This is a genomic window from Massilia sp. MP_M2 (assembly GCF_039123635.1).
In the GTDB taxonomy this organism is placed as follows: domain Bacteria; phylum Pseudomonadota; class Gammaproteobacteria; order Burkholderiales; family Burkholderiaceae_D; genus Telluria.
This window is the reverse complement of record NZ_JBCHJF010000008.1, coordinates 229,653-287,323: the sequence shown is the minus strand read 5'-3', so window position 1 is coordinate 287,323 and position 57,671 is coordinate 229,653. Positions and strand designations below refer to the sequence as shown.

Annotated in this window: 47 protein-coding genes (2 of these 47 cut by a window edge); 27 read left to right on the top strand and 20 right to left on the bottom strand. The window is 65.6% G+C overall.

Annotated features, from left to right (window positions below):
• On the bottom strand, positions 1 to 187 hold the 5' portion of the coding sequence (locus RCH14_RS17865) for an intradiol ring-cleavage dioxygenase (RefSeq protein ID WP_343027445.1). The gene continues 773 nt to the left of window position 1, outside the view; 187 of the gene's 960 nt are visible here — the first part of the coding sequence; its start codon is at positions 185 to 187; its stop codon lies beyond the left edge, outside the window.
• Positions 184 to 726, bottom strand: a complete 543-nt coding sequence (locus tag RCH14_RS17860) for a periplasmic heavy metal sensor (protein WP_343027444.1) — start codon at positions 724 to 726, stop codon at positions 184 to 186. The genes RCH14_RS17865 and RCH14_RS17860 overlap by 4 nt, the downstream gene beginning before the upstream one ends.
• A gap of 123 nt (positions 727 to 849) precedes the next feature.
• Between RCH14_RS17860 and RCH14_RS17855 the strand changes: the two genes are divergently transcribed.
• Together RCH14_RS17855 and RCH14_RS17850 are read left to right on the top strand one after the other, a co-directional pair.
• Positions 850 to 1,536: a response regulator transcription factor gene (locus tag RCH14_RS17855; protein WP_343027443.1), complete on the top strand. Its 687-nt coding sequence runs from the start codon at positions 850 to 852 to the stop codon at positions 1,534 to 1,536.
• Between the two features lies 1 nt (position 1,537).
• Positions 1,538 to 2,977: a HAMP domain-containing sensor histidine kinase gene (locus RCH14_RS17850; RefSeq protein WP_343027442.1), complete on the top strand. Its 1,440-nt coding sequence runs from the start codon at positions 1,538 to 1,540 to the stop codon at positions 2,975 to 2,977.
• A 46-nt stretch (positions 2,978 to 3,023) separates the two neighbouring features.
• On the opposite strand, the gene RCH14_RS17845 is transcribed toward RCH14_RS17850, so the two are convergent.
• The 8 genes from RCH14_RS17845 to RCH14_RS17810 form a co-directional block, all read right to left on the bottom strand.
• Positions 3,024 to 5,375 carry a DNA internalization-related competence protein ComEC/Rec2 gene (locus RCH14_RS17845; RefSeq protein WP_343027441.1) on the bottom strand — a complete coding sequence of 784 codons (2,352 nt, stop codon included), beginning with the start codon at positions 5,373 to 5,375 and terminating at the stop codon, positions 3,024 to 3,026.
• 290 nt (positions 5,376 to 5,665) lie between these two features.
• The gene (locus RCH14_RS17840) at positions 5,666 to 7,408 is read right to left on the bottom strand and encodes a T6SS immunity protein Tli4 family protein (RefSeq protein ID WP_343027440.1); all 1,743 of its coding nucleotides are present in this window, start codon (positions 7,406 to 7,408) and stop codon (positions 5,666 to 5,668) included.
• Positions 7,405 to 9,105 (bottom strand): hypothetical protein, encoded by a 1,701-nt coding sequence (locus RCH14_RS17835; RefSeq protein ID WP_343027439.1) that lies wholly within the window; start codon positions 9,103 to 9,105, stop codon positions 7,405 to 7,407. Before RCH14_RS17835 ends, RCH14_RS17840 begins: the two co-directional genes overlap by 4 nt.
• The gene (locus tag RCH14_RS17830) at positions 9,102 to 11,969 is read right to left on the bottom strand and encodes a type VI secretion system Vgr family protein (RefSeq protein ID WP_343027438.1); all 2,868 of its coding nucleotides are present in this window, start codon (positions 11,967 to 11,969) and stop codon (positions 9,102 to 9,104) included. Before RCH14_RS17830 ends, RCH14_RS17835 begins: the two co-directional genes overlap by 4 nt.
• A 166-nt stretch (positions 11,970 to 12,135) precedes the next feature.
• Complete coding sequence (locus tag RCH14_RS17825; RefSeq protein WP_343027437.1) at positions 12,136 to 12,942, bottom strand: TatD family hydrolase; 807 nt, start codon at positions 12,940 to 12,942, stop codon at positions 12,136 to 12,138.
• 4 nt (positions 12,943 to 12,946) lie between these two features.
• On the bottom strand, positions 12,947 to 13,678 hold the full coding sequence (gene lolD, locus RCH14_RS17820; protein ID WP_407070089.1) for a lipoprotein-releasing ABC transporter ATP-binding protein LolD: 732 nt from the start codon (positions 13,676 to 13,678) through the stop codon (positions 12,947 to 12,949).
• Positions 13,679 to 13,682: 4 nt separating this feature from the next.
• Positions 13,683 to 14,948 (bottom strand): lipoprotein-releasing ABC transporter permease subunit, encoded by a 1,266-nt coding sequence (locus RCH14_RS17815; RefSeq protein WP_343027436.1) that lies wholly within the window; start codon positions 14,946 to 14,948, stop codon positions 13,683 to 13,685.
• A gap of 48 nt (positions 14,949 to 14,996) precedes the next feature.
• Complete coding sequence (locus RCH14_RS17810) at positions 14,997 to 16,280, bottom strand: lipoprotein-releasing ABC transporter permease subunit (RefSeq protein ID WP_343027435.1); 1,284 nt, start codon at positions 16,278 to 16,280, stop codon at positions 14,997 to 14,999.
• A gap of 216 nt (positions 16,281 to 16,496) precedes the next feature.
• On the opposite strand from RCH14_RS17810, the gene RCH14_RS17805 reads away from it, so the two are divergent.
• From RCH14_RS17805 to RCH14_RS17795, 3 genes are all read left to right on the top strand, one after another.
• A complete protein-coding gene (locus tag RCH14_RS17805) occupies positions 16,497 to 17,513 on the top strand; it encodes a hypothetical protein (protein ID WP_343027434.1) in 1,017 nt (338 codons plus the stop codon).
• A gap of 49 nt (positions 17,514 to 17,562) precedes the next feature.
• Entirely contained in the window at positions 17,563 to 19,266 is a 1,704-nt protein-coding gene (gene recJ / locus RCH14_RS17800) for a single-stranded-DNA-specific exonuclease RecJ (protein WP_343027433.1), read from the top strand.
• Positions 19,267 to 19,578: 312 nt separating this feature from the next.
• Entirely contained in the window at positions 19,579 to 20,688 is a 1,110-nt protein-coding gene (locus RCH14_RS17795) for a metallophosphoesterase (protein ID WP_343027432.1), read from the top strand.
• A gap of 28 nt (positions 20,689 to 20,716) precedes the next feature.
• Here the strand turns inward: RCH14_RS17795 and RCH14_RS17790 are convergent, their stop codons facing one another.
• Positions 20,717 to 21,817, bottom strand: coding sequence for an MBL fold metallo-hydrolase (locus tag RCH14_RS17790; protein WP_343027431.1), 1,101 nt, complete (start codon positions 21,815 to 21,817; stop codon positions 20,717 to 20,719).
• 268 nt (positions 21,818 to 22,085) lie between these two features.
• Between RCH14_RS17790 and RCH14_RS17785 the strand changes: the two genes are divergently transcribed.
• The 6 genes from RCH14_RS17785 to RCH14_RS17760 all read left to right on the top strand — a co-directional run bounded on the left by RCH14_RS17785 (position 22,086) and on the right by RCH14_RS17760 (position 26,388).
• A complete protein-coding gene (locus RCH14_RS17785; protein ID WP_343027430.1) occupies positions 22,086 to 23,273 on the top strand; it encodes a sialidase family protein in 1,188 nt (395 codons plus the stop codon).
• Positions 23,273 to 23,995, top strand: coding sequence for a hypothetical protein (locus tag RCH14_RS17780; protein WP_343027429.1), 723 nt, complete (start codon positions 23,273 to 23,275; stop codon positions 23,993 to 23,995). Before RCH14_RS17785 ends, RCH14_RS17780 begins: the two co-directional genes overlap by 1 nt.
• Positions 23,985 to 24,827: a hypothetical protein gene (locus tag RCH14_RS17775; protein ID WP_343027428.1), complete on the top strand. Its 843-nt coding sequence runs from the start codon at positions 23,985 to 23,987 to the stop codon at positions 24,825 to 24,827. The genes RCH14_RS17780 and RCH14_RS17775 overlap by 11 nt, the downstream gene beginning before the upstream one ends.
• A 100-nt stretch (positions 24,828 to 24,927) precedes the next feature.
• Positions 24,928 to 25,365 carry an MbcA/ParS/Xre antitoxin family protein gene (locus tag RCH14_RS17770; RefSeq protein ID WP_343027427.1) on the top strand — a complete coding sequence of 146 codons (438 nt, stop codon included), beginning with the start codon at positions 24,928 to 24,930 and terminating at the stop codon, positions 25,363 to 25,365.
• The gene (locus RCH14_RS17765; RefSeq protein ID WP_343027426.1) at positions 25,362 to 26,051 is read left to right on the top strand and encodes an RES family NAD+ phosphorylase; all 690 of its coding nucleotides are present in this window, start codon (positions 25,362 to 25,364) and stop codon (positions 26,049 to 26,051) included. The genes RCH14_RS17770 and RCH14_RS17765 overlap by 4 nt, the downstream gene beginning before the upstream one ends.
• Before the next feature lie 16 nt (positions 26,052 to 26,067).
• Positions 26,068 to 26,388 (top strand): DUF2288 domain-containing protein, encoded by a 321-nt coding sequence (locus RCH14_RS17760; RefSeq protein WP_343027455.1) that lies wholly within the window; start codon positions 26,068 to 26,070, stop codon positions 26,386 to 26,388.
• 45 nt (positions 26,389 to 26,433) lie between these two features.
• On the opposite strand, the gene RCH14_RS17755 is transcribed toward RCH14_RS17760, so the two are convergent.
• A complete protein-coding gene (locus RCH14_RS17755; protein ID WP_343027425.1) occupies positions 26,434 to 28,470 on the bottom strand; it encodes a bifunctional 2',3'-cyclic-nucleotide 2'-phosphodiesterase/3'-nucleotidase in 2,037 nt (678 codons plus the stop codon).
• Positions 28,471 to 28,602: 132 nt separating this feature from the next.
• Here RCH14_RS17755 and prfB point away from each other — a divergent pair.
• From prfB to lysS, 3 genes are all read left to right on the top strand, one after another.
• Positions 28,603 to 29,707 (top strand): peptide chain release factor 2 gene (gene prfB, locus RCH14_RS17750; protein WP_343027424.1). Its coding sequence is split into 2 segments (ribosomal slippage): positions 28,603 to 28,683 and positions 28,685 to 29,707, totalling 1,104 coding nucleotides; the frame shifts between segments, so codons are not numbered across the junction.
• A 13-nt stretch (positions 29,708 to 29,720) separates the two neighbouring features.
• Complete coding sequence (locus tag RCH14_RS17745) at positions 29,721 to 30,392, top strand: HAD family phosphatase (RefSeq protein WP_343027423.1); 672 nt, start codon at positions 29,721 to 29,723, stop codon at positions 30,390 to 30,392.
• A gap of 59 nt (positions 30,393 to 30,451) precedes the next feature.
• Positions 30,452 to 31,987, top strand: coding sequence for a lysine--tRNA ligase (gene lysS / locus RCH14_RS17740; RefSeq protein WP_343027422.1), 1,536 nt, complete (start codon positions 30,452 to 30,454; stop codon positions 31,985 to 31,987).
• 172 nt (positions 31,988 to 32,159) lie between these two features.
• On the opposite strand, the gene ppnN is transcribed toward lysS, so the two are convergent.
• Positions 32,160 to 33,581, bottom strand: coding sequence for a nucleotide 5'-monophosphate nucleosidase PpnN (gene ppnN, locus RCH14_RS17735; protein WP_343027421.1), 1,422 nt, complete (start codon positions 33,579 to 33,581; stop codon positions 32,160 to 32,162).
• A 260-nt stretch (positions 33,582 to 33,841) separates the two neighbouring features.
• Between ppnN and RCH14_RS17730 the strand changes: the two genes are divergently transcribed.
• The gene (locus RCH14_RS17730; RefSeq protein ID WP_343027420.1) at positions 33,842 to 35,347 is read left to right on the top strand and encodes an oligopeptide:H+ symporter; all 1,506 of its coding nucleotides are present in this window, start codon (positions 33,842 to 33,844) and stop codon (positions 35,345 to 35,347) included.
• Between the two features lie 262 nt (positions 35,348 to 35,609).
• On the opposite strand, the gene RCH14_RS17725 is transcribed toward RCH14_RS17730, so the two are convergent.
• Positions 35,610 to 37,859, bottom strand: a complete 2,250-nt coding sequence (locus RCH14_RS17725) for an OPT family oligopeptide transporter (protein ID WP_343027419.1) — start codon at positions 37,857 to 37,859, stop codon at positions 35,610 to 35,612.
• 206 nt (positions 37,860 to 38,065) lie between these two features.
• Here RCH14_RS17725 and RCH14_RS17720 point away from each other — a divergent pair, with 206 nt between their 5' ends.
• A complete protein-coding gene (locus RCH14_RS17720; RefSeq protein ID WP_343027454.1) occupies positions 38,066 to 40,519 on the top strand; it encodes a PBP1A family penicillin-binding protein in 2,454 nt (817 codons plus the stop codon).
• Between the two features lie 96 nt (positions 40,520 to 40,615).
• Positions 40,616 to 40,975 carry a DUF1428 domain-containing protein gene (locus tag RCH14_RS17715; RefSeq protein ID WP_343027418.1) on the top strand — a complete coding sequence of 120 codons (360 nt, stop codon included), beginning with the start codon at positions 40,616 to 40,618 and terminating at the stop codon, positions 40,973 to 40,975.
• Positions 40,976 to 40,989: 14 nt separating this feature from the next.
• Here the strand turns inward: RCH14_RS17715 and RCH14_RS17710 are convergent, their stop codons facing one another.
• A complete protein-coding gene (locus RCH14_RS17710) occupies positions 40,990 to 42,291 on the bottom strand; it encodes an AMP-binding protein (protein WP_343027417.1) in 1,302 nt (433 codons plus the stop codon).
• 192 nt (positions 42,292 to 42,483) lie between these two features.
• Between RCH14_RS17710 and RCH14_RS17705 the strand changes: the two genes are divergently transcribed.
• The 7 genes from RCH14_RS17705 (at position 42,484) to RCH14_RS17675 (ending at position 48,812) form a co-directional block, all read left to right on the top strand.
• Positions 42,484 to 42,867 (top strand): phosphonate transporter, encoded by a 384-nt coding sequence (locus RCH14_RS17705; protein ID WP_343027416.1) that lies wholly within the window; start codon positions 42,484 to 42,486, stop codon positions 42,865 to 42,867.
• Entirely contained in the window at positions 42,864 to 44,228 is a 1,365-nt protein-coding gene (locus RCH14_RS17700) for a diguanylate cyclase domain-containing protein (RefSeq protein ID WP_343027415.1), read from the top strand. The genes RCH14_RS17705 and RCH14_RS17700 overlap by 4 nt, the downstream gene beginning before the upstream one ends.
• On the top strand, positions 44,218 to 45,996 hold the full coding sequence (locus RCH14_RS17695) for an EAL domain-containing protein (RefSeq protein WP_343027414.1): 1,779 nt from the start codon (positions 44,218 to 44,220) through the stop codon (positions 45,994 to 45,996). The genes RCH14_RS17700 and RCH14_RS17695 overlap by 11 nt, the downstream gene beginning before the upstream one ends.
• Before the next feature lie 116 nt (positions 45,997 to 46,112).
• Positions 46,113 to 46,373, top strand: coding sequence for a hypothetical protein (locus RCH14_RS17690; protein WP_343027413.1), 261 nt, complete (start codon positions 46,113 to 46,115; stop codon positions 46,371 to 46,373).
• A 111-nt stretch (positions 46,374 to 46,484) separates the two neighbouring features.
• Complete coding sequence (locus RCH14_RS17685; RefSeq protein ID WP_343027412.1) at positions 46,485 to 46,754, top strand: hypothetical protein; 270 nt, start codon at positions 46,485 to 46,487, stop codon at positions 46,752 to 46,754.
• Between the two features lie 102 nt (positions 46,755 to 46,856).
• Positions 46,857 to 47,864, top strand: a complete 1,008-nt coding sequence (locus RCH14_RS17680; protein ID WP_343027411.1) for an HDOD domain-containing protein — start codon at positions 46,857 to 46,859, stop codon at positions 47,862 to 47,864.
• Positions 47,865 to 48,812, top strand: a complete 948-nt coding sequence (locus RCH14_RS17675) for a 5'-nucleotidase (protein ID WP_343027410.1) — start codon at positions 47,865 to 47,867, stop codon at positions 48,810 to 48,812. It abuts the gene before it with no gap.
• Here the strand turns inward: RCH14_RS17675 and RCH14_RS17670 are convergent.
• The gene (locus RCH14_RS17670; RefSeq protein ID WP_343027409.1) at positions 48,809 to 50,128 is read right to left on the bottom strand and encodes a GDSL-type esterase/lipase family protein; all 1,320 of its coding nucleotides are present in this window, start codon (positions 50,126 to 50,128) and stop codon (positions 48,809 to 48,811) included. The genes RCH14_RS17675 and RCH14_RS17670 overlap by 4 nt on opposite strands.
• A 342-nt stretch (positions 50,129 to 50,470) precedes the next feature.
• Here RCH14_RS17670 and mfd point away from each other — a divergent pair, with 342 nt between their 5' ends.
• The 3 genes from mfd to RCH14_RS17655 all read left to right on the top strand — a co-directional run bounded on the left by mfd (position 50,471) and on the right by RCH14_RS17655 (position 55,323).
• Complete coding sequence (mfd, locus tag RCH14_RS17665) at positions 50,471 to 53,917, top strand: transcription-repair coupling factor (RefSeq protein ID WP_343027408.1); 3,447 nt, start codon at positions 50,471 to 50,473, stop codon at positions 53,915 to 53,917.
• Positions 53,918 to 53,919: 2 nt separating this feature from the next.
• The gene (gene serB, locus RCH14_RS17660) at positions 53,920 to 54,768 is read left to right on the top strand and encodes a phosphoserine phosphatase SerB (RefSeq protein WP_343027407.1); all 849 of its coding nucleotides are present in this window, start codon (positions 53,920 to 53,922) and stop codon (positions 54,766 to 54,768) included.
• Between the two features lie 108 nt (positions 54,769 to 54,876).
• Positions 54,877 to 55,323, top strand: coding sequence for a hypothetical protein (locus RCH14_RS17655; protein ID WP_343027406.1), 447 nt, complete (start codon positions 54,877 to 54,879; stop codon positions 55,321 to 55,323).
• A 208-nt stretch (positions 55,324 to 55,531) separates the two neighbouring features.
• Here RCH14_RS17655 and RCH14_RS17650 read toward each other — a convergent pair whose 3' ends face one another.
• The 4 genes from RCH14_RS17650 to RCH14_RS17635 all read right to left on the bottom strand — a co-directional run.
• Complete coding sequence (locus tag RCH14_RS17650; RefSeq protein ID WP_343027405.1) at positions 55,532 to 56,107, bottom strand: DUF1349 domain-containing protein; 576 nt, start codon at positions 56,105 to 56,107, stop codon at positions 55,532 to 55,534.
• Positions 56,108 to 56,188: 81 nt separating this feature from the next.
• Entirely contained in the window at positions 56,189 to 56,530 is a 342-nt protein-coding gene (locus RCH14_RS17645; RefSeq protein ID WP_343027404.1) for a multidrug efflux SMR transporter, read from the bottom strand.
• Positions 56,531 to 56,664: 134 nt separating this feature from the next.
• Positions 56,665 to 57,051 carry a hypothetical protein gene (locus RCH14_RS17640; protein WP_343027453.1) on the bottom strand — a complete coding sequence of 129 codons (387 nt, stop codon included), beginning with the start codon at positions 57,049 to 57,051 and terminating at the stop codon, positions 56,665 to 56,667.
• 59 nt (positions 57,052 to 57,110) lie between these two features.
• Positions 57,111 to 57,671, bottom strand: the 3' portion of a protein-coding gene (locus RCH14_RS17635) for a DUF72 domain-containing protein (protein WP_343027403.1). The gene runs 246 nt beyond the window's last position; only the last 561 of its 807 coding nucleotides appear in the window; its start codon lies beyond the right edge, outside the window — the gene reads right to left on this strand; its stop codon occupies positions 57,111 to 57,113.

The window sequence follows — 57,671 nt, the reverse complement described above, 5'->3', positions numbered from 1 at the left end:
CAAGCAGCCAGCGCAGCGACTGGCGCCGCGTGGCTCCCCGGGTCAGCATGCGTGCGAGGTCGGCGCCCAGGCCCAGGTGATGGTCGCAGTCGTGGTCGTGGTCGTGGTCGTGGTCGTGGTCGTGGTCGTGGTCGTGGTCGTGGTCCGCCTCATGGCCGTTTTCTTGATGATGGCAGGCCGCTTTCATTTGCTGCTGCCTCCGCGATGGATGTTGTGTCGTTCGTCACCGGCCTTGCGGCCCTTGCCACGCGGCGCGTGGAGCTGCGCGCGCTGTTGTGGCGTGAGCACCCCCTTGAGCATGGCGCGCGTCTGCAGACGCAGCAATTCCTGGTCGGCGATCGCCCGGCCCAGCGCCTGCGCGGCGGCCGACGCTGCGGCCCCGTCGAAGTCGACCGCCCCGGCCAGCGCGCGCAGCGCCTCGTCGGCCTTGCGCCCGGCGACGTCCAGCGCGCGGCGCCGGGGCGCCTGGCCGTGCAGGATCGTGAAGATGCGCTCGTTCTGCGCATCGCTCAGGTTCAAACCGCGCAGGAATGGCGGTGTGCCGAACGGCCCCGGTTCGCCGTCGCGCTTGTGCAGTTGCCCGAACGGCGGGCCGCCGGGCTCCGGACCATCCGGTGGCGGCATCGGTTGCGCCAGGACGGCGGGCGCCGCCAGCAGGCAGACGGACCACGCGGTCGCGGCGCGCAGTGTGCGCAATGTGATACCCGGTGCAGCGGATCTTGTCATCGTGGACCTCTCGTGTGGTTGAAGCGGCCATTGTGTGGCGGCGTCGTGTAAAGCGCGTCCAAGCCAGGTAAATCCGCGTAAAGCAGCGCAGACGGGGCGGACCTGCTGCGCTATCCTGTCGCCATGAACAACGTTTTACTCATCGACGACGACGTCGAACTGGTCGGCATGTTTGCCGAATACCTCGAACAGGAAGGCTTCCCCGTCACCTGCGTGCACAATGGCGAGGATGGCGCGCGCGCCGCGCTGGCCGGTAGTTACGCCATCGCGGTCCTCGATGTCATGATGCCCGGCGCAGGCGGCATCGAGGCGCTGCGCCAGATCCGCGCCGGCAGCCGCATGCCGGTGCTGATGCTCACGGCGCGCGGTGACGACGCCGATCGCATCCTCGGCCTCGAACTGGGCGCCGACGATTACGTGGCCAAGCCCTGCACGCCGCGCGAACTGACGGCGCGCGTGCGCGCCATCCTGCGCCGCACGCAGGCCGTGCCCGAGAGCGGCCCCGGAGTCGTGCTCAGCGTCGGCAAGCTGACCATGCTGCCAGAGCAGCGCCGCGCCACCTGGGACGGCCAGCACCTCGACCTGACCAGCACCGAATTCAACCTGCTCGAAGTCCTGGCCCGCCATGCCGGCCGGCCGGTCAGCAAGAACGACTTGTCCGAACAGGGCCTGGGCCGGCCGCTGGCGCGGTTCGACCGCAATATCGACGTGCACCTGAGCAGCCTGCGGCACAAGCTGGGCCCGTTGTCCGACGGCCGCTCGTGCCTGCAGACGATCTACCGCCAGGGCTACCAGCTGATCAAGGACTAGCGTGGGCCGGCTGTTCTGGAAGTTCTTCCTGTGTATCCTGCTGGCGCAGGTGGCGGCGACCATCGGTGTGGGCGGCGTGTTCTGGTTGCGCGACCAGGCGCGCCAGCGCGCCACGCCGGCGCTCGACAGCGGCCCGCCGGCAGCGATCGCACTGGACGCCGCTGCCGCCACGCTGCGCCACGGCGGCTTGCCCGCCCTGCGCAGCCTGCTGCCCGACATGCGGCGCCCGCAACTGTTCGTGCTCGACGGGTCGCGCCGCGAACTGCTGGGCCGCGCGGTGCCGGCCGACTTACTGCGCGAAGTCGAACGCGAACTGCGCGACGGCGCCCAGAGTGGCGAAAGCGCCGTGTGGCGTGGTGCGCGGCGCCTGGTGGGACCGGGCGGCGAGCAGTACATCGCGTTCGTGTCGCGTGACTTCGGGCGCCAGATCGGCCGCCGCTCCGGCGCCCAGGAAGGGACACAATACCAACGCGGTCCCGAACCCATGGCGCCTGCGCTCGGCCCCGGCCCGCGGCGCCGGATCGGCCAGAGCGTCGTGATCGGCGCCACCGTGCTGGCCAGTCTGCTGTTCGCGGCGCTGCTGGCCTGGTATTTTTCGCGGCCCATCCGCGCCCTGCGCAACGCCTTCGAAGCCGCTGCCGCCGGCGACCTGGCGCCACGCTTCGGCCCCGGCACCAGGCGCGGCGACGAGCTGGTCGACCTGGGGCGCGACTTCGACCGCATGAGCGCCCGTCTGCGCGCGCTCATGGATGGCCAGCGCCGCCTGCTGCACGACGTGTCGCACGAATTGCGCTCGCCGCTGGCGCGCATGCAGGCAGCACTGGGCCTGGCGCACCAGCAGCCGGACAAGATCGGCATCACGCTCGAACGCATCGAGCGCGAAAGCAACCGCATGGACAAGCTGATCGGCGAACTCTTGACGCTGTCGCGCCTGGAAGCGTCGCCCGACGTGCTGCGGCGCGAGCCGCTGGACCTGGTGGAGCTGGTAGACGGCCTCGTCGCCGATGTCCGCTTCGAGGCTGGCCAGGCCGGCCAGGCGGCCGGCGGCGCGGCGCTGCGGGTCGACTTCGAGGCCGAAGAGCGCGTCGGGCTCGAAGGCGACCCGGACCTGCTCTGGAGCGCGCTCGAGAACGTGGTGCGCAATGCCGCCCGACATGGCGCGCCAGGCGGCATCGTGACGGTGTCCGTGCGCCTCGTCGATGGCGTGGCGCGGGTCGACGTGTGCGACCGCGGGCCGGGCATCGCGCCCGACGATTTGCCGGCGATTTTTCAGCCGTTCTTCCGCGCCGGCGCCTCGCGTACCGGCGTCGATGGCCACGGGCTCGGGCTGGCCATCGCGCAGCGCGTCGTCCAGGCGCATGGCGGCGAGATCGTGGTGGCCAATCGCGATGGCGGGGGGCTGCGGGTGACGATCACGCTGCCCTCGGCTCGCCGCTGCTGACTTTCGCTGGTCGGTGGTGACCGGTGCTGATCGTGCTGGCCAGGGCTCAGCGTCCGTACCAATAACGGGCGTGGGTCGCGCGATAGGTCGTTACGTCGAGGCCCGGCCCGAATGCCAGCGTGACGGCGCCCCCCTCATCGGTGCGCAAGCGCTCGATGCCCATGGCGCCGTAGCGCGCGTAGACCAGCTTTTGCGGGTGGCGGTAGCGGTTGCGGTGACCTACCTGGAAGATCCCGAACGTCGGCCCGACCGCCTGCAGGAACGGCGCGCTCGACGAGGTGCCGCTGCCGTGGTGCGGCGCCAGCAGCACGTCGGCGCGCAGACGGTCGGCGTCAAGGCCCAGCAACGCGGCTTCCTGCGCCGCTTCGATGTCGCCAGCCAGCAGGATCGCCCTGCCGCCGGCGCTGATGCGCAGCACGCAGCTGCGCGCGTTGGCTTTCAGGCGCGGGTTGGCGTAACTGGCCGCATCGGGCGCGAGCATCTCGAAGTGCACGCCATCCCACTCCCAGGCCTGGCCAGCGCTGCAGCGTCCCGGCCGGGTGGTCTTGCGCAGCAGGGCATGCCCGTGCGGCAGCGACGAGATGACCTGCCCGACCCGCACCGTCTCGAGCACGGCAGCAGCGCCGCCGACGTGATCGAGGTCGCTATGCGAAATCACCAGCGCATCGAGCCGGCCAATGCCACGGCCACGCAGATACGGCAGGATGACGCGCGTGGCGCCGCTCGCGCCGGGTGCATACAAAGGACCGGTGTCGTACAGCAGGCGATGGTGCTGCGTCTCGACCAGCAGCGCCATGCCCTGGCCGACGTCGAAGGCCGTGACGTCGAACCGGCCCGCCGCCGGCGCCGCCGGCATCTGGGTCAGCAGCGGCGTCCATGCGGCCAGACCCGCCCAGCGCTGCGGCCAGCCGCGCGGCGCCAGCATCCACGCGGTGCCGGCCAGCGCAAGCACGAGGATCCACGGCGATGGCGCGGGCGCAGTCCACACGGCCAGCGCGGGCGCGGACAACCACCCCAAGGGCCAGGCCAGCGCAACGATTGCCAGGTGCGCAATGCCCAGCACCAGATCGGCCAGTGGCGACGGCAGCACGCTGCCGGCCAGTGCCAGCGGCGTGACGAACAGGCTGATGACGGGAATGGCCACCGCATTGGCAATCGGGCTGACCAGCGAGACTTGCCCGAACAGCAGCAGCGTGAGCGGCGCCAGCCCCAGCGTGACGGCCCACTGGGTCCGCGCCGCGACCATGAGGCCGGCGCGCCAGCCGCGCGTGGGCGTGCCCAGGCGGCCGCTGCACGCATACAGGATCGCCGCCACCGCCCCGAACGACAACCAGAAGCCCGGCCACAGCATCGCCCACGGATCGCGCAGCACGGCCACGCCCAGCGCGAGGCACAGCACGTGCGACATCGATGCGATGCGACCGCACCACAGCGCCACCGCGACGACCGCCAGCATGTAGAAGGTGCGCTGGGCCGGCACGCCAAACCCTGCCAGCAGCACGTATAGCAGCGCCACGATGGCGCCGGCCAGCGCGGCCGCCTTCTGCGCCGGCAAGCGCAGCGGCAGGTTCGCGCCGGTGAAGAACGAGCGGCGCCACAACCATGACGTCGCCCATGCGGCCAGACCCGCCAGCATCGTGATGTGCAAGCCGGAGATCGAGACGAGGTGGCTGATCCCGGTCCGGTTGAACACGTCCCAGGCCCCCTGCTCGATGCCGCGCTGGTCGCCGATCACCAGCGCGACGATCACGCCCGCATACGGCTTGCCGTCCAGGACCGCCAGGATGCGGCTGCGCAGCCAGCCCCGGGCCCGTTCCACGGCGTACAGCGCGTCCGGGGTCCATGTCGCCAGGCGTGCATTGCGCGGGCCTGCCGGGCGCACGTAGCCGGTCGCGCGGATGCCCTGTTCAAGCAGCCAGACCTCGTAATCGAAGCCGTGCGGATTCGCGTTGCCATGCGGACGCTGCAGGCGCACGACGAGGCGCCAGTGCTCGCCCGGCTGCACGAACGACGGATCGGCGGCGATGGCGCCATACCAGGACAGGATGATTTTCGGCGGCACGGTGGCTCCTGGTGTGTCAACCTGCACCACGTCAAACTGGAAGCGCACGCCGCCATCGAAGCGGTGCGGCAGGCTGGCGACGACGCCCGTCACGGCGATCTCGCGGCCTTCGTCCGCGTGTGGCAGCGCGTCGCTCAGCGCGATATGCGCGAGCAGCCCAGCCCAGCAGGCGCCGAGAAGGATGCCGGCAATGAGCCTGCGGGCCAGGCCGCGCAGCAGCGCGCAAATGACGATGGCCGTGCTCACACCTAGCGCGAGAATCATTGGATCCGGCAGTGCAGGCCGGGTCTGGAGCCAGGCAGCGCCCGCGGCAAAGGCAAGGATGGCGCTGCGCATGGGCTGGCAAGCGGGCGGCGCTCAGGCGATCGGCCAGGCCGCCGCGCGTCGCCGGGCACCACGCGCCGTCTGGTTCAGGCGTGTGGCCGTTGCAACGACAAGCCGCGTGGAAGGGGTCTGGTGCGCGCGCCTGAACCTGCGCTGGATCGACCGCGCGGGGATGCTGCACCATGCCTTCGCCAGTGCCGGCAGGCGCCTCGTGCCATCTCCCTGGCGCGTCGTTGGTCGTCCCCTGACATCGCCTGCAGGTTGTCGCGGGAAGCGCCAGTGCAAGGATTGGATCGATGCACTCATGGCAGGCTTGCAAGCCGCATCAGCGTCCATCTGGTGTGCCGGCGCACGCGTTGTGCTAACGATGCGCGTGGCAGCAGGCTGCCAGCGGCAAACCAGCGCGTGCCATCGAGCGCCTCGCTGTCTTCGCAGCGCCACCATCCGCTGGCCGGGCAGATTGCACCGCTCGGCGTGAGGCTGCCGAGCGGGACGTCGACATGCGACATGGAGGCCGCGTCGCGCGCAAGGTTGGGAGCCTGGTTCGACGCCAGAGCGGGGGCAAGGTCTGGAGCGAAGGGGGGAACAACCTCGGGAGCAAGGTCGGGGGGAAGATCGGACGCAGGAACGGCGGGGAAATCGGGTAGGTGCCCGTGGATAGCTGGTACGAACGCGGCAATCGCCGGTGCGGCCGGGACCGGCGCGCGCGCGCGGTGGCGCTTGTCCGCCAGGCGCCACCGGGTCGGGCTCCTGCTTTCGTAGCTCGGCTGCAAACCCCTGACCCGCTGCCACACGGTCGGCTGTGGCAATAGCAGCGCTTGCGGCATCGGCTTGCCCTCGGCGATGAACTGGCGTTGCCCGCCGAAGACGCGTACTCGTGCGCCCGCCTCGCTGCATTGCCACCAGCCCGTGTGCGGACATCGGTCGCCGGCCAGCGCGATGGCGCCGAGCGCAGTTGCCGGCAGCTCGGCAGCCGGTGGCGTCGGCGGTGCGATTGGCCGTGGCCGCAGACTGCCGGCGATCCGGTCCCACAGATCGATCAGCGCCCCTTCGGACAGCGTCGACTGTACCGGCTTGCCGCCACCCGACGGATTGGTGCCGGCCGCCAGTTCCAGCGTGATGAACGGCGTGTTGACATCCTGCTGCCGCCCGGGCATTTCCCATTGAAACGAATAACCGGTCGTGAAGTTGGGTTCGCGCACCCGCATGACCAGTTCGTCACCGTCCAGGCCATGGATAACGCGCGCCGCTTCGCGCAGGTGCGAAAACGCAAGCTGCATGAAGATCGGACGGCGGTCGACCGTGATCGCATGCCGTTCGAGCAGGCGCGGGGCGGGCTTCAACCCGGCCATCGACGAGAGCACGATATTCAGGTCCGGATGCCCTGGCAGGCTGGCAAACATCACGACGCTTTCAATGTCAGCGTCTTCATACGGGTCGAGCACGATGGCGTGGCCAAGGCAAAAACCTGGCTCGCGCGGTATCTCACCGGCCTGCAGGGCGCGAAACCGGCCCAGCACGCGCACCAGTCCGTCCCCGCTGCCCGGCGCCATGCCTTGCGCCTGCGCCTCGATGCTCACCTGCGGCAGTCGGAGCAGGCCATGCACATCGACGTCCTCGATCGCCACGAGGCGACCGTGTTCGATGGTCTGGGCCGGCCGCCGGTTGTGCACGAATACCTTGCCCTGTCCCGTCACGGACAGCATCTCCTTGACCGACTCCAGCTTGCCGTACTCTGGTTTCCCGCCAAGCAGCGTGCTTTCGAGCGCGCCGAGACGTTCGGTAAAGTCGTCGTCCGTTTCGCGGTCGGTACTGGCGACGTCATAGCCGCTGATGAAGCCTCGTCGCAGACGCACAGTGGCCTCGGCGGGAAGGTCAATCAGAAAACGCCCCACGCAAACGGTTTTCATCGTGCCGGTCATTTTTGCCACCTTTTGCAGATCCTCGTCGGTCTGGACCGAGTTCGCGAGAAAGGACACCAGCGCCAGGGCTGACGCCATCATCGCTCCGACCCAACGCACATGGCGGCTGTTCAGCCGCTTCATCGGACTTCCTGGACGATCTTGACGATGAGATGGCGTGTCAGCAGCAGCATGTCGTCGTGCTGGAAACTGTCCTGGTGCCGGAAACCCTTGGGCGCGAACGCACCGCGCACGTGCGATGCTGCCGCTGCACCGGACTGCACCGGCACGGTTTCATCGCCTTGCTCGTCCTGAGGCCACAAGACAAAGCGCAGCCGCACACCGTTCGCGGTTTCCACCTCGCGCGTGCCCGCGCCAGCATCGGCGACCAGCTTGGCCGCCCGGACGTTGCCGGTCGTGAGCGCTGCAGGCGACGTCGACGGCATGCGCGCCACCCAGCGAATCTTGCCGTACGCTTTCAGCGTTTTATCCGCGCCATAAAATGCGTAGGAATGCCGGTGGTAGTACGGCGTGCTTTCGCCACCCTTGCCGTTGACGGCGAGAACCTGCCGATGAAATCGTTCGGCCTCATTGATTGCATCGAGAATCTTCTTGACCGGTCCGCCATGCAGCTTGGCGTAGCGCTGGGCCGGGTCTGCCAACGCCGGATCAATCATCCGGTACCACGAGGTCATGTCACGATACATATCGTAGGGATTACCATCTGGCAGCGACACCATGTCGCGCATATCCTCTTGTGCGCTCACGCCGCGCAGCGTCCTGATCAGCAGCCATGGTGCGGGGTACAGGTGATTGGGCAGCAATTGCAACAAGCCGGGCGCCACCGCCATCACCGGCATCGTCTTGGCGCTCGTGTCGCCGGCGATGTCCGCGAACCCGGATGCGGCCAGATTGGCCAGCGGCCCGTTGGTGAAGTTGCCTGCCTCGGTGCCGCAGGCCATCCGCCGGTACGCCACCGGCGCGCCCAGCGCGGGCATCACGGCGTGCACGATGCCCGCGATATCCGAGGCGCCGCCCGCTCCTTCGCTCAGGCGTGCACAGGCGCGTGCGACCAGCCCGCCCATCGAGTGGGTCACCAGGATCACCTGGCGGCATAGGTGCTTGCGGTCGGTCCAGAAAGCGCGTATCGCGTCGATCCGCGCGCGCAGGTGCTTGGCTGCCACGTCGCACGACGCGAGCCAGTTGTAGCCGAACGCATAGACCGGGTACTGGTAGCCGGCGTACTTTTCAAGCTCGGCTTCGGTGACGTGATCGATCTGCCGCACGCCCCAGCGTTCGGGTTCGCACGCCATGACCCGCTTCCAGTGCTGGCGCACCAGGCGCACGCCTTGCGGCGACAGCTGGAAGGTCTTGTCCAGGTGGCGTTGCAGATCAACCAGGAGAGCGCCGTACGAGTCGGCGTGGATTTCTCCCCAGCCCCGCTCGCGCATGACGGCAGCATCCAGTGCGCAAGGCGGGAAGTCGAGCTCGCCGTCAGGGTCCACCTCGAGGATGGCAGGATCCAGGATGCGCTGGCGCAGTGCGGGCGCACGCGTCTCCCATAGGTCGGCCTCGCGGTATTTGCCGCTGAAGTCGTTCGGTGGCCGCCATGCGGACTCGCCCGGCCGCAGCACATCGTCGCCTCGTTTTTTCAGGTCGGGGCGCGCGCGCAGGTTCGAGCCCATGGTGCCCGGCACGACGATGACGGGAATGACCTTGCGTGAGCCAATCGTGACGCGCGCGCGCACCTTGAATGCGACCGGCGTTGCGACCGTATGGGCCACCAGGCTGCCGTCACGCTCGACGCGCGGCTGATGGATCGGGCGAGTCGGCTCGATCATGTCCTGTCCGTGCCGATCGGGGCTGGAGCGGCTTGGGCGTTATCGGGCAGCAGGCGGATTTCGATATCGCCCATGGCATAGCTGCGCAGGATGCCCGTGCGGCCTTCATCGTCGGTAATACCTTCGATGCTGGTGCCGTCCTCGTGACGTGCGATGTAGCGCTGCCCCCGGGCTGGCAGGTTGGTCTGGCGGTCGATGACGACCACACGCTCATCGGTCTCGAGCGCGGTTGCCGGCAACGCAAGGCCGGCCGGCATGCCGTTGCCCCCCGTGAGGTAGTCGACGCTGGCAGCCTTGATGACGTGGTTGCCGCTGCTCTGGTGCGTGATCGCGCCGCCGGTCCAGTCGGTTTGCGTGCCTTGCGAGACCACCTTGACCGACGGCGCTTCGAGCTCGATGCCGGTAGCGGCGATCAGGCGTATCCGGTTGGACGACTTGATCTCGATATCGCCCTTGTGGGTCTCGACAACGATGTCGCCGCGCGCCGCAATGAGCTTCATGCCTAGGTCATACGCGAACAGGCTGAGCGCGCGCGACGCGCGCAGGAACAAGCTGCGCCCGGCCGCCATTTCGGCGTCGCCGGTCGAGACGATGTCGATCTTGGTCCGCGCACCGAGCGCGATGGCGTCATCGCTGGCAAGCACCACCCCGGCCGGCGCGCTCACCGCCACCATCGGCGCGCCGCCCTGCGCCAGGCCTGGGGCCACGTTGGCGCCGTCATGCCAGCGGTGCAGGCGTTCGGTGAGTTCGGCCATGCGCGGCCTGGCCGCATGATCTTCGCCGTGCGCGCCTGCCAGCCGCCCCAATTCGTCCAGCACGCCGTGCATCACCTCGGCGATGCCCATGAGTGCGCCGCGCTCGAGCTGGGTGCCCCCGTCGGCATCGCTCCCCCCCGCACTGAGCAGGATGCCTTCGCCACCCCGCACGGCGACCGCCTTGCTGCTGCGAAGCTCGGCGCCTTCGCCACGCGCGCCGGCCGTGCCATTGACGCGCGGTTCGGCCAGCCAGCCCAGATTGAGTTCGGCAGCAGCGTGGTCGCTGGCCAGCTGGACGCCGATCTGGCCCGGTGTATCGTCGAACAGCAACTGGCCGCCACGCGCGCCGCCAATCTCGCGACTGCGCATGCCCGACTGGTAGCGGTTGCCGGGTAACGCGCCCGCGCGGCTCAGCGCCGGCGGCTGCGAACGCTCGTTGTACAACTGGGACAGGATGACCGGCCGGTCGGGGTCGCCACCCATGAACGCCACCAATACCTCGGTGCCAACCCGCGGCATGCCGAGCGTACCCGATTGCTGCTGGCTGCCGGGGCCGGGCCCGGCCCAATTTGACGCGACGCGCACCCAGGCCGAGTCGGCAGGCGTATCCGACGCCCCTGCCCCATGTGCATGCCGATGGTCGTCCGTGCGCATGCCGGGAAACCGGATCTTGACCCGGCCCAGCGCATCGCAATGCACTTCTTCGCCGGGCGGACCGGTCACGATGGCGCTTTGCAGTTGCGGATGCGGCAGGTCGGTGCGCGGATCGAAACCGGGCACCAGCGCGATACCGCGCCGCACGGCATCGAAGGTGACCCGCACGCGCATTGGGTCGGTCGTGCGCGCGGGTGCCTGAGAGAATGCATGCTGGGGCACCGATGGTGCGAACGCGCTGTCGGCGTTGGAGAGCGCTGCCTCCATCAAGCGCCGCACGCGCTGGGCGATGTCAGGTGGCAGGTTGTTCTCGGCCTCGACGTGCAATGCGGTGATGACGAAGTCGCGCTCGGCGGCCGGATGCGTGTCGATCTCGGGATGGCCGGCGAGCGTGAACCACTCGCCAGCGCGCAGGTCGCGCACCGTGCCCTGGCCATGAAAGCACTTGGTGTCGAGCTCGTGGCGGTTCATGCGCAGCTGGCCCAGGCGCCAGTGGTCTTCGACGTCGTTGCCGGCATGGGGCATCTCGACCTGGTAGTCATCCAGGCTGGCCGCCAGCCCGTTGCCACTGGGGCCCTGGTCGGCCATGCCGCGCGCGGTGGCGGTCATGAAGCGGGTACCCAGCGGATTGCGATAATCCCAGCTGTGCCGTGTCGTGCTGCCGGCCTGCAGGCGCCGCGCGGCGCACCACGAGACGATCGTGTCGCGCTCTTCGCTGGCGCCGCCCTGATGGTAGCGTACCGCGCCAGCGCTGTTGCACAGCAACGAGTTGGGGTCGTTGAACAGCACCAGCGTGTGGGTCGGCGCTGCGTCGTGTTCGATGGCGAGCGGCCTGCTGCGCGCGTGCCCGGGGCGGAAGGTCCAGGCCACGCCACGTCGGCGCAGCAGACGCCGCACGAATGCAGCGTCGGACTCGTTGTATTGCATGGTCTGCTCGCGCGGCGGAAAATGGCGCGGGTCGAACAGCGGATCGAGTTCGTAGTCGAAGGCGCTGGCCAGGACGCTATTGGACAGGCGCCATTCGTCGAACAGCACCTGCACGATCTCGAGCTCGTTCTGGTAGCGAAACACGCGGCTGTTGATGCGCTTTTCCATGATCGCCAGCGCGTCGCGGATCACCAGCTGGTACACCCCCAGGCCACTGTCGACATCGCCGGCGCGTGCTTCGGCCACGATGCCACAGGCGCTGCGCAACCCGCCGCGGTCGGTGACGAGGCCGATCTCGGCCGGCAGCGCGATCAGTTCCTTGAGTGGCAGGCGCGGTGTTGCGGCGACGCAGGTGACGGTGTACTCGAGGCCACCGCAAATGGCTTCGCTGCCGGTGACGCGCTGCGGCAGGAGGACGGTGGCGAGCGGGTGGTCGGCGTGGCCGAGACGCAGGCGGATCGGGCGATGCGCGCCCGACAGCAAACGGTCGTTCTGCAGCATGCGCAGGCATTCGCTGGCGTTGTCCACGGGGATCTCCTGTCCAGGCAATGCGGTTCTCGGGGAAGCACATCTTGGCACGCCGTACTCTTGGCGATTTGTCAGGTATCACGGTTGTCCGATGCGATTTCGGGAACTTCGCCGAGCCGGCTGCTCCGGCCGTTTCAGTCGTGTCAGCCGACAACGTCCTTACTGGCTAGACGGCAGCGCACAAGCCGGCCAGGCGCGGAATGGCGGCCAGCGAGGCGCGGTGAGCCGCGCTGCGCACCACGTCAGTGTTCACGCCGCGCAATTCGGCCAGCGCAGCGCCGATGCCCGGCAGGTTCTCGGGACTGTTGCGGCCCGGATGAATCCAGCTGGGCGCGATGTCAGGTGAATCGGTTTCCAGCACGATCCATTCAAGCGGCAACTCGGTGGCCAGGCGCCGGATCTGCAACGCCCGCGTAAAGGTCAGGTTGCCGCCAAAGCCCAGGTGCAGGCCAAGGTCGATGAAACTCTGCGCCTGCTGGAAGCTGCCATTGAACGCATGCGCGATGCCGCTCGGCGGGCGAATCTGGCGCAGGTGCTTGAGCACCTGGTCTTGTGAACGGCGCACGTGCGTCATGACCGGCAGACCGAAGTCGCGCGCGATGCGCAACTGTTCGCGAAAGAACCGCGCCTGCTTCTCGCGCATTTCGAGCGTGGTGAGTTCGGGAATGAAGAAATCCAGGCCGATTTCACCGATCCCCACGAAGCGCGGATCGCCCATCGCCGCTTCGACGCGCGTGCGCAGATAAGCGAGGTCGTCGTCCTGCGCCTGCGGCACGCACATCGGGTGGATGCCCAGCGCGTAGCAGGCGTTCGGGCTGCCCGCAGCCAGGGCAGCGACCGTGTCGAAGTTACCCCGCTCGACCGCCATGATGACGATCATCGATACGCCGGCCGCTTTGGCCCGGCGCGCGACGCCAGCGCCATCGCCGTCGTATTCGCGGGCGTCGAGGTGAACGTGCGTATCGATCCACATGGCGTCAGTCTTGTGCTGCCTGCAGCCCGTGCTCGGTCATGCGCAGCACGCGGTCGCAGCGGCGCGCCAGTTCCATGTCGTGCGTGACGATCACGAAGGCGGTGCCAAGGGTGCGCGACAGTTCGAGCATCAGGTCGAAGATGACCTGCGCCGTCGTATGGTCGAGGTTGCCGGTCGGTTCATCGGCCAGCACGCAGGCCGGTTGCGTAACCAGCGCGCGCGCCAGGGCGACCCGCTGGCGCTCGCCGCCGGACAATTCCCCGGGGCGGTGCATGACGCGTTTGCCCAGGCCCACGCGCTCGAGGATCGCCTGCGCCAGCGCCAGCGCATCGGCGCGCGGCATGCGGCGAATCAGGAGCGGCATCATGACGTTGTCGAGCGCCGTGAATTCGGGCAGCAGGTGGTGGAACTGGTACACGAAGCCCAGCGCCGTGTTGCGCAGTTCGCCGCGGCGCGATTCGGACAGGCTTGCGAAATCCTCGCCGCGCAGGCTCACCGTGCCGCTGCTGGGCGTATCCAGGCCACCGAGCAGATGCAGCAGCGTCGATTTGCCCGAGCCGGACGCACCGACAATCGCCACGCGCTCGCCGCGATACACGGCAAAGTCGATGCCATCGATGACGCGCACGATAGCGTCGCCCTGGTTAAAAGTCTTGCCCAGGCCACGGCAGGCCAGCACGGGTACGTCGTTGGTCTTGTTCACGTCGTTCATCGCAGCGTTTATTCCATTACTCATCAGATCATTCATAGCGCAGCGCCTCTGCCGGCTTCACGCGCGAGGCGGCCCAGCTTGGGTAAATCGTGGCCGCAAAGGCCAGCACCACCGACACGATGCCGATGGTGACCACGTCCGGCGTGTACAGCTCGGACGGCACGGTACTGATCAAATATATATCCTTGGACAAGAACTCCACGCCCAGCAAGCGTTCGATGAACGGGACGATGACACCGATGTTCCTGCTCACGCCCACGCCCATGGCCACGCCCGCGAGCGTGCCAAGCACACCGACAACTGCACCCTGCACCATGAAGATTTTCATGATCGAGCCGGGCGAGGCGCCCAGCGTGCGCAGGATCGCGATGTCGGCCTGCTTCTCGGTCACCGTCATCACCAGGCTCGAAACCAGGTTGAATGCGGCCACCGCGATGATCAGCGTCAGGATAATGAACATCATCTTCTTTTCGGTCTGCACCGCAGCGTACCAGTTCGCGTTGAGCTTGGGCCAGTCGCGCATGACCAGATCGCCCTTCATGGAGCGCTTCAATGCCTCGGCCACTTGCGGCGCTTCGCGCATGTTCGCGATGCGCAGGCGCAGGCCCGATGGCGCCTGCTGGCGTTCAAGCCGCTGCGCGTCCTCGATGTGGACGAACGACAGCGCCGCATCGAAGTCGAAGTGCCCGGCCTCGAAGATGCCAGCCACCGTGAAGCTGCGCGTGCGCGGCACCATGCCGGCCGGCGTGACCTGGCCCTGGGCCAGCACCATGGTGACCTTGTCGCCCATGCCCACGCCCAGCGCGCGCGCCAGCGCATAACCGAGCACGATGTTGAAGCTGCCGGGTTTCAAGGCATCGAAACTGCCGGCGCGGATCTGCTGCGCCACCGTCGACACATTGTCTTCGACGCCAGGCAGCACGCCGCGCACGATCGACGGGCGCATGATCCCGTCACGCACCAAGAGGCCCTGGGTCTCGACGAATGGGGCCGCGCCAAGCACGGCCGGATTCTGCGCCGCTTCCTTTGCCCTGGCCTGCCAGTCTGGCATGCTGCCAGAGGCATCGAACACCTCGATGTGGGCCAGCACCGACAACATGCGGTCGGTGACCTGCTTCTGGAAGCCGTTCATCACCGACAGCACGATGATCAGGGCCGCCACGCCCAGCGCGATGCCGGCCACGGAAATGAGCGAAATGAACGAAATGAAGCTGCTGCGCCCGCTGCTTTTGCCGGCGCGCGTGTAGCGCAGGCCGACCTGCCACTCGTACGGCAGTTTGTGGATGATGCTCATGAATTCTCGTGCTTCAGATTGGAATCGGGGCGGACGACACAGGCGCGCTTACTCATAACGCAGTGCCTCTGCCGGTTTCACGCGCGAGGCCGCCCAGCTCGGGTAGATGGTGGCCAGGAACGACAGCAGCACGGCCACGCCGCCGATCCAGCCGACGTCGGCCCACAGCAGTTCGGACGGCATTTCGCTGATCAGGTAGACCTCTTGCGACAGGAAGTGCACGCCCGAGACGCGCTCGATGGCCGGCACGATGACGTCGACATTGAGCGCCACCAGCACGCCCAGGCCCACGCCCAGCAGACCGCCCAGCAGGCCTACCAACGTGCCCTGCACCATGAAGATTTTCATGATCGCGCGCGGCGATGCGCCCAGGGTACGCAGGATGGCGATGTCGGACTGCTTGTCCTTGACGGTCATGACGAGCGTCGAGACAAGATTGAATGCGGCCACCGCCACGATCATCGTCAGAATAATGAACATCATGTTTTTCTGCGATTGCACGGCCGCGAACCAGACGGTGTTGACCTTCGTCCAGTCGCGCATGATCAATTCACCCGGCATCGAGCGCTGCAGTTCGTAGGCCACGCGCGGGGCCTGGTGCAGGTCCTGCAGGCGCAGGCGGATGCCGGCCGGCGCGGTGGCGCCCGTGGCCACCTGGGCGTCGTCGATATTGATCAGGGCGAGCGTGGAATCGAACTCGAAATGGCCGGCCTCGAAAATGCCGGAGACGGTCAGCGCGCGCGTGCGCGGCAATGGGTTCTCGCCCGGCGTGCTGACGCCGCCCAGGATGCCGCTGCTGGCCACGAGCAGCGTGACGCGGTCGCCCACCTCGACGCCAAGCGATTTGGCCAGCGCGCGGCCCAGCACCACGTTGAACGAGCCGGTGCGCAGCGACGCAAAACTGCCGGCCTTCATCTGGCGCGTGATGTCCGATACCAGTGCTTCTTCGACGGGCGCCACGCCGCGCAGCAGCGCCGGCTTCATGACGCCATCGACCAGCAGCATCGATTGTGCGTCGATGAACGGCGCGGCGGCCTTGACCTCGGGGTTGCGCAGCGCCTGCAGGCTGGTGGCGCGCCAGTCGGGCAATGCGCCGCGACTATCAAAAATTTCGACGTGCGCCAGCATCGACAGCATGCGGTTGGTGACTTCCTTCTGGAAGCCGTTCATCACCGATAGCACGACGATCAGCGCGGCCACGCCGAGGGCGATGCCGGCCACCGATGCCATCGAAATGAAGGAGATGAAGCTGTTGCGGCCGCTGCGCTTGCCGGCGCGCGTGTAGCGCAGGCCGATCTGCCATTCGTAGGGGAGTTTGTGGGTGATGCTCATGCTGTCCGTGTCGACCGATCCGCTGTGTTGCGCTGTGTTCTGTTGTGTTCTTGTATTGGTGGCGCAGCGCCGGGCTGCATCAGCCCGGCAGTTTGCCAGACAAACCAGGATTGTGGCGCAATTATCAAAAACTCACTAGCTCATTCCAGTGAGCATGCGGGCGGAGAATCGGGGTGGCGATCCGCTGGCGGCGGCAATTTGCCCTAGAATAGCGGGATGGCTCATATTACGCTCGTCCTGCCGTTCGCCCTGCCGCTTCCCGAATTCGCTCCCGACCTGATCCGCGCGCTGAACACGCCGGCGCTGGCGCTGCTGCTCTCGCGCACCTCGAGCGCCAGCCGCACGCGCACGGCCGAGCATACCCACGCCCTGCCCCATGAAACCTGGCTGGCACGCGCGCTGGGCCTGGGCGCTGCCGGCCGGGTCGACGTGGCCGTTGCCGCCATGCGCGGCTTCGGGCTGGAACCCGAGGGCGGCGTCTGGTACATCGTCAGTCCCGGCCATATCCAGATCGCACGCACCCACCTGACCATGGCCGATACGCGGCAGGTACCACTGAACGATGACGACAGCCGTGCGCTGTTCGCAACGGCTGCCGGGCTCTGTGAAGACATCGGCCACGCGCTGCGCTACGGCGACGCGCAGACCTGGTTCCTGCGCGCCGACGACTGGACCGGATTCGAGACCGCCACGCCCGACACGGTGGTGAATATGGACCTGACGGATTTCATGCCCAAGGGCCAGCCGGCGCTGGCCTACCGGCGCCTGCAGAACGAAGTGCAGATGGCGTGGCATGCGCATCCGGTGAACGCCGCGCGCGAAGCGCGGCGCGTGCCGATCGTGAACGCGTTCTGGGTCTGGGGCGCGGGCCGGACGGCGCCCGCGCCAAGCCAGCCACTGGCCAGTGTCGCGGTGCCGGGCTGGCTGGGCGCGCTTGGCGAGCAGCGGCTCGCGACGCTCGAGGGGCTGGCCGATCTGCTGTCGACCGACCGCACGCTGGTGGTCGGTCCGCTGGCTGAAGCGGCCCAGGCATCCGACTGGGGCGTCTGGCTACAGGTGATGGGGCAGCTCGAAGAGACGCTGTTCGCGCCGCTGCTGGCTGCCGTCAAGGCTGGCCGCGTGGGCAAGCTGACGCTCGTGCTGAGCAGCCGCGAAGGCCTGCTCGAGACGACGACGAGCGCGCTGGCGCAGCGCAAGTTCTGGCGCAGCCCGACGCTGGACGCACTGAAATAAACGCATTGCAGCAAGCGCACTGCCGTACATCACCCGACCGAGATTGACATTGACCCTGAAGACCCGACTTTCCACCCGCCCCTGCCCGTTTCGCATTTCCGAACTGCTGCGCCAGGATGGCGTGCACCCCGTGCTGGCGCGCATCTACGCGTCACGCGGCCTGCTCGACGCGCGTGAACTCTCGAGCGAGCTGGCGGCCCTGTCGCCGCCGTCCGGGCTCAAGCACATCGACGCCGCCGCCGCGTTTCTCGCTGACGCCATCGGCGCCGGCAAGCGCATGACGATCGTCGCCGACTACGATTGCGACGGCGCCACTGCCTGCGCCGTTGCGCTGCGCGGCTTGCGCGCGATGGGGGCGCAAGTCGACTACATCGTCCCGAACCGCTTTGAATACGGCTACGGCCTCACGCCCGAAATCGTGGCACTCACCGCGCGCGAAAAGGCGCCCGACATCATCGTCACGGTCGACAATGGCATCGCCAGCGTCGAGGGTGTGCTGGCAGCGAACAAGTTGGGCATCGACGTCGTCGTTACCGACCACCACCTGCCGGGTGACGTGCTGCCGGCGGCGCGCGTGATCGTCAACCCGAACCAGCCCGAGTGCGGCTTCCCGAGCAAGAACCTGGCCGGCGTGGGCGTGGTGTTCTACGTGCTGCTGGCCCTGCGCGCCGAACTGCGCCGGCGCGGCGTGTTCGATGCGCAAACGCAGCCCAAGCTCGACAGCCTGCTCGACCTGGTCGCGCTGGGCACGGTGGCCGACGTCGTCAAACTCGATGCCAACAACCGCATCCTCGTCGCGCAGGGTTTGAAGCGCATGCGCGCAGGCCGCATGCATCCCGGCGTGGCGGCGCTGTTCCGGGTGGCCGGCCGCGAAGCGCGCTGCGCCACGCCGTTCGACCTGGGCTTTGCCGTCGGCCCGCGCCTGAACGCGGCCGGTCGCCTGCAGGACATGGCGCTCGGCATCGAATGCTTGAGCACTGACGACGAAGGCCGTGCCTGGGCCATCGCCCAGCAGCTCAACGAGATCAACCTCAAGCGCCGCGAGATCGAAGCCGAGATGCAGGACACCGCGCTGCTGCATCTGGACACGTTCGAGCCGACCGGCGCCAGCACGATCACCGTGTTCGACGAAGGCTGGCACCAGGGCGTGATCGGCATCGTCGCCTCGCGCCTGAAGGAGAAATTCTACCGCCCGACATTTACCTTTGCACCAGCCGGCGACGGCATGATCAAGGGCTCGGGGCGCTCGATTCCGGGCTTTCACCTGCGCGACGCGCTGGACCTGGTTTCCAAGCGCGTGCCAGGCCTGATCGACAAGTTCGGTGGCCACGCGATGGCCGCCGGCCTCTCTCTGCGTCACGACAATTTCGACACCTTCTGCCAGGCCTTCGAAGCGGTCGGCCAGGCGTGGCTGAGCGAAGCGCAGCTTGAACGCATCATCGAAACCGACGGCCCGCTCGAGGACGAGTTCTACTCGACCCAGTTCATCGAATTGATGGATGGCCAGGTCTGGGGCCAAGGCTTCGCGCCGCCGGTCTTCTGCGACGAATTCCGCGTCGTCAGCCAGCGCATCCTGAAAGAGCGCCATCTGAAACTGCAGCTGGAAAAGAACGGCCGCCGCTACGACGCCATCTGGTTCGGCCACACCGACAGCCTGAGCGACCGCGCCCGCGTCGCCTTCCGCCTCGACGCCAACGAATACAACGGCGTCACCAAAGTCCAGCTCCTGGTCGAACACGCCGAATCGGCCTGACCGCTCAGGCCAGCCCCCGGAGCAATTGCCCAATAATTCGACTCTGACCCCACTTAAAAGTCGTCAAAATCTGAGCAATTGCCCAATAATTCGACTCTGACCCTATTTATTAGGCGGGCTCCGCAGAAAACGTAACAATTAGGGTCAGAGTCGAATTGTTTGATAACTTTATGCGCGCGGGATACTGATAGGCGACATGATCTTGGCGTGTTCGCTATGATTGGCCGGTTTTCGCCAGGGGCCAGGCGGCCATGCTGTGCTGGTTCCCCTTCCTTCTTTCTACGCGCTGACTGGCAGTCGGCGGGAGCATGCATGTTTTCGATCATTATCAATTTTCTCGGCTCGCTGATGCATTTTTACGTGGCGCATCGCTTGTATGCGCTCGGGGCCGTGCGCGGGCGCGTGCCGGCGCGGGTCTGGTGGGTGGGCGCCGTGGCGCTGTGGGCGTTTTATCTGTGGGGTGTACAGCTCGGGGATGCAGCGCTGGACTGGCGCTGGTGGCCGGGCCAGTTTTCGATGACCTGGCTTGGCATTCTGTTCTGCATGACGCAATATCTGCTCCTGGCCGACATCATCACCGGCTTCGGCTTCTGGCTGCGCACCTGGGCGCCGCGCATTCTGGCAATCGGCGCGATTGCGGGTGTCTCGGTCAGCGCCTTGGCGATTTTCCAGGCGGTGCGCGCTCCGGCGATCGTCGAGCACGAACTCACGCTGCCTGGCCTGCCGAAGGCGCTCGATGGCACCGTGCTCGTGGCGATCAGCGATACGCACCTCGGGGCCCAGCGCCGCGCAAAGTGGCTCGGCGAGCGGGTCGACCAGATCAATGCGCTTGATCCCGATGCCGTCGTGATGCTGGGCGACCAGGTCGAAGACGAGCCAATCAACGACGCCCTGCTCGCACCTGTCCTCAAGCGCCTGCGGCCCACGCTGGGCGTCTGGGCCATCACCGGCAACCATGAATACTACGGCGATGCTGGCGGTACGATCCACGAGTTTGCCGCCGGCGGCGTCAAGTGGCTGCGCGACCAGCACGTCGAGATCGCACCGGGCCTGCATTTGGCGGGCCTGGACGACATCGGGCGCGCCAGGCGCGGTGGGCGCGACATCAATGCCGGGCTCGAGCGCATGCTCCCCAGGCGGCTGGATGGCGCGACGATCCTGCTGTCGCACATCCCCGACCCGGTACTCATCGAGCGCGCCGCACAAAAAGACATCGCCCTGATGCTGTCCGGGCACACCCACGGCGGCCAGGTCTGGCCATTCACCTACCTGGCCCAGCGCGAGTTCCCCTACCTGGTGGGCTGGTACCGCATCGGCGACATGCAATTGGTGGTCAGCCGCGGCGCCGGTGGCTGGGGGCCGCGCATGCGGCTCTGGCAACCGGGCGAGATTCTCAAGCTGACCCTGCGCGCCCAGCCTTGAGGGATGCGCATGACGGCCCCGCGGCCACCTACGGCGCGATGGGTGGCTGGTACGTCTGGCCGTGCCGCATCACGAAGAACGCGTCGTCGGCCACGCCCTGCGCTGCGCGCGCCAGCGCCAGGTCGCGCGGCGCCTGGTCAAGGCGCTCCTGCCCCATCGGGTACGTTCCCCAATGCATGCCGACGCTGCGCTTGACGCGCAGCTCGCGATGGATCCGCACCGCCTCGTCGGGGCTGACGTGCGAGTTACGGTACCACAGCGGCTGGTAGGCCCCGATGCCAATCGCCGCCAGGTCGAAGCCACCGAAGCGCGCAGCGATGTCGCCGATATCCTTCGAATAACCCAGGTCACCCGAGAAGAAGAACGCAAAGCCCGGGCGCGTGACGGCAAAACCGCCCCATAGCGTCGCATTGCGGTCCCAGAGCGAGCGGGCCGACCAGTGATGCACGGGTAGCAGGTGCAGTTCGAGCCCGCGGTACACGGTCTTTTCCCACCAATCGAGCTTGACGATGCGCGAGCGGTCGCCGCCCGTCACGTTCTTTTCAAGCCAGATGTCGACACCCAGCGGCGCCACCAGCAGCGGCGGCCCGCCCGCCTGGCGGTACAGCGCGCGCAGCGACGCCTTTGACAGGTGATCGTAGTGCGAGTGACTGAGCAGGATGACGTCGATGCGCGGCAGGTCGGCAAGGTCCACGCCCGGCGCCTGATGGCGCTTGGGCCCTGCGAACGGCAACGGCGAGGCACGTTCGTCGAAGACCGGGTCGGTCAGGATATTGACGCCGGTTCCGCTTTGGAACAGGAACGTCGCGTGCCCGATCCAGGTCAGCGCCGGCGCGCTGCGGTTGGCATGGACAAAGGCCAGATCGGGCGCCACCGGCTCGATCGGCGCAAGCGGCGCACGCACGGTGGCGTCCTCGGTCCAGTTCTTGACGCGCGCCGCCCAGCCCTCGAAGAAGCCGCGCGCCGGCCGTTGGTAGGCCGGGTTGGCCGGATAATTGTTCGCAAAGCCTTCCACCCGGTGATGGGTTTTGGCGGCGTCGTAGTAGGGATTGCGGTGTGCGCATCCGGTTGCAAGCAGCGCGGATGCAACGACGACGACAGACAGCAAGGTGGCGATTGAGGTGCGCATGCGGCAATACCCGGGCGGTCAAAAATGCCAGTATAGGCCGGGTTGACGACAGCGCGGGCACGCCAGACAGGACGGTCACCCAGCCGTGTACCGACAGCTCTTTTGGAAGCGGCCAATGTTCTTTTGCGCGGCTTTCCGGTACGATAGCGCCTTTCCCGGTTTTGATGCCAGGCCAAGGCCCGCGACATGGACAGGTCTTGATCGGCGGGATGCTCAATGCCCGAACCCGGTGCGCAACGCACTTGCCGGGTTCTTCGACTGGAAGCGAATGGAGAAGTCCGCGATCACCCGGCCGCCTAGACATCATGCGATCCTCCTCGGCGCCCTGCTGCTTGCCGCGCTGGTGCTCGTGATCGCGGCGGAGGCACTGCGCTGGCGCGGCGCGTCTGGCACCGTCGCCATGACAACTGCCGTGCCGACTCTGCCCGCAGTGACCACAACAAGCCCGGGCCGCGTGAAGCTTACCGAGCTGTCGCAGGCCCACATCCCGGCGCCGCGCGGCATGCCATCGGCGCACGCCAGCACGCTCGCCGCCCTGCCGGGCAATCGTATGCTCGCGTTCTGGTGGGCCGGCAGCCGCGAGAGCGGGCCGGACGTGAAAGTCTTTTCCTCGACCTGGGCCCATGGCGCGTGGAGCACCCCGGCAATGGTCGCCAGCCGGGATACGCTGGGGGCCGAACTGGGATTTGGCGTACGCCGCATCGGCAATCCCGTGGCCTGGACCGACCGCACCGGCAAGATCCACCTGTACGTGGTAGCCACGGGCCTGGGCGGCTGGGCCGCCGCGCGCATCGCGCACCTGGTGTCAAACGACCTGGGCGCAACCTTCCACGTGCGCCGCATCCTGCCGACTTCACCCCTGTTCAATACCAGTGCGCTGGTGCGCACTGCACCCCTGGCGCTGAGCGACGGCGGCTGGTGGCTCCCCGTGTATTTCGAGATCGGCAACAAGTACCCGATGCTGATGGCGTTCGACGCCGACGGCAACCCGACCACGCTGGCGCGCATCGGCAACAGCACCACGACCCTGCAGCCCGCACTCGTCGCCATCTCGAAAAACGAGGTGCGCGCCGTGATGCGCGACGATAGCGATCAGCAACTGGTCCAGCATGCAGCGAGCCGCGACGGCGGCGCCACCTGGCACGACCTGCCGGCGCTCGATCTGCCCAACTACAGCACGTCGGTCGCCGCGATACGGCTGGCCAGCGGCCAGTTCCTGATGCTGCATAATCACGTCGAAGGTGGCGCATCGGCGCGCAGCATCCTGCGCCTGTCGATCTCGGACGACATGCGCACCTGGCGCACGATCGCCGACATCGCCAAAGGGCCGGCCGGCGACGAATTCTCGTATCCATCGATGCAGCAGGTCGGCAACGAACTGCATATTACCTACACCTGGCAGCGCCAGGCGATCGCCCACCATCGCTACCGCATTCAACCGGAAAACACGAACTGATGACACTGCCGGATCTCGCAAGCCAGATCGTGTACGGCCGCATTGGCTGGGCAATTGTCGCCGCCACCGTGGTCTGCGCGCTATGGCGCGGCGCGGCGCCACTCTCCCGCCCCAGGCTGGCCGCCATCATGGCCGGCGCTATGGCCCTGATGACGCTGCCCGGCAACCTGTCACCCGTCTGGTACCTGGGCCTGGCGTTCCAGTATCCGAGCGGCCTGCTGGTGGGCTGCTGCCTGGTGCGCCTGACGGAGCGCTGGAGCGGCAATCGCCGCAGCGGGGCCATGCCGCCCGCGCTGGCCGGCGTGCTCGCCGTGGCCGGGACCCTGCTGTATCTCGATGCAGTCGGCTTTCTCGCGAGCGGTTACTACTACGCCGGCTTCGGCGGCACGCTGACGCCGGTCGTTGCGGTCATCATGGCCGGCGCCTGCGTGCTGGCGATCGTCCGGGGTCATGCGCGCGGAACTGCCGCGGCGGTGCTGGGCGCCGTCGTCCTGTTTTCGGTGCTGCGCCTGCCAAGCGGGAACCTGTGGGACGCCCTGCTCGACCCGCTGCTGTTTGGCTGGGCCATCGTGACGCTGCTGGTTGCTGCACTGCGCCGCACGGGGCGCCGCGTCGCCGACCGCAGCACGGGCAGCGATGCCGATCCCGCATCAGGCCCCATGCCCCAGCCAATCGCGGCTGAACATTTTTCGTCTCTGAAGGAGCAAGTTGGTGGTCAATAACTCAGTGGTCAAGCAGTCTGTGGTCAATCATCCGTGGTACAAACATCCGGTCGTCCTTTCGGCCAGCATCATCAACGCCTTCATCCTGCTGCTGGCGCTGGCATGGTCGGGCAATCCGCACGAACTCTCGCGCCTCCTGGTCGAGGATGGCATCGTCGAATGGATGCAGTTCCTGGCGTTCTCGCTCACGGCAGGTTTGCTCGGCTTTGTCGCTGTCGACCGCTGGAAGAATGGCGGCATGCGGCTCGAGGTACTGGTACTGCTTGGCCTGACCGGCCTGGTAGCGGGGGCTGCGCTGGAAGAAATCAGCTGGTTCCAGCGCATCCTGCAGATCCAGTCGCCCGAGTTCTTCCTGCAGAATAACCGCCAGGCCGAAACCAATCTGCACAACCTGGGCTTTGGCGAAGAAAGCCTGCACAAGGCCGTGCTGCTCAAGGTCATCCTGATTTCGGGCCTGATCCACAACCTGTTCCTGCCGCTGCTGGCGCGCAAGCGTCCAGCGATTCGCACCTTCGTCGAGCGCTTCGGCCTGTACCTGCCGCCGCTGGCCGCTTCGATTCCGTACCTGCTGCTGGTGATCCTGTCGCATCTGCTGATCGACCATCCGCGCAAGGGTGAACTGGGCGAGACCTTCGGCGCCGTACACTATCTGGCCACCGTGTTTGGCGCCTATTTCGTCGGCGTCGCCTACGACAAGAAGCCGCTGTTCGCGGGCCTGGACGCGCGCCGCGTCTCGGTGCTGTTTACGCTGCTGATGTTCTATCTGCTCATGACCGGCTGGATGCTCAGCGCTGGTGCCGGCGCCGTCGTCACCGCGGCAGGCGGCGACTGATTCCACACAGCGTGCGCCGGGTAGCCGGCAGCATGCTTGCGGTGTCAGGCTTGCGAATAATCCAGAATTGGAGTATAAATATTCCAAAACCGGAGGAATCATGAGCCTGGCCTATGCCTACCCCAAGAGCCGTTTCGAGCCAGCAACGCTGGTCGACCTGACCTCAAAGACCGAGCGCGAGCGCCTGTCCCGCTCGGCCCTGACCGGCTTTTTCCGGCTCGCCGCCGCCTGGGGCCTGCGCGACGACGATGCCCGCGAGCTGCTTGGCGGCCTGTCATCGTCGTCGTTCTACGACTGGAAGAAAAACCCCGACCGGGTGCTCGAGGTCGACCGCATCACGCGCATCTCGTACCTGCTCGGCATCTATAAAAGCCTGCACATCCTGTATGGCGACAAGCTTGCCGACGAATGGGTGCGCCTGCCCAACACCAATCCGATTTTTGCCGGCCGCACGCCGCTCGCCTTCATGCAGGCCGGCGGCCTGCTGGCGATGCAGACCGTGCGCAAGCTGCTCGACGCCAGACGCGGCGGCCTGTGAGCTCGCACGTCACACCACGGCTGACGCTGCTGCGCCAGCTCGATACCTGTCGCCTGATCCCGTCGCGCTTCGCCGATGTCGAAGACTCGGTGCTCGCGCCCCTGGCCGACAGCGACGATGCGCTGCGCGACCTGTTCGACCTCGATAACGCCACCAATGAGCGCCTGCGCGCCGAATCCGGCCAGACCCCTGGCATCGGCATGGACGAACTGGTGTTCGGCGTACCGAACTTTCGCATCATCAACGCCGCATTCACGTACGCGCGCCCGGAAGGCAGCCGCTTCAACGACGGCGAGCGTGGCGCGTGGTACTGCGGCTTCGACGCCGCCACGTCGCTGGCCGAAGTCATCTTCCACAAGACCGTGGAGTACGCCGAGATCGACCGCTTTGACGACAGCGTCAGCTACCAATGCCTGCTGGCCGACTTCAGCGCGAGCTTCCACGATCTGCGCGGCATCGCGGCCTATGAAGACTGCCTCGACCCGGCCAGCTATGTCGCGTCGCAGGCGCTGGCCAACGCGTTGCTGGGCGCCGGTTCGCTTGGCGTGATCTACCCCAGCGTGCGGCATCCCGGCGGCACGTGCCTGGCGTGCTTCCGCCCGGCGTTGGTGGGCAACGTGCGCAAGGGGAACACCTATCGGTTAACATGGGCGGGTTCGCCGCAGCCTGCGGTCGAGATTCTTTGACCAGATGACCATGCACATGAAGACCAAACCCGAGAACGACACCGAATTGCACGACAAGATCAACCGCGAGACCGGCCGCCTCGCATGGAGCGAGCTGCAACGCCACTTTGCCAGCGGCAGCGTGGTGTGGGTGTCAAGCACGCTGGACCTGATCGACGTCGCGCTGCGCATCGCGCACGACGACCGTGACAGCATCACGCGCTGGATGGGCGATGGCCAGGTGGCCAAGGTCAGCGACGCGCAGGCGCAAGCCTGGCTGGAGACGGATGCGACGCTGTGGGTGTCGGTCGTGAGCCCGTTCGTGCTGGTGCAGGACGAGAAGAAGCCGGTGCATTAAAAAAAATGCCGGCCCGCGGGCCGGCATCCACCGAGGTAAACCAGCTTACTTCGACAGATCGACGGCGTACAACGCCGTTCCCTTGCCACTGCCATCATCGGCCTTCACCTGGCTGACATTGCCCAGCCCCGCCTCGCGCGCCAGCGCCTCCAGGCCTGGCGCCGAATGGAATACCACCTGTCCCCTGGTCTCGACCCGCGCAAAACGCCAGCTGCGCGCCGCGCCATGCGATGCGCGCGTCAGTTCTTTCGCCGTGCGGATGTGCGCGATCAGGATGTCGCGATTGTTGTCGGGCGACGCGATGACGACATTGCTGCCGTCGAGCCCCGGGAAGCCACCACCGCCACTGGCGCGGTAGTTATTGGTCGCGACCAGGAATGCCTGCGTCGGCGCCACTGGTTTGCCCAGATACGTCAGGTTCACGATGCGCTCGCCCGGCTTCTTCGTCACGTCGATCTCGTAGCCGACATCGGTCGACGTGATCGTGTCGAAGTTAAAGCTCGGAAAGCGCGTATTGACCAGTTCCTGCGGCGCGGCTACCGCCGGGTCGATCGTGTTGAACCGCTGCGCCGCCGTCTCCAGCCACGCCTTCAAGCCCGCGCCATCGACCTTCACCGCATACAGCGAGTTCGGGAACAGGTACAGGTCGGCCGCATTGTTCAGCGCCAGGTTACCGGCCGGCACATCGGTGTAATCCGTCACGCCCGGAAAGCCCGCCTTGAACGGCGCCGACACCGACAGCACCGGCAACCCGGCGTACTGCGGCAAGTTCGTCTTGACGTAGTTGCTCACGTACTCGGCCTGCGCGCGGTTGACGACTTCGAGCGCCGACGGATCGCCCACGTCGGCGAAATAACTCGTCATGCGAAACGCCGAGCGCCCCACCGGCGTTTTCACGTAGGCGATCGTCGCTTCGTGCTCGGCGCGCACCAGGGCGGTCACGTCGGGATCCGGCGCGACGAAGGTCTTGGCGCCCGTTTGCGTGGCGCGTGCCTGCACGACGGTCTTGTCCTTCTCGACCGACCAGGTCTTGCCGTCGTAGGTCAGGTGCAGCTGGACCACGCCCAGATGCTTGCCCCACTGGCTCGGCATCACGGTCGGCACGCCGTGCACCAGGCCGCGCACCTTGTCCACGCCCGGCAGGTTAAATTGCGGGACCGTGCTCTCGGCGTTCGGGAACAGCTGGTGCGCATGCCCCATCAGCATGACGTCGACGCCCGGCACCTTGGCCAGATGCCAGTTGGCGTTTTCCATCGCCGGCGAATACGGGCTGTCGTCCAGGCCACCGTGCGCCAGCGCCACGATCAGCTGCGCGCCTTTCCGGCGCATCTCGGGAATGTATTTTTCGGCCGTTTCGCGCACACCGGCGGTGACCACGCGTCCTTCCAGCCAGCGCTTGTCCCAGGCCATGATGTCGGGCGGCGTGAAGCCGATGATGCCGACCTTCACCAGCGTCTCGACCGGCTTGCCATCGGGTCCGCGCGCCGTGATCTTCTTGTCGATGATGCGGTACGGCGCGAACAGCGGCGCGTTCGTCCGCAGGCTGTTCACGTTGGCCAGCACGATCGGGAACGTGGGCCCCGCGCAGCGCGGGCCCTTGGCCACGCCCTTCACCTGGAACTGGCTGCCCGTGATCCGGCTCAGGAACGGCAGGCCGTAGTTGAATTCGTGGTTGCCGACCGTGCCGCCTTCGTAGCCCAGCGCATTCATGATCTTGTAGATGCCCAGCACCTCGTTGCACGCAGGCGGCTTGACCAGCGCCTGGTAGTCGGCGAACGCCGTGCCCTGGATCGTGTCGCCGTTGTCGAGCAACAGCGTATTGGCGAATTCCTTGCGCGCCTGGCGGATCAGCGTGGCGGTGCGGTCAACGCCGATCGACGGCTCGGCGGCCAGCTTGTAGTAGTCATAGCCGACGACGTTGGCATGCAGGTCGGACGTCTCCAGCACGGCCAGGACGGCGGTGGCGCCAACCGGCGTCCTGGCCGCAGCGTGGGCCGAGGCATTCAAGAGCAATGGGCCGAAGGTGGTGCTCAGTACAGCGGCGAGCACGGTGCTGATTGGGTGACGCAGGGAGCGGTTCATGGGCAATCCGGGTAACAAGACCGCGCGATGGTACCGCTTGCCCCGCGGCTGGGCAAGCGGTAGCGCCGCAGCAGCATACTCCTCGGGTATAATCCCCGGTTCGATTCAACCCACATTGAGACTGCCGATATCATGGAAGCCGAACGCATCAACGCCATTTCCGCCCTGCTGAACGACCTGACGGGTCGTGAGGCCGAACTTCGGAGGTATCTTTGACTTCGATAAGAAGTCAGAGAAACTAGAACAGGTCAACCAGGAGCTGGAAGACCCGGCCATCTGGAACGACCAGAAGCGCGCCCAGGAAATGGGCAAAGAGAAGAAGGCGCTCGAGGGCGTCGTGATGACGCTCGAAAAAGCCAAGGCCGACCTGGCCGACGCGCTGGACCTGTTCCAGATGGCGCGCGAAGAAGGCGACGAAGACACGATGGAAGCCGTCGCGGGCGACGTCGATGCGATCCTGAAGATCATTGAGGCCATGGAGTTCCGCCGGATGTTCTCCAATGCGATGGACCACGCAAGCTGCTTCATCGACATCCAGGCCGGCGCCGGCGGCACCGAGGCGCAGGATTGGGCTTCGATGCTGCTGCGTCAATACCTGCGTTATTGTGAACGCAAGGGCTTCAAGGCCGAGATCCTCGAGCAGTCCGACGGTGAAGTCGCGGGCATCAAGACCGCCACGATCAAGGTCGATGGCGAATACGCGTATGGCCACCTGCGCACCGAAACCGGCGTGCACCGCCTCGTGCGCAAGTCGCCGTTCGATTCGGCCAACGGCCGCCACACGTCGTTTACGTCGCTGTTCGTGTATCCGGAAGTCGATGATTCGATCGAGATCGAGATCAATCCGGCCGATGTGCGCATCGATACCTATCGCGCCTCGGGCGCAGGTGGTCAGCACATCAACAAGACCGACTCCGCAGTGCGCCTGACGCACGGGCCGTCGGGCATCGTGGTCCAGTGCCAGAACGACCGCTCGCAGCACCGCAACAAGGCCGAAGCCTGGGACATGCTGCGCGCCAAGCTGTACGAGCTCGAACTGCGCAACCGCATGAGCGAGCAGCAGAAGCTCGAAGACTCCAAGACCGACGTCGGCTGGGGCCATCAGATCCGCTCGTACGTGCTGGACCAGTCGCGCATCAAGGATTTGCGTACCGGCTTTGAAACCGGCAATACCAAGAACGTCCTGGATGGCGACCTCGATGATTTCATCTCGGCGTCCCTGAAGCAAAACGTCTAAAGGCTTTCATCGCATGACGCCCCCTGCCCGCGCGCTGATCTTCGACATGGATGGCACCATCGTCGACAATATGGACTTCCACACCCGTGCGTGGATCACGTTCTTCGCGCAGCGGGGGCAAACCATCGAGCCCGATGCGTTCTTTCGCGACACGGCCGGCCGTCAGGGCAAGGAAATCCTGCGTCACTATCTTGGCGCCGACCTGGACGATGATGCGCTGGCAACGCTGAACCACGAAAAGGAAGTGCTGTACCGCGCGCTGTACGGCCCGCACCGGCGCACGATCGACGGTTTCGACGCCTTCATCGACCGCGCACGCGAACAGGGCTGGGCCCTGGCGGTGGCCACGTCGGCCTCGTCAGGCAGCGCAAGTTTCATCCTCGACGAGATGGACCTGCAGCGCAAATTCGATGCGGTCGTCGTCGGCGCTGTGGACGTCCCGCGCGGCAAACCGCATCCGGACGTGTTTCTCAAGGCCGCCGAGCGCTGCGCCGTCGTACCGGCACAGTGCATCGTGTTCGAAGACGCGCCGCTGGGCGTGGAAGCGGCGCGCCGCGCCGGCATGCGCGCCGTGGTGCTCACCACCACGCTGCCAGCCGAGGCCTTTGCCGAATTCGAGAACGTCATCGCGATTGTCAACGACTTCACGCAGCTGGACGTTGAAGCGCTGCTCTCGCTGTCCTAACCACTGCCCACTGCTGACTGCATCGCAGGCACGCTCAACCAATATCAACAACAACGACTATGACCACCGAGAACCAAGAACAGGCACCGTTGCAAGGCGCCGACGAAAACAAGATCATGGCCGAGCGCCGCGTCAAGCTGGCGGCCATCCGCGAAAAAGGCATCGCGTTCCCGAACGACTTCGTCCCGCAGCACAAGGCGGCCGACCTGGTCCAGGCTTACGGCGAGAAGACGCGCGAAGAACTCGAAGCCGAGCCGATTCCGGTGGTGCTGGCCGGTCGCATGATGCTGCGCCGCGAAGCCGGCAAAAAAGCCGCGTTCGCGACGCTGCAGGACAGCTCGGGCCCGTCGGCCAGCGGCCGCATCCAGATCTACATCACGCTCGACAGCGCTGGCGAAGCCGCGATGGACGCATTGCGCAGCTACGATCTGGGCGACATTCTGGGCGTGGAGGGCACGCTCTTCAAAACCAAGGTCGACGAACTGACGGTCAAGGTCAGCCAGCTGCGCCTGATCACCAAGGCGATCCGTCCGCTGCCGGACAAATTCCACGGCCTGGCCGACCAGGAAACCAAGTACCGCCAGCGCTACGTCGACCTGATCATGAACGAGGACACGCGCCGCACCTTCAAGGCGCGCACCGCCGCGATGTCGTCGATGCGCCGCTTCATGGAAGAGCACGGCTTCATGGAAGTCGAAACGCCGATGCTGCACCCGATCCCGGGCGGCGCCGCGGCCAAGCCGTTCGTCACGCACCACAATGCGCTGGACATGGAAATGTACCTGCGCATCGCACCGGAGCTGTACCTCAAGCGCCTGGTGGTTGGCGGGTTCGACCGCGTGTTCGAAGTGAACCGCAACTTCCGCAACGAAGGCGTTTCGGTCCGTCACAACCCTGAATTCACGATGATGGAATTCTATGCGGCGTACACCGATTACAAGTGGATCATGAACTTCACCGAGCAGGTGATCCGCCAGGCCGCAGTCGATGCCCACGGCAGCGCCGTGCTGTCGTACGGTGGCCGTGAGCTCGACCTGTCCAAGCCGTTCCAGCGCCTGACGATCATCGAGGCAATCGACAAGTACGCGCCGGGCTACACGCCGGAGCAGCTGAACGACGCCGAGTTCATCAAGACCGAACTGAAGAAATTCGGCGTCAAGCCATTCGCCACCGCTGGCCTGGGCGCGCTGCAACTGGCGCTGTTCGAGGAAACCGCTGAAGCGCAGCTGTGGGAGCCGACCTTCATCGTCGACTACCCGGCCGAAGTCTCGCCACTGGCACGCGCATCGGACACCCGCGCCGGCGTGACCGAGCGCTTCGAACTGTTCATGGTCGGGCGCGAGATCGCCAACGGTTTTTCGGAGCTTAACGATCCTGAAGACCAGGCAGCGCGCTTCCTGGCGCAGGTCGAAGCCAAGGATGCGGGCGACGAAGAGGCGATGTTCTACGACGCCGACTACATCCGCGCGCTCGAATACGGCATGCCGCCGGCTGGTGGTTGCGGCATCGGCATCGATCGCCTGATGATGCTGATTACCGATTCGCCGAACATCCGCGACGTGCTGCTGTTCCCGCACTTGCGCAAGGAAGACTGAGTGTCGGGGCGTTGACGCTTGAATGAAAAAGGCCGCCTTCGGGCGGCCTTTGTTATTTTCGGCGGCGTCTCTACGATCGTGCCGGGCGATGTGATGATAACGATCACCGCGTGGACGGGAAACCCGTCCACCCTACGATGATGCAGGGTGGACGGCTACGCCGTCCACGCGTCTACTGCACGATGGTGTAGCACGGCGTGTAGGCCTTGCCCGGCAACTTCATGCGGCTCTGTTCGACGAACGACGCCAGCAGCGCATCCATCGGCCCCATGATCGCGGCCTCGCCACGGATCTCGTACTTGCCGAATTGCTCGATCGCGCGAATCCCCTCTTCCTTCACGTTCCCGGCCACCACGCCCGAAAATGCGCGGCGCAGATTGGCCGCCAGCAGGTGCGTCGGGATGCCCCGGTGCAGGTCGAGGTTGCGCATGTTTTCATGGGTCGGACGGAACGGCTTCTGGAATTCGTGGTCGATCTTCAGGCGCCAGTTGTAATAGTAGGCATCGCTGTGCGCCTTGCGGAAGGCCCGCACTTCGCTGATGCCCTTGACCATCGCGACCGCCACCGCATCCGGATCGTCGATGATGATCTGGTAGCGCTTCTGTGCGGCTTCGCCCAGCGTCAACGCCAGGAACGCGTCGATCTGCGTGAAGTAGTCGCGCGATGACGCCGGGCCGGTGAAGATCAGCGGGAACGGGATCTCGGCGTTATCGGGGTGCAGCAGGATGCCAAGGATGTACAGGATTTCTTCGGCCGTGCCGGCGCCGCCCGGGAACACGACGATGCCGTGGCCAGTGCGCACGAAAGCCTCGAGGCGTTTTTCGATGTCCGGCATGATCACCAGGTCGTTGACGATCGGGTTCGGCGATTCGGCCGCGATGATGCCCGGCTCCGAGATGCCCAGATAACGCCCGCCCGCCAGGCGCTGCTTCGAGTGGCCGATCGTGGCGCCCTTCATCGGCCCCTTCATCGCGCCCGGACCGCAGCCGGTGCAGATATCGAGTTCGCGCAGGCCCAGCGCGTAGCCGACCTTCTTCGTGTAGTTGTACTCGATGCGCGAAATCGAGTGCCCGCCCCAGCACACGACCAGATTGGGATTGCGCTGCGCCTGCAGCACATTGGCGTTGCGCAGGATGTGAAACACGGCGTCGGTGATGCCGTCAGTGCGGGTCAGGTCGAACTTGGGGTTGTCGGTGACGTCGAAGTTGACGAACACGATGTCGCGCAGTACGGCGAACAGGTGCTCGTGGATCCCGCGGATCATCTTGCCATCGACGAACGCGCTGGCCGGCGCGCCGCGGATATCGAGCTTGATGCCGCGCTCGCGCTGCAGGATGCTGATGTCGAAGCTCGCGTAGCGCTCGAGCAGTTCCTTGCCATCGTCGATGTCGCTGCCGCTATTGAGTACTGCGAGCGCACATTTGCGAAACACGTCATACAGACCCGTGCGACCGGTATCAAGCAGTTTGCTGACCTCGGATTTGGACAGTACTTCAAGCTGGCCTTCGGGCGAAATCTGCGTGTCGACGACCTGCCGGCTTTCGGGAGACAGCGCTGTATCTACTACGGGTAATTCACTTGCTGCTTGCGTCATGATCTGATGTCCTCGTTCTATTCTGTGGTGCGGATTGCCAATAATCTGACCATCCTGTACAGCAATATACGCCAATCCGATGGCGCATGCGCGCCCCGAAACGGGGTGCAGTGCACTATGTTCGGCCCCCGTCGGCGCATCCGGAAAAAAGCTTCGTATGATGCAGGATATGCACTAGAATGCGTGCCTATTGGAACGTTCGCCCGTCGAATAGCGCCATATAACAATTACCTTGTCATTACATTTTCGGGAGGAACCGCATGAGCGGTGCAGCTACTACCCCAGCTCGGGGACCTCTTCCAGAGTTCAAGCAGATCATGGGCCATCCAGCACCGCTGTGGATGCTGTTCATGACGGAATTCTGGGAGCGCTTCGCTTTCTATGGCATTCGTTGGGCACTCGTCCTTTACATCGTCGGCCAGTTCTATGCGGGCGACGCAGCTGGCCAGGCCAGTGCCAACCTGACCTACGGTTCCTACCTCGCGCTGGTGTACGCCGGCGCCGTGTTCGGCGGCTACGTGGCCGACCGCGTCATCGGTTATCAACGCTCGATCCTGGTTGGCGCGATCTTCATGGCGGCCGGCCTGTTCATGATTTCGATTCCGAACCAGGACGTGTTCAAGCTGGGCCTGGCGACCATCATCGTCGGTAACGGCATGTTCAAGCCGAACATCTCGGCCATGGTTGGCCAGCTGTATGCGCTGAACGACACCCGCCGCGATTCCGGTTTCACCATCTTCTACATGGGCATCAACGTCGGCGCATTCTTCGCACCGATCCTGACCCAGCTGCTGGCCGAGAAAGTCTTCGGTACTGCCGCCATGCCATCGTACAAGATCGTGTTCCTGGCCTCGGGCATCGGCATGCTGATCTCGCTGGTCTGGTTCTACATCGGCCGCAAGACGCTCCAGGGCATCGGCGCACCGGTCGGCGAACTGGCCAGCCCAAAGCGCCTGGCGGTGGTCATCGTCGGTTCGCTGATCGTGATCCCGATCGTCTACCTGCTGCTGCAAGCCGGCGCCGCCAACCTGCAGATCCTGCTGACGGTCCTGTTCATCGGCCTGGCCGCGATGCTGATCATCGAAGGTATTCGCGAAGGCAAAGTCGCCCGCGACAAGACCTGGGCGATGATGATCATCTTCTTCTTCAACGTGTTGTTCTGGTGCTTCTTCGAGCAGGCCGGCAGCTCGTTTACCTTCCTGGCCGATAACATCGTCGACCGCAACCTGAACGGCTGGACCTTCCCTGTCGCCTGGTTCCAGTCGGTGAACTCGGTGGCCATCATCGTCTTCGCGCCGATCATCGCCGCAGTCTGGGTCTGGCTGGGCAAGCGCAACGCCAACCCATCGATCCCGCGTAAGTTCGGCCTGGGCCTGATCTTCAACGGCATCGCGTTCGGCCTGCTGGTGTACGCCCTGTCGCAGCTGATCGACGGTAACGGCAAGATCCCGTTCTGGACGCTGTTCGCGGTCTACGTGATCCAGTCGGTCGGTGAGCTGTGCCTGTCGCCAATCGGCCTGTCGATGGTCACCAAGCTGGCCCCTACCCGCCTCGTCGGCCTGGGCATGGGCGGCTGGTTCCTGTCGACCGGTATCGGCAACAACCTGTCGGGCATCTTCGCCTCGCACGTCTCGGGTGAAACCGGCATGACGGTCGCATCGGCGCTCGATGGCTACAACTTCGGCCTGCTGTCGCTGCTGGGCGGCGGCATTCTGCTGGTGCTGCTGGCACCGGTGATCCAGAAGCTGATGCACGGCGTGAAGTAAGCGCCCTACGCACCAATAAAAACGGCGGCCTGCGGGCCGCCGTTTTTGTTTCAGCAAAAGCCGGGGTCAGGTCTGACATTCGGACACGATCTCGACAGTCGGGGAAGAGGAACTAGCTGGCGCAGAGCCATGCCAATACCGGCAACGCAGCGTTGGAAGTGGCTACGGCTGAGGTCGTGTCTAAATGTCAGACCTGACCCCGGCTGTTGTTTGTTGGTGATGCAGGGTGAACGGCATAGCCGACTGTGCATCCTGGTTCACCCTATGTCTTCACCGCCTTTTCACGCGCTACCCAGAACAGCAGCGCCACGATCACCGCGTACGGCAGCATGCTCAGCACGTTCGCGCTGTCGCCCGCAAAGAACGGGTTGTACGCCTCGGCCCAGCGCGCGGCCGCAGCGTCGAAGTCGGTCAGCACGCCGGCCGTGATGGCGATGATGATCCCTGCCAGCGCGCCGCCGGCGATATAGCCCGACGCCAGCAGCACGCCCGAGCTGCGGTCATTTGCCGCCTGGCGCTCTTCTTCGTTCAGGCCCACGTTCTGCGGCAGCTTGTTATTGCGGCGGTCCGCCAGCCAGCGTACCGTGCCGCCGATCGCGATCGGCAGCGTCGCCACCAGCGGCAGGTAGACGCCCACCGAAAACGCCAGCGACGCGATCCCCGCCATTTCCAGCACGATCGCGATCATCACGCCAAACAGCACCAGCGTCCACGGCAGCTCACGGTCCAGGATGCCCTTGATGATGTACGACATCAGCACCGCTTTGGGCGCATCGTACTTTTTCACTTCGGTGCCGTCCGGGCGTGTCTTGTGGTGGCCGTTGATGCCCGGGTCGACCAGATACACCGCCTTGCCCGCGTTGTCGACGAAGTACTTGCCGGCCGGGCCGCCGACCGTGTCGGTCTTGTGCCAGACTTTATAGGTGTTCTTGTCCGTCTCGGCCTGCGGGCCGTGCAGCGCGCCGGTGTCGGTCAAGCGGGATGCATCGACCGTCAGGCCAGGCGCCACCTGGGCCGCCGGCACGTACACGGTGCCCGCGTCGTTCAGCTTGAGCAGCACCGGCCCCAGGATCAGCGCCGACGCAAATGCGCCGCACAGGATCGCGTATTGCTGCATGCGCGGCGTGGAGCCGACCAGGTAGCCGGTCTTCAGATCCTGCGACGTGGTGCCCGCATTGCTGGCGGCGATGCAGACGATCGCGCCGACCGACAGCGCGGTCACGTAGTACTGGCCGCCCGTCCAGCCCATCAGCAGAAAGATCAGGCAGGTAAACAAGAGCGTGGCCACGGCCATCCCCGAGATCGGATTCGACGACGAACCGATCTCGCCCACGAGCCGTGACGATACCGTCGCAAACAGAAAGCCGAACACCAGGATCAGCACCGCGCCGAGCACGTTCATGTGCAGCGGCGTGGCCAGCGAAATCACGGCGACGATCGCCAGGCAGCCGATGACGACCCACTTCATCGGGATGTCGCGGTCGGTACGCAACGACGCGTCGGCGCTGCTGCCGTTCTTCATGCCGGCCAGGCCGCCGCGCAAGCCGTTCCAGATTGTCGGCAGCGAGCGCGCCAGCGAGATCAGGCCGCCCGTGGCCACGGCGCCGGCGCCGATGTAGAGAATGTAGGCGCTGCGGATATCGTCGCCCGTCATGTCGCGGATCGGGATCGTGCCGGGCGAGAGCGGCGTGCTGGCCAGCTCGCCGAAGAACTTGATCATCGGGACCAGCATCAGCGACGCCAGCACGCCACCGGCGGCCATCGTGAAGGCGATGCGCGGCCCGATGATGTAGCCCACGCCCACCAGCTCGGGCGAGATCTCGGCACCGATGCTGCCGGTCTTCAGGGGTGCACCGAACTCGAAGTTGACGGTGTCGCGCCAGCCCTTGAACGACACACTGAGTGTCTTGTACAGGATGCCGATGCCGAAGCCCCCGAAGATCAGCAGCGCGCGCCGCTTGGCGATGCGGGCCGCGTCGCTGCCGGCGATGCGCACTTCGCCCGCCGCGTCGCGCGAGACGTCGGTGGCCGCGGCCTTGAGCACCTCGGCGCAGGCCGTGCCTTCCGGGTATTTCAGTTCGCGGTGCTGGTCGACGATCAGCGTGCGGCGCAGTGGAATCATCATCAGGATGCCGAGCAGGCCACCGAGCACGCCCACCAGCAGCACGCGCGAGATTTCCAGGTCAAAGCCAAGGATCAGGATCGCCGGCATCGTCACGCCCAGACCGAAGGCGAGCGATTCGCCGGCCGAACCCGCCGTTTGCGCAATGCTGTTTTCAAGGATCGTCGATTCGCGCGCGCCGAGCTGTTTCGCCACGCCGAACAGCGTGATGGCGATGACCGCCACCGGGATCGAGGCGCTGACGGTCAGGCCGACCTTGAGTACCAGATACAGCGACGAGGCGCCGAAGATCATGCCGAGGATAACGCCCATGATCAGGGCGCGCGGCGTCATTTCAGCCAGTTGGGCATGCGCGGGAATATACGGTTTGAAGCTTGAATCGGGAGGCATGGTGTCCTTGGTTGCGGGCGTAGCTCGCCGCTGCGGACGAACCGAAAGCAGGAATATCGCACATGCACGAATGGAAAGAAAGCGCCGGCTGAAAGCGGACTATAATCGCCCGATCCTGGCCCGCCACGTGGCCGACAGTAACGTTCTACAGTGAGAGTTCGGCATTGAAAGCGACCAACCAACAGTCCGCAACAACCCTGCTGGGCATGAAGCGCGCGTATGCGTACGTGCTGATCTTTTTCGCTGCACTGGTGCTGATCGCGGGTGGCCTGGCGATCGGCGTGTGGAGCGCGATCAGCGCCAAGGTGCCGCCGATCGACGCCGTCACCGACTACCGCCCCAAGATCCCGCTGCGTATCTACACGCAAGACAATGTGCTGATCGGCCAGTTCGGCGTCGAGCACCGCGATTTTGTACCAATCGCGAAGATCCCCGTGATGATGAAAAGCGCCGTGCTGGCCATTGAAGACACGCGCTTTTATGAACACGGCGGCATCGACTTCATCCGCGCGATGGGCGCGGCCCGCGCCAACCTGCGCGGCGGCTTTCGCCAGGGCGCGTCGACCATCACGATGCAGGTCGCGCGCAACTTCTTCCTCACCAACGAAAAGACGCTCTCGCGCAAGCTGACCGAAGTCGCGCTGGCCTACAAGATCGAAGGCTCGCTGTCCAAGGACCAGATCCTCGAGCTGTACATGAACCAGATCTATCTGGGCCAGCGCTCCTACGGTTTTTCGAGCGCTGCGCGCAGCTATTTCGGCAAGACGCTCGATCAGTTGTCGCTCGCCGAGACGGCGATGCTTGCGGGTTTGCCGCAAAACCCGGCGCGCACCAATCCCGTGTCGAACCCGAAACGTGCAGCAGCCCGCCAGCACGCCATCCTCAAGCGCCTGCTGGAACTGGGCACGATCACCGAGGCGCAATACACCGCCGCACTGGCCGAACCGCTGCGCGTCAAGCGCGACGCTGGCCAGACATTCGACACGCCGGCCCAGTATGTCGCGGAGCTGGCGCGCCAGGCGGTCTACGCGCAGTTCGGCGAAGAAGCCTACACGCGCGGCATCGTGGTCACGACGACGATCCGCGCTGCCGAGCAAAAGGCAGCGTATGAATCGGTGCGGCGCAACGTGCTCGCCTACGACAGCCGCCATGGCTACCGTGGTCCCGAGGCACGCGTCGAGCTGCCGCTTGACCCCGAACAGCGCGACGAGGCCATCGCCGACGCGCTGCAGGCGCGCCGTTCCAGCGACGGCTTGCTGGCCGGCGTCGTGCTCGCGGCCAGCACCGGCCAGGTGCGGGCAACCCTGCTGTCCGGCGAAGACGTCGTCATCAAGGGCGCCGGCCTGAAGTTCGCCAGCCCGGGCTTGCAGCCGGGCGCGCGCGAGGCGCTGCGGATCACGCCGGGCGCCCTCATCCGCCTCACGAAGGACAAGGCCGGCGACTGGTCGATCGTGCAGGTGCCGCAGGTCGAGGCGGCGTTCGTGGCGATCGATGCCGACACCGGCGCCTACCACGCGCTGGTCGGCGGTTTCGATTACAACCTGCAAAAGTTCAACCACGTCACGCAGGCATGGCGCCAGCCGGGATCGAGCATCAAGCCATTCGTGTATTCGGCCGCGCTCGAAAAGGGTTATTCGCCCACCACCCGCATTCTCGATGCGCCGCTCGAACTGCCCGGAGCCAGCGAAGACACACCCTGGCGGCCGCAGAACGATGACGGCGTGTTCGACGGCGAAGTCACGCTGCGCCAGGCGCTCGTCAAGTCGAAGAACGTGCCAACAGTGCGCGTGCTGCGCGCGGTGTCGGTCGATTTCGCGCACCAGTACCTCGAGCACTTCGGCTTCGACCTGGCGCGCCATCCACGCAACTACACGATGGCACTGGGCACGGGCGCGGTCACGCCGCTGCAGCTGGCCGGCGCCTACTCGGTGTTCGCCAACGGCGGCTACCGCGTCAAGCCCTACCTGATCGCGCGCATTGTCGACGGCAATGGCAGCGTGATTGCCGACGTGCCCCCGTCCCAGGGCCCGCAGGAAGCCGATCGTGTCATCACGGCGAGAAATGCCTTCGTCGTCGACAGCATGCTGCGCGACGTGGCCCGCTTTGGCACCGCCGCGGGCTCGGCCAAGCAGCTGGGCCGCACCGACCTGGCCGGCAAGACCGGCACCACGAACGATGCGATCGATGGCTGGTTCGCCGGCTACGCGGGCAAGGTGGTGGCGGTATCGTGGATGGGCTACGACGAACCCCGGTCGCTCGGCGGCCGCGAATTTGGCTCGACGCTGGCAATGCCGATCTGGATCGACTACATGCGCGTGGCGCTGGCCAAGGTCGCGCCGCACGAGCGCACGCCGCCGGAAGACCTGGTCAATGATGGCCGCGACTGGATCTATCCTGAATATGCCGATGCGGCCGAGACACGCACGATCGACATCGCGCTCGCGCCGCCAGCGGCGCCCGTCGACGAATTCCAGCAGCCGTTCGACGAGGCGGCGCCCGAAGGACCATCGCCACTGGAGGCCCTGCCCCACGTGGCGCCACCGCCTGCGCAGCCGCTGCAGCAGTCACCGCCGTCGAATACGCCTCCACCGCAGCAGCCGCCGTTGCTGCCCGCGCAACAGCCCCCGCAAGCGCCACCGCCCGACAACAGCGTGTGGTAGCCTGAGGTTTCCGACAACGCTGTCGGGAACCTCGCGGGCCGCGTACTGGTGGGTCACAGGCGCGCTGCGCGCGTCCAACTATCCAGGGAGATCCACATGGCATATGTCGATGGTTTTGTCCTTCCGCTTCCCAAGTCCCACATCGAAGCATACCGCGCGCAAGCGCAGCTGGCAGGGGCCGTCTGGCGCGAGCATGGCGCGCTGGAATACCGCGAATGGATCGCCGACGACGTCCCGTCCGGCGAACGCACGTCGTTCCCGCAAAGCGTGCAACTCGAAGAAGGCGAAACGGTGATCCTCGCCTGGGCCGTCTACGAGTCGCGCGCGCATCGCGACGAGGTCAACGCAAAAGTCATGAACGATCCGCGCCTGGCCCCCATGATGCAGCCGGGCGGCGTGCCGTTCGACGTCAAGCGCATGTTCTTTGGCGGCTTCGAGCACTTCGTGGCGCTGTAATTGCGCGCGTACCGCTAGCCGTCGCTATCGATGATCCAGTCGGCCAGCTTGCCGCTTGCTCCACGCGGCAGGCGCGGCCCGAAGGAATAGGCGGCCGGGCATTCTGGCGCCGTCAGGCGTTCGCTCAGCCAGGCATGCAAGCCCGCCTGCAGAGCGACATCGGCCGTGGCGCCGGCACGCACCACCACGAAGGCCTTGAGCCGCTCGCCTTCGTCGGGGCGCATGCGGCGCACGCTCGCGTCCAGCACGGCAGGATGCAGCCGCAACACATCGGCCACATAGCCCGGAAACACATTGACGCCGCCCACCTGCACCGCCTGGTCAATGCGCCCGTCGGGCTGAAAACGCCCGTCGTCCCGCCATGCCAGCCGGTCCTGCAACGCTGCCTGCTGGCGCGTGCCATCCGGGCACTGGCGCACCAGGCCAGCGCACTGGCCATCGGTCTGCATGTCGGTCTGCGTGTCGGTCTGCGCACAGGTCGGCGCACAGGTCTTCACATCACCCGGCACAGCGCGCGACCAATACGGGAACAGCGTGTACCCGCCCTCGGGCTCATCACGCCAGCCGACGCCGGCGGTTTCCGAGCTGCCATACACCTGCACCAGCCGCGCCAATCCTGTTGCCAGCGCCGCGTGGGCAACCTCGGGCGGGCACGGCGCCGTCGACGTGACGCCGACGACGTCCGGCACCAGCGCGCCGGCGGCCTGGCCGAATGCACGCCAGAAATCGGGAAACCCGATGACAAGGTCGCCCGCTGTCAGCTGGGCCGCCAGCGCGGCCGGTGCATGGCCGCGCAGATCGCACACGGCCTCGATGCCAAGACGGCGTGGCAGCAAGACCGTAAACAAGAAACCGTAGATATGATGCGCCGGCACCACACTGACAATGCGCCGCCGCTCCGGCAGCAAGCGGGCAAGTGCGTCGACCTCTTGCAACAGCAACGCAAGCGGATGCGTACATGGCTTGGGCGCACCACTGCTGCCAGAGGTGCGAAACGTCAGCGCGCTCCCGTCAGCGTCGAGCCCGGCGTGCGCCGCATCCAGCCAATCTTGCAGACCCGTGCGCGCCAGCAGTGGCGCGCCGGCCGCTTCGTGCAGATGCAACTGGGTTTCCAGCGCCGACGCCAGTCCCATCAGCTCGAGCGAATCGGTGCCCAGATCACGGCGCAGGTCGAGCGCTGCGGGCCAGGGCGCCGCCAGCGTCTGCCTGCCGGGTCGCAGCGCCGCCAGTTCCGCGCCCAGCAGGTCGGCGACCATCCGTTGCAAGCCTGCTCCGTCGCGCCACCAGCGGTCTGCATCGTTCGGTTTGTGTGTCATGAAATGTGAGAATATAAAGTGGAACGCATGGTGACGTTGAATCAGAAGGCTGTCAATTTGGTGGTGACTGTGGCGAAAGACACATTCTCGCAATTAAATAGTGAATTGTTGCGGACGGGCAATTGACACGTCTTTATTGCACATGGCACCATCGTAACCAATATCCTTTGGCCGCGCGTCGGCACCCATTTCATGACTCTTGCCTTTGATTTTCCCGAGCTGGCCGCCCGACTCGACGCGTGTTCTGCCGACGAACTGGACCAACTCGATTTCGGCGTCATCGGTTTCGACGCGAATACCGAGGTCAGCCGCTACAACGTATTCGAGTCGCAAGCTGCCGGCCTGTCGCCGCAGCGCGTCCTGGGCCAGCCACTGTTTACGAACGTGGCAGCCTGCATGAACAACTTCATGGTCGCGCAGCGTTTCGATGACGCGCTGGAACAGAACATTGCGCTCGACGAAACCATCGATTACGTGCTGACGCTGCGCATGCGCCCGGTGAAAGTTGTCCTGCGCCTGTTATCCACCCCCGGTAGCGCCACCCGCTACGTACTCGTCAAGCGGCAACCAAAGTGAGTGACGCCCTCGCCCAGCTCAGCACGGAATACGAGGCGCTGATCCAGTTCCTGTATCTTGCCCCGGTTGGGCTGGTACAGCTCGACGCCGATGGTGAGATCGCCATGATCAACCCGATCGCGGCACAGCTCTTGATGCCGCACTCGCGCAACGGCGGGCTCGACAACCTGTTCGTCGCGCTCGAGGACATCGCGCCCGACCTGCGCAATCTGTGCCAGCAGAGCACCATCCAGAGCGGCAAGATCTGCGACGGCATGCACGTGCACCTGCATGCCGGCAGCGGCTCGGGCAAGCGCATGCCGCAGATCCTGTCGATCACGCTGCTCAGGCTCGATGCCAGCCGCATCATGGCCGTCATCGACGACATCACCGAGCAGGTGCGGCGCGAATGCCGCCAGCGCCAGAACGATGCCTGGCTCAATGCGGTCCTGACGGGCATCGCCGATTACGCGCTGGCCAGCCTGGATGCGCAAGGCCGGCTATGCGAATGGAACCCAAGCATCGGCCGCGTGACCGGTTTCGGCCAGGATGCCGAGGGGCAGAGCTATACGATGTTTTATCCGGCCGATGCCATTACGCCCGAGCACGCGCTGGACCGCTTGCGCGAAGCCGATGCCGATGGCTGGGCACTGGACGAAAGCCGCCTGCTGCGCGCCGACGGCAGCGCATTCTGGGGCAGCGTGATGATCGCGCCGCTGCCGGAAGCCGACCGCGAAACCGCAGATGGCACCCCGTGCCTGCCCTGCGAAGCGGGGGCCGCGTATTGTCTGATCCTGCGCGACGTGAGCGACAAGCGCGATATCGCCGAACGGCGTCGGCGCGAGGCGTTCAGCGACTACCTCACTGGCCTGGCCAACCGCCGCGCGCTGTTCGACGCCACCAGCCAGGAATTGGAACGCAGCCGCGCCGCGCCGCGTCCGACTGCCATGATCATCCTCGACGCCGACCACTTCAAGGCCGTCAACGACCGCTACGGCCATCCGGGCGGCGACGCCGTGCTGCAGCACCTGGCGGCGATCCTGCTCGACTTCTTCCGCGAAGTCGACGTCGTCGCGCGCATCGGCGGCGAGGAATTCGCGGTGCTGCTGCCCTCGACCGACCTGGCGCGTGCGCTGGAACTGGCCGAGCGCCTGTGCGCGCGCGTCGCGCTGGACGCCAAGAGCTTCGACGGCCAGGCGATCGTCTGCACGATCAGCGCCGGCGTGGCGGTGGCGGTCGACGGCCATGGCGGCGTCGACCTGCTCATCAAGCAAGCCGATCAGGCCCTGTACGCGGCCAAGCGCGCCGGACGCAACCGCGCCCTGACCTGGCAGCCCGAGGCCATACCTGCCGCTACCCAGGAGGCGCTCGATGGAGCCTAAGGTACAACACGACGCGGTCGACGCCTATGAAGCGCTGGTGCAGTTCCTGTACCGGGCGCCGATCGGCCTGGCCCAGACCTCGCTCGACGGCACGGTCGACCTGCTCAACCCGATGGCGTCGCGGCTCTTGATGCCGTTGGCCACCGCGCAGGGCCTGGACAATCTGTTCGACGTACTGACGCCGGTGGCGCCGCACCTGGCGGCCATGGTCGAGGCGTTCATCGAACCGTCCGGCATGATCTGCGAAGGCCTGCGCCTGCCGGTGGGCGTCCCCCATCCCGCCAGCGGCAGCCTGCAGGTGCTGGCGCTGAACCTGATGAAGCTCGACCCCGAACGCCTGATGGCCACCGTGGCTGACGCCACGTTCGAAGTGCAGCGCGAGCAAGAGATGCTGTCGCGCCGCCTGCGCAATGCCGCGCGCACCGATGCCCTCACCCGCATGCCCAACCGCGAAGCCGTGCGCGACGCCCTGCAGCACCTGCTGGCGCAGCCGGTGTCCGACATCGGCTTTGCGGTGCTGACCTTGAATTGCGACCGCTTCCGCCAGATCAATGACAGCCTGGGCCAGGGCGTCGGCGACCATCTGCTGATGCACATGGCCGACCGCCTGCGCGGCGCGCTGCGCCCGTCGCTCGGCCGGATCGAACCGGGCATGCAGAGCGGGCAACTTGCCGCGCGCACCGGGGGTGACGAATTCGTCGTCCTCCTCGATGGCCTGCGCGGCCGCGCCGACGCCGAGCGCATTGCGCTGCGCCTGCTCGACGCGCTGGCCCACCCTTATCTGGTCGATGGCCACGACATCGTCTGCGGCGCCAGCGTCGGCCTGGCCTGGAGCCTGGACGATCCTGAGATCGCCCTGCGCGACCCCGACGACGTGCTGCGCGACGCCGGTATCGCGATGGTCGAGGCCAAGCGGACCGGCGGCAACCGCCACGTGGTGTTCGCGCCGAGCATGCGTGAACGCGCCGCGCGCCGCGCCGGCATCGAAGCCGAACTGCGCCAGGCACTGGTCGAAGAACAGCTGTTCGTCGTCTACCAGCCAGTCGTGCGCCTGTTGCCCTGTGGCGGCGTCGATTACGCCGCCGGGGTCGAGGCGCTGGTGCGCTGGCGCCATCCGGTGCGCGGCATCGTGCCGCCGATCGACTTCATCGAGGTGGCCGAAGAATGCGGCCTGATCGGTCTCCTGGGCGACTTCGTTCTCGAACGCGCCAGCCGCGATTTCCTCGATTGGCGCGCGCGCCTGGGCGAGCGCGCACCCGGCCTGATGGCGGTGAACCTGTCGCGCGCGCAGCTGGCACAGCCGGGCTGGATCGACGGCGTGCGGCGCATTCTGCACGACACCGGGATGCCGCCGGGCTGCCTGCAACTCGAGGTCACCGAAAGCCTGGCGGCGCAGGACCAGGATATCCAGCAGCGCCTGCATGACCTCAAGGCCCTGGGCATCCAGCTGGCGCTGGACGATTTCGGCACCGGCTATTCGTCGCTGTCGAGCCTGCACCTGCTGCCGGTAGACACAGTCAAGATCGACCGCTCGTTCGTGTGCCAGGCCGATACCAGTGCGCACCACCGCGTACTCATTGAAGCCACCGTCAAGGTTGCGCGCAGCCTGGGGATGACGACCGTGGCCGAGGGCGTCGAAACCCAGTCGCAGCTTGACGTGGTGCGCAGCCAGTTGTGCGACAAGGTGCAGGGCTATTTCTATAGCAGGCCTCTGCCTGCCGCCGAACTGCTGTCCTGGCTGGCAAGTTACGAGGCCGCCATCCACTGACGCCTGCGCTGACGTGCGCTGGGCGTGTCGTCCTACAAGATTGGACTCTGTGTTCCTATTCGCTTGAACCCATGGCTGCTTGATGATAAGACAACTTAATCATCACGGAGACTACCATGACACGCACCCTCGGAACCGCACTGATCGCAGGCATGATGGCACTGGGCCTGGCCGCATGTGATACCCCAAGCAAGACCACCGACACGATGAGCGGCTCGAGCAGCACGATGTCGACGACCGGCTCGGTGCAAACCCCAAGCACGACCGCAGGCCAGGGTAGCTGGAATTCGGGCGCGACCGGCGCAACCGGCGTCAACAGCGCATCGGGCACCACCAGCAACAATGAGCCAGTGACCAACTCGGCTACCGGCCGCTGATCCACAGGCAGGAGCAACAGCCCACAGCGCCATATCGCGCGCGTGGGTGGTCCGTCGGTTACCCAAGGGTGACCGACTGATCATGTCATTTCCTTCTCAAGGAGCATAGCTATGAAAACACTTCACACTGCACTCATTGGCGTCCTCATGGCCTTCGCCCTGGCAGGCTGCAACACTACCGACACCATGGGCACCAGCAGCAGCGGTTCGTCCTCGATGGGCACCACAGCAGCTGGCTCCACCGGCAATGCGACGGTCGATGCGCAGATGGGCATCACGCCGACGGCTGGCGCCAACACCGGCTCCACCCCTGCTACCGGCACTGCCAGCACGCCAACCAACACCAGTCACACGACGACGGGCTCGGACAGCAAGCAGTAAGCAAGCAGTAATCCGATGTACGCATGACCGGATTCCCGGTCGTGCGTCGGGGCTGGCGCGGTAGAATCACGCCATGCCCACCCCTCTCGTGACATCCTCCCCATGAAACGCTGGCTCGCACGCCTGTTTGGCGCCGCGCCCACGAGGGCTGCCGATCAGCCACCTTCCTCGTCTTTCGTGCCGCCGTGCGAAGCGGTGCCCATGCCAATGGTCAATGACCAGCCCGCGCTCGACCTGGACCTCGCGTTCTTTCACTGGCTGGCCGCGCCGCACGTTACCGGTGCAGGGGGCGATGAAACCGTGGTGCTCGACGAACTGACGCGCCTCGTGCGCGATCCGCAGGCGGCCAGCAGCCTTGTACCCCGGGTGCCGGCCGTAATCCCCCAAGTGCTGCGCAGCCTGCGCAGCGAGTCCGCCTCATCGGCCGATCTGGCGCGCCAGGTGGCGCAGGACACGGTGCTTGTCGCCGAAGTGATCCGCGAAGTCAACAGCCCGTATTACCAGCCCGGCACGCCGGTGCGCAACCTGGAAGGCGCGCTGCTGCTGCTTGGCCAGAACGGCTTGCGCATGCTGCTGGCACGCGTGGCGTTTCGCCGGATTATCAGCCTGCAGACCAGCCGCCTGGCGCGCCTGGTCGCGCCGCAGTTATGGAACCAGTCAGAGAAATGCGCGCAGGCAGCCAGCCTGCTGGCGCACAGCCATGGCGCTGATCCGTTCGAAGCGTATCTGGCGGGCCTGATGCACAATGTCGGCCTGATCGTGGCCTTGCGCGTGATCGATGGCCTGCTGCCGACCGGCGGCCTGCCCGACAGCGATGCCTTCGGCCTGCGCCTGGTGCACGCCGCGCGCCTGATCTCGGCCGGGATTGCCGGCCAGTGGGAACTGCCACCGGCCATCGGCCACGCCATTGCCCATGTGGGCAACGCGGCGACCCTGTCCACCCATCTGCCTGCCGCGCTGGGCGAAGCCGACCGCCTGGCCAAGCTGCACATGCTGGCCGGCGGTGGCCAGCCGGCATTCGTGAGCGCCGTGGCAGCCTTGCCCGCAGGCCTGCGCCAGGTCTACGACACCTTCAACGACGCCGACAATGCCGGCCAGCAGGACGCCTGAATGCCCTTTCCCATCGAAGAAAAACTCGTGATCGGTGTCGCCTCCAGCGCACTGTTCGACCTGTCCGACTCACACCAGGTCTATCTGGACGAGGGCGCGGAAGCCTACCGCAGCCACCAGGCGCGCCAGCGCGACGTGATCCTGGCGCGCGGCGTGGCGTTTCCGTTCATCCGGCGCTTTCTTAGCATCAACAGGTGTTTTCCGCAGCAGGCGCCCGTCGAAGTGGTGCTGTTCTCGCGCAATTCGCCTGAGACGGGCTTGCGCGTCATGCGCTCGATCGCCCACTACGGCCTGGACATCTCGCGCGCCGTGTTCATGAGCGGCAAATCGCCGTATCCGTATCTGCCCGCATTCAACACGGCCCTGTTCCTCTCGGCAAACGAAGAAGACGTCAAGAGCGCGATCGCGGTCGATTATCCGGCTGGCCTCGTGCTGCCGTCCGCCATCGCCGACGAAGACGACGACATCGAGCTGCGCGTGGCCTTCGACTTCGACGGCGTCATCGCCGATGACGAATCCGAAACGGTCTACAAGCGCAACAACGACCTGAGCGAGTTCCACGCCCATGAAACCCTGCACATGGCGCGCCCGCACCAGCCAGGCCCGCTGGCCGGGATGTTTCGCAAACTGGCCATGTTGCAGCAGCTGGAACACAACGCCGAGCAGGCCGACCCGGATTACCGCCGCATCGTGCGCATTGCCATCATCACGGCGCGCAGCGCACCGGCGCACGAGCGCGTCGTGACCACGCTGGGCAGCTGGGGCGTCTCGGCCGACGAGACGTTCTTCCTGGGCGGGATGGACAAGGCGCGCGTGCTGTCGGTGTTCAAGCCGCACATCTTCTTCGACGACCAGCTCACGCACCTCAAGTCCGGCCCTGGCGGCACGATCCCGATGGTGCACGTGCCGTTTGGCGTCGCCAACCGGCGCATCGTCGAGGGCTCCTAGAGACGCGGCAGGGCGATGAGGCGCTCGAGCTCAGGCTGCATCGCCTTGGCCCAGATCGCGTAGCCCGCTTCGTTCGGATGCAGCAAGTCGGGCATGACCGTTTTGCTCAACGTGCCGTCCGGCGTCAGCAACGCGCGGTTCACGTCCAGCAACACGATCCGGTCGCCATCGGCCAGCGCCGGCAATTGCGCATTGATCGCGTCGTTCATGCGCCGGCGCGGGCTCTCGGGCGTCGCATCGCGTGGGAAAATCGCCACCAGCAGGATGCGCGTGCGCGGCAGGCGCTGCCGGAGCTCGTCGAGATTGCGACGGATGCCCGCCAGTGTGCTGGCCGGGAAATCGCCCCGCAAGCCCGTGTTGTTCGTACCGATCATCAGCACCGCCACCTTCGGATCGAGGCCATCGACGGCGCCATTCTGCAAGCGCCACAACACATTCTCGGTACGGTCGCCACCAAACCCGAGTTCCAGCGCATCGAACCTCGCATAGTGGGCCTGCCAGACGCGCGCCCCTTCTTTTTCCCAGCCCTGCGTGATCGAGTCGCCGATGAACACCAGTTGCGGGCTGCGGCCCTCGCGCACCATCCGCTGCGCCTCGTCCAGTTTCTGGCGATGACGCGGCAGCCACCAGTCGATCGACCAGGCTTCGTCGAGTCTGGCCGGCGTGACCGCCACCGTGCGCCAGTCCGCGCACGCCGTGTTCGGCGCGCCGCCTGGCGAGATGGCCACGTTGGCGATGCTGACCTGGCCGCTACCCGTGCCCTCCAGCGCAAACGGCCTGGCCACCTGCGAGAAATCGTCGCCATCGCGGGCGAAGCACGACAGCGCCAGCACCACCCGCTGCCAGCCCTTGCCCTGGGCGGCGCGGCCGGCGAGCACATACGGCACCTCGCGCTCACATCCATCCCCGCACCCGACCTTGACCGCGAGGCCACCCGCAGCGAGCGTGTCGACTTTCAGGTCGAATGCCAGCGTGCCCTGCGCGAGAAATGGCCGCAGGTCCTGCGGCGCGCTCTGCAGCGCCACGCCGCTTTTCCAGATCTGGCGCCACTGCAGCGTGAGAGCGGCGCCACCATCGGCCCGCTTGCTGCGCGCAAGCTCGATGGCGCTGCCCGGAAAAGTCGCGCGCAGCGCCGCGTGGGCAGTGGCCATATCACCCTGGAGCAGGTGCGTGGTATCGGGCGCCAGCGCCAGGATCTCGACGCCGGGCTGCGCCACGTCGTCAAACAACACCACCGCTGCCGGCGGCGCCGCGCTGGCGGCGGCGCACAGCAACGACGAACACAGTATTGACAAGCTGGCCAGTCCAGGGCGCATGGGTTCTCCGTCATGATGGGATGGGAACGCTATCATGCGCGACTTTCAGTGGCCCCGCAATCGCCTCAGGCTCGACATATCCAGCCGCGAAACGCGCCGCCCGCCTCGAACACCTCGATGTCATCGAACCCGGCGTCGTTCGCGATTGCTGCTGCTTCTGAAAAAGACATGATGGTTCCCCCTGGCATTAAATCAGGCATTGAACGTGCGTGACGCCGAAGATGACGTAATGGCAGGAGATGCAACATCGATCCCGAGGGTGCGCGGCGGCGCGATGCGCGTTCGACTATAATTGACGTCCACTTTCCAGCGCATTTTTCACGGATACCTCAAGCACGCGGCATGCCTTTCGACCTCGAGAAACACCTCCCCAAAGCAGGCCATCGTTTCGTCCTGCCGCTCCTTCACGGTTCGTCCGACGCCTACGCGCTGGCGGTTGCCGCCCTCGCACTCAAGGCCCAGGGCCAGATGCTCACCGTCGTCGTGGCCAATGCCAGCGACGGCCAGCGGCTGCTCGACGAAATCCCGTGGTTTGCCGATGGCAAGCTCGCCTGCCACCTGCTGCCCGATTGGGAAACGCTGCCGTACGATGCGTTCTCGCCGCACCAGGACCTGGTATCCGAACGTCTGGCGACGCTACACGAGATCCGCAACGGCCAGTGCGACGTACTGATGGTGCCGGCCACCACGGCGCTGGTGCGCCTGGCGCCGCCGTCGTTCCTCGCGGCGTACACGTTTTTCTTCCGCCAGGGCGAACGCCTCGACGAAGCACGCCTCAAGGCGCAGCTGACGCTGGCCGGCTACACGCACGTGTCGCAGGTGATGTCGCCGGGCGAGTACTCGGTGCGCGGCGGCCTGATCGACCTGTTCCCGATGGGCTCCGTCCTGCCCTACCGCCTCGATCTGTTTGGCGACGAGATCGAATCGATCCGCACGTTTGACGCCGACACCCAGCGCTCGCTGTATCCGGTGCGCGAAGTGCGCCTGCTGCCGGGCCGCGAATTCCCGATGGACGAAGCGGCAAGGACGGGTTTTCGCGGCCGCTGGCGCGAACGCTTCGAAGGCGATCCGTCGCGCTCGCCGGTTTACCGCGACATCGGCAGCGGCATCGCCTCGGCCGGTATCGAGTATTACCTGCCGCTGTTCTTCGACGCGACCTCGACGCTGCTGGATTACCTGCCCGATGGCACGCCGCTGGCGCTGATTGGCGATATCGAAGGCGCCATCGGGCGCTTCTGGATGGACACCGAGTCGCGCTACCGTTTCCTGAAAAGCGACCGTGAACGCCCGATCCTGGAGCCGACCGAACTATTCCTTAGCGCCGAGCAGTTCTTCACCTGCATCAAGCCGCACGGTCGCTGGAACATCGCGCGCGACCCGCTCGCACCCGCGTCCGAATTGTCGGCGCCGATTCCCGATGTCGCCGTCAACCGCCGCCTGGATGATCCGCTCGTCAGCCTGCGCACCTACCTGGAGCGCAGCGACACGCGCGTGATGATCTGCGCCGACTCGGCCGGCCGGCGCGAAACGCTGCAGCAGTACTTCAGTGAATACAAGCTCGAGCTGGCGCCGGTCGAAGGCTTCGAGGGCTTCCGCGCGAGCGACGCACGCCTGGCGCTGGGCGTCGCGCCGCTGCAGGCCGGCTTCGAGCTGCTCGATGCGGGCGCCGGCCACCTGGTGTTCATCACCGAGACCGAGCTGTATGCGGGTTCGGGCCGGCGCGCCGGCAAGAAAAAGCAGGAAGCGACGAGCCAGGTCGAGTCGATGGTGCGCGACCTGTCCGAACTCAAGATCGGCGACCCGGTCGTGCACATCAACCATGGCATCGGGCGCTACATGGGCCTGACCAGCATGGACCTGGGCGAAGGCGAGACCGAATTCCTGCACCTTGAATACGCGAAAGACACGAAGCTGTACGTGCCGGTGTCGCAGCTGCATGTGATCGCGCGCTACTCGGGCACGGCCGCCGAAGACGCGCCGCTGCATTCGCTCGGCTCGGGCCAGTGGGAAAAAGCCAAGCGCAAGGCCGCCGAGCAGGTGCGCGACACGGCCGCTGAACTGCTGAACCTGTACGCGCGGCGCGCGCTGCGCCAGGGCCACGCGTTCGAGTATTCGAACGTCGACTACGAAAACTTCTCGCAGAGCTTCGGCTTCGAAGAGACGCCCGACCAGGCCGAGGCGATCCACAACGTCATCAAGGATATGACGTCGGGCCGCCCGATGGACCGGCTGGTGTGCGGCGATGTCGGCTTCGGCAAGACCGAAGTCGCGCTGCGCGCAGCCTTCATCGCGGTCATGGGCGGCAAGCAGGTCGCGATCCTGGCGCCGACGACGCTGCTGGCCGAGCAGCACGCGCAGACCTTCGCCGACCGCTTCGCCGACTGGCCCGTGAAGATCGCCGAGCTGTCGCGCTTTCGCACTGGCAAGGAGATCAACAATGCGATCAAGGGCATGGCCGATGGCACGCTCGACATCGTCATCGGCACCCACAAGCTGCTCTCGCCCGACGTGAAGTTCACGCGCCTGGGCCTCGTGATCATCGACGAAGAACACCGCTTTGGCGTACGCCAGAAGGAAGCGTTGAAATCGCTGCGCGCCGAAGTTGACGTGCTGACCCTCACCGCCACGCCGATCCCGCGCACGCTGGGCATGGCGCTGGAAGGCTTGCGCGATTTTTCGATCATCGCCACCGCGCCGCAAAAGCGCCTGGCGATCAAAACCTTCGTACGCAGCGAAGACGGCTCGATCATCCGCGAGGCGTGCCTGCGTGAACTCAAGCGCGGCGGCCAGATCTACTTCCTGCACAACGAAGTCGACACCATCGAAAACCGCCGTGCGATGCTCGAAGAGCTGCTGCCGGAAGCCCGCATCGGCGTGGCCCACGGCCAGATGCACGAGCGCGACCTTGAAAAAGTCATGCGCGACTTCGTGGCGCAGCGCTTCAATATCCTGCTGTGCACGACCATCATCGAGACCGGCATCGACGTGCCGACCGCAAACACGATCATCATGCACCGCGCCGACAAGTTCGGCCTGGCGCAGCTGCACCAGCTGCGCGGGCGCGTGGGCCGCTCGCACCACCAGGCGTATGCCTATCTGTTGGTGAGCGACGTGCAGAACCTGACCAAGCAATCGCAGCGCCGCCTGGACGCCATCCAGCAGATGGAAGAACTGGGCAGCGGCTTTTACCTGGCGATGCATGACCTGGAAATCCGGGGCGCGGGCGAGGTGCTGGGCGAGAACCAGTCGGGCGAGATGCTGGAGATCGGCTTCCAGCTGTATTCGGACATGCTCAACGAAGCGGTACGCTCGCTCAAGGCCGGCAAGGAGCCCGATCTGGCGGCGCCGCTGTCATCGACCACCGAAATCAATCTGCACGTACCGGCGCTGCTGCCGGCCGACTACTGTGGCGATGTGCACGAGCGCCTGTCGATCTACAAGCGCCTGGCCAATTGCGAAACGCTTGATCGCATCGACAGCATGCAGGAGGAGCTGATCGACCGCTTCGGCAAACTGCCCGAGCCGGTGAAGGCGCTGGTCGAAACGCACCGGCTGCGCATCGCCGCCAAAGCGGTGGGCATCGTCAAGATCGATGCACACGGCGAGGCGGCCAGCCTGCAGTTCATGGAAAAGCCGCCGATCGATCCGATCAAGATCATCACGCTGATCCAGAAGAACCGCCACGTCAAACTGGCGGGCCAGGACAAGCTGCGCATCACGGCCAGCATGCCCGACCTGTCGGCGCGCGTGAATCAGATCAAACAGACCATCAAACAACTGCTCGCATAATCATGACGATGAATCTGGTGCTCCAAGGCCCGCAGGCCGATCCCGCCACACTGATGCGCCTGGCGCAACTGGCCAATCCCCAGCGCACCACGCAGCTGGGCGCACATTCACTACGCTGTGAGAGCGTGACGTTCGACGCCGACTTGAAAGAGCGCATCGCCGCCGCCGCGTTCGAGGCTGGCGTGGACGCCACCTTCATCGCCCCCGGCCGCTCGCTGGCCGACGTAGGCCTGGTGGCGATGGACATGGATTCGACGCTGATTACGATCGAGTGCATCGATGAAATCGCCGACATGCAGGGCCTCAAGCCGCAGGTGTCCGAAATCACCGAGGCGGCGATGCGGGGCGAACTCGATTTCTCGGAGAGCCTCAGGCGCCGCGTGGCCCTGCTGGCAGGCCTGGACGCAGGCGCCCTGCAGCGCGTCTATGACGAGCGCCTGCGCATCTCGCCGGGTGGCGAAGCGATGCTGCAGGCCGTACAGGCGGCCGGCATCAAGACGCTGCTGGTGTCGGGCGGCTTCACGTTCTTTACCGAGCGTCTCGGCGCGCGCCTGGGCCTGGACTACACGCACGCGAACGTGCTCGAGGTCGAAAACGGCAAGCTGACCGGTCGCGTCGTGGGCGGGATCGTCGATGCCGAGGAAAAGAAACGCACCGTCGAGCGCGTGTGTGCTGAACTGGGCATCTCGCCGTCGCACGCGGTCGTGATGGGCGATGGCGCCAACGACCTCAGGATGATGGGCATTGCCGGGCTGTCGGTGGCGTTTCGCGCCAAACCGGTCGTGCGGGCGCAGGCCGATGTGGCGCTGAACTTCTCCGGCCTGGATGGGTTGCTGACAATTCTAGGCTGATGAGCGCTCACGCAGGTAGACCGGTCTGCTGCGCCGCTGTAACACCTTGTAAAACCGTGCTCCCCCTTGCCCGCAAGCTCGTATGATGGGGTGATCAGGAGGAGCGCCATGAAAAATCTTGCGATCGTTATTGTGTCTCTGGGCGCGCTGGCCGGTTGCGCCGCGCCGGGCCCCTATTACAGCAATCAAGGCTATGTCCAAGCGGCAGATCCGAGCCAGTGGCGTGTCGTGTCCGTGACGCCCGTGCCAATCGGCACAGGCGCGCGCGTGGCATCGTCAGGTGGCAGTACGGTGACCTCGACCCCAGTGCCTGCGACAAGCTATTCGACGCCCTACTACACGCCGCAGCAGCCGGTGTACGTGCAGCAGCAGCCCGTGTATATCCAGCAGCAACCGGTCTACGTGCCGCAGCCAGTGTATGTCGAACAGCCGAACTACTGGTACCCGCCAATCTCGATCGGACTGGGCTTCGACTTCGGCCGCAGCAGCTGGCGCGGCCATCGTGGCCGAGGCTGGGGCGGCGGCATTGGAACGCACTTCCCGTACCGCAGGTAATACGCACCACCAGCCGGCCAATGCCGGCTTTTTTTTGCAGAAAAGCCGGGGTCAGGTCTGACATTCGGACACGGTCTCGACAATTGGGGGGGCGGAACCAGCTGGTACCGGCCCATGCTCATACCGGTCAAGACGCCGTTGGACATGCCTAACGCTGAGGTCGTGTCCGAATGTCAGACCTGACCCCGGCTGTACCACGGCCTTGCGCTTACGACAAATCCTGCAGATCTTTCTGCAGTGCTGGCTGGACCGAGAACTTGCTGAAGAATACTTCCAGGCCGCTACGTTGCGGCGTGCAGCACATAGGGCCGACCAGGTAGCGATCTGCGACGGGAAACGGTGCAAGGCGTAGCAAGGGCCACACGATGCCATCGACTGAATACTGCGCCCTGACAGTGCCGGCAGCAATGGTCACGCGAATCCAGAAGCCATCGCTGACGGAGGACGCGGGCATTACGGCCCAGTCGGACTTTTCATCCGTCAGCACGGTGCTGAACATCAGCTGATCGTCCGAGAACTCCGCACCGATCTTGATCCAGTGGGCCTCGTCGATCCTCACCATCAACCCCGCCTGGTCATACAACGCCTGAAAGTTTGCGCGTACATGCAGTTGGGCGGTAAATGCATGGTCGACAGGCTTGCCGAAGAAATGCCCGTTATCATGAATAAAATCGTATTGGGTGATGCGCCAGAAATCCGTCTTTTCGCCTATGATGACTTTTAATGTGTCATGGTCGATCTGAGATTCGGGTGGCGTGTGAAGCCAGGTGCATTCGTCAAACATATAAACTCTCTTTCATACTATGCCGCGGCTTCGCTCCAAAGCACTGGACCCGTAAGCCGGGCACCGGCTCTCGCCGAAGGATCAGGCGTCGCCAGTTCTTTCAATACTGAGAACAAGAACGCCGACAAGAATGATTGCTATGCCGGTCAGCTTCTGGAGCGAAGCCTGCTCTTGAAAGACCGCGATGCCAACGAGCGCGGTGATGGCAGTGCCACTGGCGGCCCACACCGCATACGTTACACCCATTTCCAACTGGCGCAAGGCAATCGCCATGAGCCAGACCGCTGCGATATAGAACAAGCCTGCCAGAAGCGCTGGCCCGATCTTGGTGAAGCCAGCCGATTGCCTGAGCGCAATCGTGCCAGCAACTTCTGAAATAACACTGATGCCCAGAACGATCCAGGCCATGAAAATCGCATTCATGGATTCCTCTCCATTTGCTCATCGACCACTTGTACCGAGTAGCGTGAGCAATGTATTGGAGCGGTACCTTGAGGGCGTGAGTGTAGACCATTCACCAATAAATTTTAACGCTGATTGCGAACGTTGCCTCCCGCTCAACTGCCAAACAGATCGTGCGCATCGAGAATCGCCCAAGCGATTTCGGGCCGCATGCTCAAGCAGCGCCGCACTGCCGCCGGTACGGATTGCCGCACCTTCTTGCACAGACCGGGCCGGTCTTCGAGCACGATCACGATGCCGCGAACACTGCGCACTTCGTTCGGCCCTGGCGCGATGTGCAGCGTCGCGCCGATGTTCTTCTGGATCAATTGCTGCACGTGCTGCAGGTCGGCGTGACTGTCGATGCGCTCGATGCGCTCGATCAGCTTCTGTTCATGCTGGCGCGTGATCGTCAACGGGCGCTGATCCAGATGCGGGTCGGCCAGAACGCGCGCGCGATCGCAGACGCAGGCACCCGGCGGGCACTCGACCCGCAGGGGCACGGCGACAGGCTGCGGACCTGTAATCGGGGCCGGCGCTGACTGGCCGGCAATGGGGGAGTTCACGCGGGTGGCGCCTTGACGTTGAGACCTGCTGATTCTACCCTGCCCCGGATACCTGGCGCATCACCATCCTGCCCCATCAGTTCAAGCGCATTGGGCATGGCCTCGCCCCCGACGGTGTTATCGCAGATGCACCACACGTTACGACCGGCGGCGCGATCGCGATCGATACGGCTGCGCCAGTGGCCGATCTCTTCAACCGGATACCGCGAATAATAGATGCGTGGGGCGCCGTGCAGGCGCAGATAGACGTCGGCATCGCTCGTCGGGACGTGTTCCCCCGGCTGGCCGGCGGCAGGGTCGGCAATCACGCGGATCACGCCGCACTCGCGCAGCGTCGCGGTGGCAACGTCGGAAAACCAGCTCGCGTGGCGCGCTTCGAACGCGATGCTGCAGCCGAATCGTTCACGCACTTGCCCGAAGAACGCATGGGCCAGAACGTCATCGACACCGAAGCGCGGCGGCAGCTGAACCAGCAGGCAGCCGAGCTTGTCGCCCAGCATGCCGGCTTCGTCATGGAAACGGTCCAACAACCCGGCGACATCCCGCAACCGGGCGTC

Excerpts from the sequence above, each read along its gene's own strand:
- RCH14_RS17710 (WP_343027417.1), bottom strand. The coding sequence starts at position 42,291 with ATGACACACAAACCGAACGATGCAGACCGCTGGTGGCGCGACGGAGCA.
- mfd (WP_343027408.1), top strand. The coding sequence starts at position 50,471 with ATGCCTTTCGACCTCGAGAAACACCTCCCCAAAGCAGGCCATCGTTTC.
- RCH14_RS17860 (WP_343027444.1), bottom strand. The coding sequence starts at position 726 with ATGACAAGATCCGCTGCACCGGGTATCACATTGCGCACACTGCGCGCC.
- RCH14_RS17805 (WP_343027434.1), top strand. The coding sequence starts at position 16,497 with ATGGCTCATATTACGCTCGTCCTGCCGTTCGCCCTGCCGCTTCCCGAA.
- RCH14_RS17785 (WP_343027430.1), top strand. The coding sequence starts at position 22,086 with ATGGAGAAGTCCGCGATCACCCGGCCGCCTAGACATCATGCGATCCTC.
- RCH14_RS17815 (WP_343027436.1), bottom strand. The coding sequence starts at position 14,948 with ATGAGCATCATCCACAAACTGCCGTACGAGTGGCAGGTCGGCCTGCGC.
- RCH14_RS17720 (WP_343027454.1), top strand. The coding sequence starts at position 38,066 with ATGAAGCGCGCGTATGCGTACGTGCTGATCTTTTTCGCTGCACTGGTG.
- RCH14_RS17855 (WP_343027443.1), top strand. The coding sequence starts at position 850 with ATGAACAACGTTTTACTCATCGACGACGACGTCGAACTGGTCGGCATG.
- ppnN (WP_343027421.1), bottom strand. The coding sequence starts at position 33,581 with ATGACGCAAGCAGCAAGTGAATTACCCGTAGTAGATACAGCGCTGTCT.
- lolD (WP_407070089.1), bottom strand. The coding sequence starts at position 13,678 with ATGAGTAATGGAATAAACGCTGCGATGAACGACGTGAACAAGACCAAC.
- RCH14_RS17680 (WP_343027411.1), top strand. The coding sequence starts at position 46,857 with ATGAAACGCTGGCTCGCACGCCTGTTTGGCGCCGCGCCCACGAGGGCT.
- RCH14_RS17770 (WP_343027427.1), top strand. The coding sequence starts at position 24,928 with ATGAGCCTGGCCTATGCCTACCCCAAGAGCCGTTTCGAGCCAGCAACG.
- RCH14_RS17745 (WP_343027423.1), top strand. The coding sequence starts at position 29,721 with ATGACGCCCCCTGCCCGCGCGCTGATCTTCGACATGGATGGCACCATC.
- RCH14_RS17670 (WP_343027409.1), bottom strand. The coding sequence starts at position 50,128 with ATGCGCCCTGGACTGGCCAGCTTGTCAATACTGTGTTCGTCGTTGCTG.
- RCH14_RS17810 (WP_343027435.1), bottom strand. The coding sequence starts at position 16,280 with ATGAGCATCACCCACAAACTCCCCTACGAATGGCAGATCGGCCTGCGC.
- RCH14_RS17780 (WP_343027429.1), top strand. The coding sequence starts at position 23,273 with ATGACACTGCCGGATCTCGCAAGCCAGATCGTGTACGGCCGCATTGGC.
- RCH14_RS17730 (WP_343027420.1), top strand. The coding sequence starts at position 33,842 with ATGAGCGGTGCAGCTACTACCCCAGCTCGGGGACCTCTTCCAGAGTTC.
- RCH14_RS17760 (WP_343027455.1), top strand. The coding sequence starts at position 26,068 with ATGAAGACCAAACCCGAGAACGACACCGAATTGCACGACAAGATCAAC.
- RCH14_RS17705 (WP_343027416.1), top strand. The coding sequence starts at position 42,484 with ATGACTCTTGCCTTTGATTTTCCCGAGCTGGCCGCCCGACTCGACGCG.
- RCH14_RS17725 (WP_343027419.1), bottom strand. The coding sequence starts at position 37,859 with ATGCCTCCCGATTCAAGCTTCAAACCGTATATTCCCGCGCATGCCCAA.
- RCH14_RS17655 (WP_343027406.1), top strand. The coding sequence starts at position 54,877 with ATGAAAAATCTTGCGATCGTTATTGTGTCTCTGGGCGCGCTGGCCGGT.
- RCH14_RS17715 (WP_343027418.1), top strand. The coding sequence starts at position 40,616 with ATGGCATATGTCGATGGTTTTGTCCTTCCGCTTCCCAAGTCCCACATC.
- RCH14_RS17835 (WP_343027439.1), bottom strand. The coding sequence starts at position 9,105 with ATGATCGAGCCGACTCGCCCGATCCATCAGCCGCGCGTCGAGCGTGAC.
- serB (WP_343027407.1), top strand. The coding sequence starts at position 53,920 with ATGACGATGAATCTGGTGCTCCAAGGCCCGCAGGCCGATCCCGCCACA.
- RCH14_RS17790 (WP_343027431.1), bottom strand. The coding sequence starts at position 21,817 with ATGCGCACCTCAATCGCCACCTTGCTGTCTGTCGTCGTCGTTGCATCC.
- RCH14_RS17825 (WP_343027437.1), bottom strand. The coding sequence starts at position 12,942 with ATGTGGATCGATACGCACGTTCACCTCGACGCCCGCGAATACGACGGC.
- RCH14_RS17755 (WP_343027425.1), bottom strand. The coding sequence starts at position 28,470 with ATGAACCGCTCCCTGCGTCACCCAATCAGCACCGTGCTCGCCGCTGTA.
- RCH14_RS17695 (WP_343027414.1), top strand. The coding sequence starts at position 44,218 with ATGGAGCCTAAGGTACAACACGACGCGGTCGACGCCTATGAAGCGCTG.
- lysS (WP_343027422.1), top strand. The coding sequence starts at position 30,452 with ATGACCACCGAGAACCAAGAACAGGCACCGTTGCAAGGCGCCGACGAA.
- RCH14_RS17795 (WP_343027432.1), top strand. The coding sequence starts at position 19,579 with ATGTTTTCGATCATTATCAATTTTCTCGGCTCGCTGATGCATTTTTAC.
- RCH14_RS17645 (WP_343027404.1), bottom strand. The coding sequence starts at position 56,530 with ATGAATGCGATTTTCATGGCCTGGATCGTTCTGGGCATCAGTGTTATT.
- RCH14_RS17840 (WP_343027440.1), bottom strand. The coding sequence starts at position 7,408 with ATGAAGCGGCTGAACAGCCGCCATGTGCGTTGGGTCGGAGCGATGATG.
- RCH14_RS17845 (WP_343027441.1), bottom strand. The coding sequence starts at position 5,375 with ATGCGCAGCGCCATCCTTGCCTTTGCCGCGGGCGCTGCCTGGCTCCAG.
- RCH14_RS17650 (WP_343027405.1), bottom strand. The coding sequence starts at position 56,107 with ATGTTTGACGAATGCACCTGGCTTCACACGCCACCCGAATCTCAGATC.
- RCH14_RS17685 (WP_343027412.1), top strand. The coding sequence starts at position 46,485 with ATGAAAACACTTCACACTGCACTCATTGGCGTCCTCATGGCCTTCGCC.
- RCH14_RS17675 (WP_343027410.1), top strand. The coding sequence starts at position 47,865 with ATGCCCTTTCCCATCGAAGAAAAACTCGTGATCGGTGTCGCCTCCAGC.
- RCH14_RS17690 (WP_343027413.1), top strand. The coding sequence starts at position 46,113 with ATGACACGCACCCTCGGAACCGCACTGATCGCAGGCATGATGGCACTG.